General features: G+C 57.2%; 44 protein-coding genes and 2 tRNA genes. 32 read left to right on the top strand and 14 right to left on the bottom strand.

Translation table 11 applies throughout. The annotated features are described in order from the left end of the window. Positions 1–490 precede the first annotated feature (490 nt). The 4 genes from aroC to HMPREF1153_RS11850 all read left to right on the top strand — a co-directional run bounded on the left by aroC (position 491) and on the right by HMPREF1153_RS11850 (position 3,878). The gene (gene aroC / locus HMPREF1153_RS11865) at positions 491–1,645 is read left to right on the top strand and encodes a chorismate synthase (protein ID WP_009647203.1); all 1,155 of its coding nucleotides are present in this window, start codon (positions 491–493) and stop codon (positions 1,643–1,645) included. Position 1,646: 1 nt separating this feature from the next. Further along, positions 1,647–2,177 carry a shikimate kinase gene (locus tag HMPREF1153_RS11860; protein WP_009647182.1) on the top strand — a complete coding sequence of 177 codons (531 nt, stop codon included), beginning with the start codon at positions 1,647–1,649 and terminating at the stop codon, positions 2,175–2,177. 1 nt (position 2,178) lies between these two features. After that, a complete protein-coding gene (aroB, locus tag HMPREF1153_RS11855; RefSeq protein WP_037370727.1) occupies positions 2,179–3,267 on the top strand; it encodes a 3-dehydroquinate synthase in 1,089 nt (362 codons plus the stop codon). A gap of 410 nt (positions 3,268–3,677) precedes the next feature. Then, positions 3,678–3,878 (top strand): cold shock domain-containing protein, encoded by a 201-nt coding sequence (locus tag HMPREF1153_RS11850; RefSeq protein WP_006190995.1) that lies wholly within the window; start codon positions 3,678–3,680, stop codon positions 3,876–3,878. A gap of 209 nt (positions 3,879–4,087) precedes the next feature. On the opposite strand, the gene HMPREF1153_RS11845 is transcribed toward HMPREF1153_RS11850, so the two are convergent. Continuing rightward, on the bottom strand, positions 4,088–5,131 hold the full coding sequence (locus HMPREF1153_RS11845) for a nuclease (RefSeq protein ID WP_009647161.1): 1,044 nt from the start codon (positions 5,129–5,131) through the stop codon (positions 4,088–4,090). A gap of 129 nt (positions 5,132–5,260) precedes the next feature. Here HMPREF1153_RS11845 and hpf point away from each other — a divergent pair, with 129 nt between their 5' ends. The 13 genes from hpf (at position 5,261) to HMPREF1153_RS11780 (ending at position 16,225) form a co-directional block, all read left to right on the top strand. Next, positions 5,261–5,806 (top strand): ribosome hibernation-promoting factor, HPF/YfiA family, encoded by a 546-nt coding sequence (hpf, locus tag HMPREF1153_RS11840; RefSeq protein WP_006190997.1) that lies wholly within the window; start codon positions 5,261–5,263, stop codon positions 5,804–5,806. A 367-nt stretch (positions 5,807–6,173) separates the two neighbouring features. Further along, entirely contained in the window at positions 6,174–7,223 is a 1,050-nt protein-coding gene (locus tag HMPREF1153_RS11835; protein WP_009647185.1) for an MraY family glycosyltransferase, read from the top strand. Positions 7,224–7,290: 67 nt separating this feature from the next. Further along, entirely contained in the window at positions 7,291–8,448 is a 1,158-nt protein-coding gene (wecB, locus tag HMPREF1153_RS11830) for a non-hydrolyzing UDP-N-acetylglucosamine 2-epimerase (RefSeq protein WP_009647199.1), read from the top strand. After that, complete coding sequence (locus HMPREF1153_RS11825) at positions 8,448–8,684, top strand: AtpZ/AtpI family protein (protein ID WP_009647188.1); 237 nt, start codon at positions 8,448–8,450, stop codon at positions 8,682–8,684. The genes wecB and HMPREF1153_RS11825 overlap by 1 nt, the downstream gene beginning before the upstream one ends. A gap of 656 nt (positions 8,685–9,340) precedes the next feature. After that, on the top strand, positions 9,341–9,718 hold the full coding sequence (locus HMPREF1153_RS11820) for an ATP synthase subunit I (protein WP_037370725.1): 378 nt from the start codon (positions 9,341–9,343) through the stop codon (positions 9,716–9,718). 84 nt (positions 9,719–9,802) lie between these two features. Next, positions 9,803–10,561: a F0F1 ATP synthase subunit A gene (gene atpB, locus HMPREF1153_RS11815; protein WP_009647180.1), complete on the top strand. Its 759-nt coding sequence runs from the start codon at positions 9,803–9,805 to the stop codon at positions 10,559–10,561. 58 nt (positions 10,562–10,619) lie between these two features. Further along, entirely contained in the window at positions 10,620–10,874 is a 255-nt protein-coding gene (gene atpE, locus HMPREF1153_RS11810) for a F0F1 ATP synthase subunit C (RefSeq protein ID WP_009647169.1), read from the top strand. Between the two features lie 45 nt (positions 10,875–10,919). Further along, positions 10,920–11,423 carry a F0F1 ATP synthase subunit B gene (atpF, locus tag HMPREF1153_RS11805; RefSeq protein WP_006191016.1) on the top strand — a complete coding sequence of 168 codons (504 nt, stop codon included), beginning with the start codon at positions 10,920–10,922 and terminating at the stop codon, positions 11,421–11,423. Beyond that, a complete protein-coding gene (gene atpH, locus HMPREF1153_RS11800) occupies positions 11,417–11,959 on the top strand; it encodes an ATP synthase F1 subunit delta (RefSeq protein WP_009647192.1) in 543 nt (180 codons plus the stop codon). The genes atpF and atpH overlap by 7 nt, the downstream gene beginning before the upstream one ends. A 22-nt stretch (positions 11,960–11,981) precedes the next feature. Then, the gene (atpA, locus tag HMPREF1153_RS11795; RefSeq protein ID WP_009647174.1) at positions 11,982–13,502 is read left to right on the top strand and encodes a F0F1 ATP synthase subunit alpha; all 1,521 of its coding nucleotides are present in this window, start codon (positions 11,982–11,984) and stop codon (positions 13,500–13,502) included. Between the two features lie 17 nt (positions 13,503–13,519). Continuing rightward, positions 13,520–14,371 (top strand): ATP synthase F1 subunit gamma, encoded by an 852-nt coding sequence (atpG, locus tag HMPREF1153_RS11790; RefSeq protein WP_009647200.1) that lies wholly within the window; start codon positions 13,520–13,522, stop codon positions 14,369–14,371. Positions 14,372–14,383: 12 nt separating this feature from the next. Further along, positions 14,384–15,796 (top strand): F0F1 ATP synthase subunit beta, encoded by a 1,413-nt coding sequence (gene atpD, locus HMPREF1153_RS11785; RefSeq protein ID WP_009647171.1) that lies wholly within the window; start codon positions 14,384–14,386, stop codon positions 15,794–15,796. A 3-nt stretch (positions 15,797–15,799) separates the two neighbouring features. After that, positions 15,800–16,225, top strand: a complete 426-nt coding sequence (locus HMPREF1153_RS11780) for a F0F1 ATP synthase subunit epsilon (RefSeq protein WP_009647167.1) — start codon at positions 15,800–15,802, stop codon at positions 16,223–16,225. 77 nt (positions 16,226–16,302) lie between these two features. Here HMPREF1153_RS11780 and HMPREF1153_RS11775 read toward each other — a convergent pair. Continuing rightward, positions 16,303–16,391 (bottom strand) — tRNA-Ser (locus tag HMPREF1153_RS11775). A gap of 72 nt (positions 16,392–16,463) precedes the next feature. Further along, positions 16,464–17,024 carry a TetR/AcrR family transcriptional regulator gene (locus HMPREF1153_RS11770; protein ID WP_009647162.1) on the bottom strand — a complete coding sequence of 187 codons (561 nt, stop codon included), beginning with the start codon at positions 17,022–17,024 and terminating at the stop codon, positions 16,464–16,466. Positions 17,025–17,205: 181 nt separating this feature from the next. Between HMPREF1153_RS11770 and HMPREF1153_RS11765 the strand changes: the two genes are divergently transcribed. Further along, positions 17,206–19,185 carry a heavy metal translocating P-type ATPase gene (locus HMPREF1153_RS11765; protein ID WP_009647189.1) on the top strand — a complete coding sequence of 660 codons (1,980 nt, stop codon included), beginning with the start codon at positions 17,206–17,208 and terminating at the stop codon, positions 19,183–19,185. Between the two features lie 63 nt (positions 19,186–19,248). On the opposite strand, the gene HMPREF1153_RS11760 is transcribed toward HMPREF1153_RS11765, so the two are convergent. The 4 genes from HMPREF1153_RS11760 to HMPREF1153_RS11745 all read right to left on the bottom strand — a co-directional run bounded on the left by HMPREF1153_RS11760 (position 19,249) and on the right by HMPREF1153_RS11745 (position 23,313). Further along, positions 19,249–19,821 (bottom strand): chromate transporter, encoded by a 573-nt coding sequence (locus HMPREF1153_RS11760; RefSeq protein WP_009647176.1) that lies wholly within the window; start codon positions 19,819–19,821, stop codon positions 19,249–19,251. 12 nt (positions 19,822–19,833) lie between these two features. Beyond that, complete coding sequence (locus HMPREF1153_RS11755) at positions 19,834–20,418, bottom strand: chromate transporter (RefSeq protein ID WP_009647181.1); 585 nt, start codon at positions 20,416–20,418, stop codon at positions 19,834–19,836. Positions 20,419–20,548: 130 nt separating this feature from the next. Continuing rightward, positions 20,549–20,622, bottom strand: a tRNA-Gly gene (locus HMPREF1153_RS11750). Positions 20,623–20,712: 90 nt separating this feature from the next. Further along, on the bottom strand, positions 20,713–23,313 hold the full coding sequence (locus HMPREF1153_RS11745) for a cell division protein FtsA (RefSeq protein ID WP_037370717.1): 2,601 nt from the start codon (positions 23,311–23,313) through the stop codon (positions 20,713–20,715). A gap of 312 nt (positions 23,314–23,625) precedes the next feature. On the opposite strand from HMPREF1153_RS11745, the gene HMPREF1153_RS11740 reads away from it, so the two are divergent. Beyond that, entirely contained in the window at positions 23,626–24,891 is a 1,266-nt protein-coding gene (locus tag HMPREF1153_RS11740; protein ID WP_009647178.1) for a DAK2 domain-containing protein, read from the top strand. A 60-nt stretch (positions 24,892–24,951) separates the two neighbouring features. Here HMPREF1153_RS11740 and HMPREF1153_RS11735 read toward each other — a convergent pair whose 3' ends face one another. Continuing rightward, entirely contained in the window at positions 24,952–25,407 is a 456-nt protein-coding gene (locus HMPREF1153_RS11735; RefSeq protein ID WP_009647197.1) for a DUF441 domain-containing protein, read from the bottom strand. Between the two features lie 110 nt (positions 25,408–25,517). Between HMPREF1153_RS11735 and HMPREF1153_RS11730 the strand changes: the two genes are divergently transcribed. Both HMPREF1153_RS11730 and HMPREF1153_RS11725 read left to right on the top strand, forming a co-directional pair. After that, complete coding sequence (locus tag HMPREF1153_RS11730; RefSeq protein WP_009647164.1) at positions 25,518–25,832, top strand: hypothetical protein; 315 nt, start codon at positions 25,518–25,520, stop codon at positions 25,830–25,832. A gap of 195 nt (positions 25,833–26,027) precedes the next feature. Further along, positions 26,028–27,368: an anaerobic C4-dicarboxylate transporter gene (locus HMPREF1153_RS11725; RefSeq protein ID WP_037370715.1), complete on the top strand. Its 1,341-nt coding sequence runs from the start codon at positions 26,028–26,030 to the stop codon at positions 27,366–27,368. A 73-nt stretch (positions 27,369–27,441) separates the two neighbouring features. Here HMPREF1153_RS11725 and HMPREF1153_RS11720 read toward each other — a convergent pair whose 3' ends face one another. From HMPREF1153_RS11720 to HMPREF1153_RS11705, 4 genes are all read right to left on the bottom strand, one after another. Then, complete coding sequence (locus HMPREF1153_RS11720) at positions 27,442–28,806, bottom strand: alanine/glycine:cation symporter family protein (protein ID WP_009647190.1); 1,365 nt, start codon at positions 28,804–28,806, stop codon at positions 27,442–27,444. 172 nt (positions 28,807–28,978) lie between these two features. Next, a complete protein-coding gene (gene panD, locus HMPREF1153_RS11715; protein WP_009647165.1) occupies positions 28,979–29,362 on the bottom strand; it encodes an aspartate 1-decarboxylase in 384 nt (127 codons plus the stop codon). After that, positions 29,353–30,213 (bottom strand): pantoate--beta-alanine ligase, encoded by an 861-nt coding sequence (panC, locus tag HMPREF1153_RS11710; RefSeq protein WP_009647193.1) that lies wholly within the window; start codon positions 30,211–30,213, stop codon positions 29,353–29,355. Before panC ends, panD begins: the two co-directional genes overlap by 10 nt. Positions 30,214–30,234: 21 nt before the next feature. Beyond that, positions 30,235–31,200: a bile acid:sodium symporter family protein gene (locus HMPREF1153_RS11705; protein WP_009647170.1), complete on the bottom strand. Its 966-nt coding sequence runs from the start codon at positions 31,198–31,200 to the stop codon at positions 30,235–30,237. Positions 31,201–31,627: 427 nt separating this feature from the next. Between HMPREF1153_RS11705 and HMPREF1153_RS11700 the strand changes: the two genes are divergently transcribed. The 11 genes from HMPREF1153_RS11700 to HMPREF1153_RS11650 are packed head-to-tail and all read left to right on the top strand — an operon-like array spanning position 31,628 to position 41,994. Then, the gene (locus HMPREF1153_RS11700; RefSeq protein WP_009647186.1) at positions 31,628–32,548 is read left to right on the top strand and encodes a hypothetical protein; all 921 of its coding nucleotides are present in this window, start codon (positions 31,628–31,630) and stop codon (positions 32,546–32,548) included. A 56-nt stretch (positions 32,549–32,604) separates the two neighbouring features. Further along, positions 32,605–34,113 carry a Tat pathway protein gene (locus HMPREF1153_RS11695; RefSeq protein ID WP_232208301.1) on the top strand — a complete coding sequence of 503 codons (1,509 nt, stop codon included), beginning with the start codon at positions 32,605–32,607 and terminating at the stop codon, positions 34,111–34,113. A gap of 16 nt (positions 34,114–34,129) precedes the next feature. Then, positions 34,130–35,137 carry a bifunctional heptose 7-phosphate kinase/heptose 1-phosphate adenyltransferase gene (locus HMPREF1153_RS11690; protein WP_009647163.1) on the top strand — a complete coding sequence of 336 codons (1,008 nt, stop codon included), beginning with the start codon at positions 34,130–34,132 and terminating at the stop codon, positions 35,135–35,137. Positions 35,138–35,156: 19 nt separating this feature from the next. Further along, positions 35,157–35,621: a D-glycero-beta-D-manno-heptose 1-phosphate adenylyltransferase gene (gene rfaE2 / locus HMPREF1153_RS11685; protein ID WP_009647201.1), complete on the top strand. Its 465-nt coding sequence runs from the start codon at positions 35,157–35,159 to the stop codon at positions 35,619–35,621. A gap of 33 nt (positions 35,622–35,654) precedes the next feature. Further along, the gene (locus HMPREF1153_RS11680; RefSeq protein ID WP_009647179.1) at positions 35,655–36,677 is read left to right on the top strand and encodes a glycosyltransferase family 9 protein; all 1,023 of its coding nucleotides are present in this window, start codon (positions 35,655–35,657) and stop codon (positions 36,675–36,677) included. After that, positions 36,674–37,735 (top strand): glycosyltransferase family 9 protein, encoded by a 1,062-nt coding sequence (locus HMPREF1153_RS11675; protein WP_009647177.1) that lies wholly within the window; start codon positions 36,674–36,676, stop codon positions 37,733–37,735. The genes HMPREF1153_RS11680 and HMPREF1153_RS11675 overlap by 4 nt, the downstream gene beginning before the upstream one ends. Before the next feature lie 11 nt (positions 37,736–37,746). Continuing rightward, complete coding sequence (locus HMPREF1153_RS11670; protein ID WP_009647183.1) at positions 37,747–38,862, top strand: glycosyltransferase family 9 protein; 1,116 nt, start codon at positions 37,747–37,749, stop codon at positions 38,860–38,862. 31 nt (positions 38,863–38,893) lie between these two features. Next, positions 38,894–39,892, top strand: coding sequence for a D-glycero-beta-D-manno-heptose-7-phosphate kinase (gene rfaE1, locus HMPREF1153_RS11665; protein ID WP_009647184.1), 999 nt, complete (start codon positions 38,894–38,896; stop codon positions 39,890–39,892). Between the two features lie 54 nt (positions 39,893–39,946). Then, positions 39,947–40,918, top strand: coding sequence for an ADP-glyceromanno-heptose 6-epimerase (gene rfaD / locus HMPREF1153_RS11660; protein ID WP_009647168.1), 972 nt, complete (start codon positions 39,947–39,949; stop codon positions 40,916–40,918). Further along, the gene (locus tag HMPREF1153_RS11655; protein ID WP_009647195.1) at positions 40,908–41,426 is read left to right on the top strand and encodes a D-glycero-alpha-D-manno-heptose-1,7-bisphosphate 7-phosphatase; all 519 of its coding nucleotides are present in this window, start codon (positions 40,908–40,910) and stop codon (positions 41,424–41,426) included. Before rfaD ends, HMPREF1153_RS11655 begins: the two co-directional genes overlap by 11 nt. A 34-nt stretch (positions 41,427–41,460) precedes the next feature. Further along, positions 41,461–41,994, top strand: a complete 534-nt coding sequence (locus HMPREF1153_RS11650; protein ID WP_009647191.1) for a hypothetical protein — start codon at positions 41,461–41,463, stop codon at positions 41,992–41,994. Between the two features lie 80 nt (positions 41,995–42,074). On the opposite strand, the gene HMPREF1153_RS11645 is transcribed toward HMPREF1153_RS11650, so the two are convergent. After that, entirely contained in the window at positions 42,075–42,773 is a 699-nt protein-coding gene (locus tag HMPREF1153_RS11645) for an IS4 family transposase (protein ID WP_369791808.1), read from the bottom strand. Continuing rightward, on the bottom strand, positions 42,664–43,455 hold a 792-nt coding region (locus HMPREF1153_RS13255; protein ID WP_369791807.1), incomplete at its 5' end, for a transposase. The genes HMPREF1153_RS11645 and HMPREF1153_RS13255, both read right to left, overlap by 110 nt.

Here is a 43,455-nt window from a genome sequence, read left to right as displayed (position 1 = left end):
TCCGAGGGAAAGCCTTACTACGTCTATATGACGGCAGGAGCGAATAAGTTCCTGCGCATCTACTACGGGCGCGTAAATGAGTATTTGGCAAGCCTTTCCAAAGAACAAGAATAGCATTTCACTACCGTCCCTTTGGTCGGCGCTCCTGCGGCGACCTATTTGTGTTGCTCAAATTCCACTTGCCACAACTCCTCATCTTTTTTCATCTAAGGGCTTGACTTTTTATTTGCAGGCTTAGGGTTGCACAGAGGACGCTTCCTGTTGTGCGCCGCCCTTAACGAAAGTTATCCAATCAGTCTGCGCCCTTTGGACTTGACTTCTTGGACTTTCATAGTAAGCTACACGCACAAACGTCCACTTCGTGGACATTGTGCGCCGCCCTTAACGAAAGTTATCCAATCAGTCTACGCCCTTTGGGCTTGACTTCTTGGACTTTCATAGTAGACTAAATAAAGTTGGAAGGTTGTATTTTTGAAAGTGGGAAATCATATTGAGCACATTGCGTTTTTTGACGGCGGGCGAATCGCACGGCCCGTCTTTGACAGCCATCTTGGAGGGCATTCCGGCTGGGCTTTCGCTGAAATTGGAAAACATCAACCGTGATTTGGCGCGTCGCCAGAAGGGCTACGGGCGCGGCGGACGCATGAAGATCGAAACGGATACGGTGCGAATTCTCTCGGGCGTGCGCTTCGGCGAGACGATCGGCTCTCCTATTACGCTCTCGGTCGAAAACCTCGATTGGCAGAACTGGCAGGAGCGCATGACGGCATTTGGCGAGGCGCACGGCGAGAAGGTGACGGCGGCGCGCCCCGGACACGCAGACCTCACGGGCGTTCGGAAGTACGCGCGTGAGGACATCCGCGACATCTTGGAGCGGGCGAGCGCGAGAGAGACGGCGATGCGCGTCGCCGTCGGCGCCGTGGCGAAGGAGCTTCTCTTCGCACTCGGCGTCACGGTCGAATCCGCCGTGCTCGACATCGGCGGCGTCACCGCCGATGCAGCCAAGCGCGAGACGGGCGCGGCGCATAAGGCGGCATCGGAACTCAACTGCTTTGATGCTGAGGCTGAAGAGCGCATGAAAGAGAAGATTCGCGCGGCGAAAGAGGCGGGCGATACGCTCGGCGGCATCTTCGAGGTGCGCATCGCGGGTGCGCCGCTCGGACTCGGCAGCCACATCCAGTGGGACAGGCGTCTCGACGCGCGGTTTGCCGCCGCCATGATGTCGATCCAGGCCATCAAGGGCGTTGAGATCGGCGCAGGCTTTGGCTATGCGGCACTCCCTGGCAGCGAGGCGCACGACGAGATGTTCTTGGGTGAGAACGACTCCGTTGTGCGCAGGACGAACCGCGCGGGCGGCCTTGAGGGCGGCATGACGAACGGCGAGGATATCGTCATTCGCGCCGTCATGAAGCCGATTCCGACGCTGATGAAGCCGCTTCATTCCGTTGACATCGAAAAAAAAGCGCCCGTGCTCGCTTCGAAGGAGCGCAGCGACGTCTGCGCCGTGCCCGCCGCCTCTGTCGTCGGCGAGGCAATGGCGGCCTTCGTGCTCGCCGAAGCCTTCATCGAGAAGTTTGACAGCGACAATATGCGCGACATGAAAGCGGATGTCGCAGCGTACAAGAAGCGCACGGAGGAGGCGTGAGATGAAGAACGTCGTATTGATCGGCTTCATGGGCACGGGCAAGACGAGCACGGGACGTGCACTTGCACAGCGTCTCGGCCGCGCCTTCGTCGATCTCGACCGCATGATCGAGGAAGAGGCGGGGCGTTCGATTCCCGAGATCTTCGCCTCTGAGGGTGAGGCGGCTTTCCGCGCTTTGGAAAGGGAGGCGGTCAGGCGCACGGCCAAGCGCCGTGCTCTCGTGATTTCGACGGGCGGCGGCACGGTCAAGGACGCGGCGAATGTGGCGCTGCTCAAGGAGAACGGTGCGCTCATCTGTTTGACGGCCTCTGTCGACGTCGTGCTCGCGCGCACGGCTCATGTGGGCGACCGCCCCGTGCTCGACGCAAAGGATGCAGGAGATCGCCGGCAGGCGGTGGCAGACCTCATGGCGGAGCGCAGGGAGCTTTATGATGTTGCGGATTACAGCGTTGACACGAGCGATCTTTCGCCGCTGCAGGTCGTCGACGACATCGCCGGCTATTTGAAGAGGGAAGGTGTTTTTCGTGCGTGAGATGCACAAGGTGCGCGTGGAACTTGGCGCAGCGAGTTACGACATCTTTATCGGCGAGGATCTTCTGCCGGAAATCTCCGATTTCGTAAGGGCGCAGAATTTCTCGCACAAAGCGCTCGTCATCTCCGATGAGAATGTCGGGAAGATGTATGGCGAGAGGACATTGGCAGCCTTGCGCGAGGCGGGATTGGAACCTGCGCTCCATCTCGTGCCCGCAGGCGAAGCCTCGAAGTCGCTTGCCGTTGCCGACGACATCTTCACGCACGCCATCGAGCTGGGACTTGACCGCCGCTCGCCCGTATTCGCCTTGGGCGGCGGTGTCGTCGGCGACCTCGCGGGATTCATCGCTGCGGCGTACATGCGCGGCGTTCCCTTCGTCCAGCTGCCGACGAGCCTTCTCGCGCAGGTCGATTCAAGCGTCGGCGGCAAGGTCGCCGTCAACCATCGCCTCGGCAAGAATCTCATCGGCGCTTTCTACCAGCCCGCCGCCGTTTTCGCCGATCTCGCGACGTTCGCCACTCTGCCCGAGCGCGAGATCCGCACGGGACTCGGCGAGATCATTAAGTATGGCATCATCTTTGACGCAGATTTCTTTGCCGCTCTCGAAGATCATGCGGCAGACGCACTGCGCCTTTCGCATGATGCGGTGCTCTTCATGGTCGAGCGTTCGTGCGAAATCAAGGCGGAGGTTGTCGCCAAGGACGAGAAGGAAGGCGGCCTGCGCCGCATTTTGAACTATGGGCACACCATTGCCCACGCCATCGAGAAGGAAACGGGCTATGCGCGCTACAATCACGGCGAGGCCGTCGCCATCGGCTCCTTGGGCGCGGCATACATCAGTGAGGCGCTCGGCATGATCGATGATGCCGACGTCCTGCGCGTGCGCCGCCTGACAGAGCGTCTGGGACTGCCACTGTTCGCCGAAGGCTGCACGGTCGAAGGCCTCTATGCGGCGATCTTCCACGACAAGAAGACGGTCGACGGCAAAGTCAACTGGGTGCTCATGGAAGGCATCGGCAAGGTCTGCGTGCGAGACGACGTGCCAGAGAGCACCGTGCGCACGGCGATGGCGCGTTGCTTGAAATTTTAGGGAGCGTTGATAAATTCAGCCGCCCATCTTCACACATCTGCGCTGTCCTCTCGTCGTCGACAAATCCTCGACGTAGCACCGCTACGCCTGCGGTTTGTCTCCTTGCTGAGCCGTTCAAGAGCCAAGTCCGAAGGACGCAGGCGATTGGGCAACGGTTCGTATGCGAAAACGTCCCAAGAATGCAAGCGCGAAGCGCGTCGCATGATTGGCTGACGTTGACCGCTATAGATACAGCGCATCTGTGCAAATCTGGGCGACCTCATTTTATCAGCGCTCCCTTAGAAAAAATATGGCGGTCTCGTAATCATTTCCTCCTATTTGATTGACAGATTAGATGGTAGGGTCTATAATGAAATTGCGTGAGTATCAGGCGCGGTTCTGCAACACACCAAGAAACAGGAGGAATTACTATGGTTGGTAAGGTCAAATGGTTCAGCGCAGAAAAGGGCTATGGTTTCATCGAGAGGGAAGACGGCGATGATGTTTTTGTCCATTTCTCTGCAATCCAGGGCGATGGATTCAAGACGTTGGCTGAGGGTCAGGGCGTAGAATTCGAGATCGTCGAAGGCGCACGCGGCCCGCAGGCTTCCAATGTCGTGAAGACGGCGTAAGCTGCGCGAAAGCATGTCGTGTTCCCTCAGAGAACGTTGATTGAACCACGCGTTTTCTGAAGTTTGGCAAAGACCGGCTCCGTTTGGAGTCGGTTCTTTTGTTTTCAAACGAGGGGAACGAGTCGCTGAAAGAGAAATCGAAGGCCGGCACATGGAGCGGAGCGGTTCGCTTCATGTGCCGGCCTTCGGTTTCAGATAATTTATATTCGTCAAGATGGTTGGTTCTCCATTTTTAAGGCACGTATCTTGTCTGCCGATAAATTTGTGATGCGTGCGATCATTTCAATGGGTAAATTTTCTTTGAGCATCGAAAGGACAGTCGCCGTGCGATTGGTTTCGATTCCCTGCTCAATTCCTTGCGCGATTCCCTGTTCATAAATCCCCGTACTCAAATTGCACATTGTACTCAACTCCTCCTCTATATCGGTAGTCGTATCCAGATCAAATTCATCTTTCAGAAGTTTCTTTTTCTCTGCCATCGTCATTCTTGTATTCTTGAACAAGAGGCGCAGGAAGCGGATGAGCCAATCCTCGTGTGATTTTCGTTCTTCGCCAAGATAAATCGTTACAATGCTCATCAGGTCGTAATCGGTATGCTTTTCCTTGTGACTGTTTAGAACGTGATGCTCGTTGATATCGTAGCGATTGATGGCGCTATTGCCATCGGGAGCATCCATGCAGAGCCAGATGGAGTAGACTTTCTTGATTTCGTCATAAGAAGATCCTGTGAACTCCGTTTCCTTTTGAGAAGAAAGCAAACGGCTTGCATAGTAGATGGCACGGCGCAAAAGTGCGTAACCAAGTTTTGATCGACGCTGCGTTCTCTGTGCCTCGACGTTGATGATCAAGGTGATGAGTTCACCTGATTTTGGAGCACGCGCGTGGAAGAGGATGTCGAAGCGAATCCAGCCTTCTGTGATGCCGACACTTTCCGTGGCATCGCCAATAAATTCTTTTGGCGTATGCAGCGCGTTTCTTGCGGCATTCGTCTTGTCCCGCGCAACGGGAATCTCGCTGATTTGCGGCGAACCTTCGATGTACTTTTCGGCTATGTCAGCGATGGTGACATCTTTGAATTCCGGCACGGTTCGCTTGAGCAGCCGAGCCATGATGGTTCTCTGTGAAAGTAGGCGTTTGGCATGTTGGTCATAGGTTGGATTTTGATAAAGCGGCACATGACTCGCCGTCACGGCACGGTCTTCTTGCTGCACGAAATCACCTTTTTTGTTCTTATTATAGCATTGAATATTCATTCCAGCCAGTGAAAACGCATTGGATGACCCTCGTGAAAATTTTCAGAAACATTCTTTTCCAAAAGAAGGGTTTTGCGAGCGGAGGGAGAATATATACAGCAGAAGATACAGGAAAGGGGACATGTCACTATGGCCACATTCACGGTACGAGGGAAAAACATTGAGATCACCCCGTCGCTCAAGGACTATGTCGAGAAGCGTGTCGGCAAAATCACGAAGTATTTCGACGAGGTGGGCGAAATCTCGGTGCTCCTCACGGTTTCCAAAGGACGCCATATTGTCGAAGTCACTGTGCCCATCCCGGGTGGTGTTCTGCTCCGGGGCGAGGAGGCCACGATGGATATGTACACCTCCATCGATCTCGTCGTCGAGAAGCTTGAGCGTCAGATCCGCAAGCAGAAGACGCGCCTTGCCAAGCGTTTCCGCGGCGGCGGTTTCAAAGAAGAGGCCGTCCAGCAGATGGGTGCGATTCCCGTACAGGAGGAGGAAGGCGAGTTCCCGCTCGTGAAGACGAAGCGCTTCGTCGTGAAGCCTATGGATGTACAGGAGGCAATCATGCAGATGAACCTCTTGAACCACAACTTCTTCGTGTTCCGTAACGCTGAGTCGGAGGAAATCAACGTCGTTTATCGCCGCACGGACGGCAAGTACGCCTTGATCGAGCCGGGAAATTAAGTTTTGTATTTTGTGTTTGACTGCCCGCCGGTGCTTCGCGCCGGCGGGCTTTTCAATCAGTCTGCGCCCTACGGGCTTGACTTCTTGGGCTTTCATGATAAACTTGATGGACATATGTTCAGCCGTCGCGCAAAGAGGCGCGGTTTGTTTTTGTACCTGTTTCCAGCGATGGCGGCATCAAAGCATCTCGCTGTACATATGTCCACCCGCCCTTATATGAAAGCAGCCAATCAGTCTGCGCCCTGCGGGCTTGACTTCTTGGGCTTTCATGATACAATGGTTCATGAAAAAGTGGAGTGGCTGTTGAAAAGAAACGGTGACGCTTTTGGATGCGTCCTACGGGTATATAAAAGGGGTGCTGTTTTCCATGCCGAATCACGTTTTGGCGTTCCTCGTCGCCATGGTTGTCGCGGTTGCCGTGACACCGGCGGTCATTTTTTTTGCGAAAAAAACGGGGGCGCTCGATGCGCCGGACGCGCGCAAGGTTCATAAGAAGCCGGTACCGCGCATTGGCGGAGTCGGCATCTACATCGCCTTTATGGCCGCGATGCTCAGCTTTATGGTCTACGGGGAGCTTTCGGATGAGGTTTTGACTGAACTGGCAGGACTCATGACGGGCGGCTCTCTCATCGTGCTTCTGGGACTCATAGATGACTACAAGAATCTGCCCGCGAAGGTCAAGCTCCTTGGGCAGATCGTCTGTGCCTGCGTGCTCGTCGCTTTCGATGTGCGCATTGACTTCATCACCGATCCGTTCGGCGATTATCTTTACCTCGAGTATCTTGCCATACCCGCGACGATCTTTTGGATCGTCGGTCTGACGAATACCGTGAATCTCATCGACGGCCTCGATGGCTTGGCGGCGGGCGTCGCCACCATCGCGTCTGTGACCATCTGTCTCGTTGCCCTGCAGCAGGGCTATGCGCTCGTTGCCGTGCTGACGGCGGCGCTTGCGGGAGCTGCCATTGGCTTCCTTTTCTACAACTTCAATCCGGCGAAGATCTTTATGGGTGACACGGGCAGCATGTTCCTCGGTTTCATGCTCGCGGGCATCTCCGTCATCGGCGCTGTCAAGAGCGCGGCGACGATCGCTCTCATCGTGCCGATTCTCGCGCTCGGGCTCCCCATCATGGACACGACATTTGCCATCGTGCGCCGCTATCGCGGCGGTGTGCCGATCTTCAAGCCGGACAAGGGACATCTGCATCATCGCCTGCTCGACCTCGGCTTTACGCAGCGTCAGGCGGTGCTCTTAATGTACATTATCAGCGCCCTCTTGGGTCTCAGCGCCGTCGCTTTGACGGAGGTTTCGGGCGGCATCGCGCTCCTCATCTTCGCCGGCGTCGTCGTCTCCGTGCTCTTCGGCGCGAAGAAGCTCGGCATCTTCCGCATGAACGATTCCGCCCAGACACATTGATGCGGGGCGGAGTTTTTGCCATACGTTCCACGCGTTCGTTCCAGTGAGGGAAAAGGAGAACAAACCTATGAAGAAGATCAAGGTCATGACGGTTTTCGGCACGCGCCCCGAGGCGATCAAGATGGCGCCGATCGTGCTCGAACTCAAGAAACATGAGGCAGAGATAACGCCGCTCGTCGCCGTGACGGCGCAGCATCGCGAGATGCTCGACCAGGTGCTTTCGCTCTTTTCCATCACACCCGACTACGATCTCGACATCATGGCGCAGGGACAGACGCTCTTCGACATCACGTCGAAGGCGCTCCTAGGGCTCGATGGCGTTCTTACGAAGGAGAAGCCCGATATCGTGCTCGTGCATGGCGACACGACGACGACGTTTGCAGGTGCTTTGGCTTCCTACTATCATCAGACGGCAGTCGGCCATGTGGAGGCGGGGCTTCGCACGCAGGACAAGTATTCACCGTTTCCCGAGGAGATGAACCGCAAGCTCACGGGAGCGATCGCCGACCTCCATTTTGCGCCGACGATGACGGCAAAGGCGAATCTTCTGCGCGAGGGCGTGAATGAAAACCGCATCTTCGTCACGGGCAATACGGTCATCGACGCCCTGCAGCAGACGGTGCGTGAGGATTTTTCCTTCGACGATGCGCTGCTCGACGGCCTCGGCGGCGGAGGGCGGCGCGTCGTGCTCGTGACGACGCATCGGCGTGAGAATCTCGGCGAGCCGATGCGCCACGTCTATAAGGCGCTCAAGGAGCTTGTCGAGGAATTTTCCGACATTGAAGCGGTATTCCCTATGCACAAGAATCCTAAGGTGCGCGAAGTCGCACGGGAAGAGCTCGGCGGCCTTGATCGCGTCCACCTCATCGATCCATTGGACTACGAGCCGTTCGCAAACCTTATGGCGCGGTCTCACCTCATTCTTACGGATTCAGGGGGGGTGCAGGAGGAGGCGCCGGCGCTCGGCAAGCCAGTGCTCGTGCTGCGCAATACGACGGAGCGGCCCGAAGCCGTGGAAGCGGGGACGGTGCGTCTCGTCGGTACGGATAAGGAGCACGTCTATCGAGAAGCGAAAGAACTTCTGACCGACGACGCTGCTTACCAGCGCATGAGCGGCGCCTGCAATCCTTACGGAGACGGTGAGGCCGCGCGCCGTATCATTCAGGCGATTCTCTACCATGCGGGTCTTTCCCATGAAAAGCCCGACATCTTCTCTGCTTGCTGATGGAACGGCAAACATCGCCGAAGGAAAAGGGGGCGCTCCGTCAAGCGCTCGATGCCTACCTCTTTTTGAGTGGCATCGGGATCTTCTTCTGCGCCGTTCTCGGCGTTTGCATGTACGCGGGGAGCCTGGTGGATGAGGCCTTCTCTTTGGGACACAAGGGAATCTTTGCGGGAATCCTTGTGGGGTTTCCGCTCGCCATCTTTTCCGTCTATCGGCGCGTGCGCCGTATGCGCTGACAATGTCGCGGGCAGTTTTCGCGCGGTGCATGAAGAAATACAGAAATAAGAAAAATTTTCAAGAAAACTTAAAAGATGCTTAAGTGCATCTCTCTTTTCTGCGATACATAGGTATAACGTCGTGTTCTCGTATAGCAGAAAATGCTTGCCATTTCGTCGCTGCAAAGAGAGAAGCCAAGGCGAGTCTCTGCCGCGAATATTGACAAGATGAATTTATGAACTTTGCTATAATTTATATTGATTATTTATTTATACAAAGATAGGTGCTGTTTATATAATTGTTGTCTATTTTTAGTTATCTTATCATTCTTTAATTTTATGGCGATTTCCGCTTGTTTTCGGCAGGGGAATGGCTTCTTTTGTCGAAACAGTAAAATAGCTGCAAAGGTTTCTTCAGGAATCACTGATAAATTCAGCCGCCCATCTTAATACATCTGTGCTGTCCTCTCATCGTCGACAAATCCTCGACGTAGCACCGCTACGCCTGCGGTTTGTCTCCTCGATAGATACAGCACATCTGTGCAAATCTGGGCGACCTCATTTTATCCGCGCTTCCTTAAAGAAAGTGATGCGGCGGTTTGGGAATGCTGAGATGTTCAGCGATTTCTTACAATGATATTCGCACCACGGCGCTTTTTCCGCCGAAGGAGGAATATGTGAGGGAAGTCTTATCGGTATATGCGAAGCGGCTCGCTGCATGGCTTCTTGGCGTTGCGCTCATGGCGCTCGTTTCGTTCGCCGCCGGCGGACGCGCGGGTCTCATTGGCGCATGGCTCATCGGCTATCTGGCGGCGGCAGTCTGTCTGTGGAATCTCGTATGGCGCACGTGGCGGAGCACGACGCTGACCACCGAACGCGCCAAGCGCGAGATGCGGCAGGGATTCGTTCTGCGGCTCGTCACGATTTTTATCGTGTTCTGGGCTGCCGTGCAGATCTCGACCGAGGTGTTCTTCACGGTGGTTTCGGGCTTTGCCCTATGCTACGTCGTGACGATGCTCCACATCATGCTGCTCGCGCTCGAAAAAGACCGATAAGGGAAAGGCGGACTGAATCCGCACTTTCCGGGGAGATGCTTTTCGGCCCTCTCCGAGATTTATCCGAAAGGGAGGTAGTTAAACATGCATGAAATCGGTGTTCGCGAAGTTATTCAGTTCGCCGGCATGACCTTCAATGAGGAAACCTTGATCATGACATGGATCACCATGGCGGTCGTCCTTCTCATCGCGATTCTCGCGACGCGCAATTTGCAGCTCATTCCCTCGGGCTGGCAGAATGTGCTGGAGATGGTCGTCGTGTGGCTGCATGAGCAGATGGATGCGACGCTCGGACCGAAAGGTCGCTGGCTCGCGCCAATGATCATCACATTGTTCATGTTTCTCTTGGTTTCCAACTGGATCGGCCTCGTGCCGAAGATGGCGTCGCCGACGAATGACTTGAACACCACGTTGGGGCTAGCGCTCTTTGTCGTCGCCTTGGTGCATGGCCTGGGCCTCTATATGGGAGGCATGAAGTACATCAAGCACTTCTTCCAGCCAACGCCCGTCTTCGTCATCCTTAATATCATTGAGGAATTAGCGAAGCCCATTACTCTGGCCTTTCGTCTATTCGGCAACATCCTTGCAGGCGAGATACTCATCATCATCCTGCTGAAGCTCTTGCCGATTTGGATGCCTGTGCCGTCCGTCCTCTGGCTTGCTTTCAGTATCTTCATCGGTATGGTGCAGGCCGTCATTTTTACAATGCTTTCGATAGCGTACCTGTCAAATTCTTTCCATGCAAGTGAGGGAGAAGATCATGGACACGGCGTCAACGCCATGAGCGAGGGCGGTGCTCTGCTTGATGCGGCGGAAGCCATCCGCGCAGGCGGGGAGCATTGAAAGTGACGGGGATGGTTCCTTTCTGTTTTTGTATTGTACTTTAAGGAGGAAATTTTTCATGGAAAACGCGATTATGGTAGCAGCCGCTTTGATTGGCGCAGGTATTACGATGGGTCTTGCCGCGATCGGCGCCGGCATCGGCGACGGTCTTGTCACGGCTCGTTTCATCGAAGGCATCACGCGTCAGCCAGAGGCGAAGAATACCCTCTTCACGAACACGCTGATTTCCGTCGGTCTGATCGAGGCTATGGCGATCATCGCGACGGTTGTTGCCCTGATCATGCTCTATGCGAACCCGCTTCTGACGAAATAAGGAGAAATTCAAGTCTCTTTATGAAAGAAAAGGGGGTACAGCAAATTGATCGATATAAATTGGACCCTTGCGGCTCAGATCCTGAACTTCCTGATTCTTGTCGTGCTGCTTCGCGCCTTTGCCTATAAGCCGATCGTCAACATGCTCCAGGAGCGTCAGAAGAAGATCGAAATGAGCCTCGCCAAAGCGGACGAGGACGTGGAAAAGGCCGAAGCCCTCAAGAAGGAATACGAGGATCAGCTCGCGAGCGCCCGCGTCAAGGCGCAAAGCATCATCGACTCCGCTTCACGTCAGGCGGCGGAGGAGCGCGATGAGAGCGTCGTGAAGACGAAGCGCGATATTGAGCAGATGAAGAAGTCTGCGGCGGAGGAGATCGAGCGCGAGCGCCGCGCGGCAGCGGAGACGCTTCGCGCCGAGGTCGTTGCCCTTTCGATGGCGGCGGCGAGCAAGGTCATCGCGAAGAACCTCGACGAGAAGGCGAACGAGAGCCTCATCGCCGAGTTCGCCGATCGACTCGGCAACGAAAAGCTTGGTGATCTCTCATGCTGAATCTGCAACTGGCGAAAAAGTATTCGCGCGCCATTTTCGAGATTGCCGCGGATGAGAAGAAACTCAAGGAGTACGGCGAAGAACTCACGGGCGTGACGCGTACCGTATTCGATGAGCCGATGCTCCGAGGCTTCGCAACGAATCCACAGGTGCCGCCTGAAGCGAAGAAATCGCTGTTCAAGAAGATTTTCTCGGGCGAACTCTCCTCGGATATTGAGAACTTCATCATGCTCTTGATCGACAAGCATCGCATGGACCTTCTGGAGGTCATAGATGCCCAGTATCAAGATTTTTCCAACGAGGCGCAGGGCATCGTTGTCGCGGACATCACGACGGCGCATCCGCTGACGGGAGAACTGGAAAAGCTTCTTGCCGACAAGCTCGAAAAGGCGACGGGGCGCAGCGTGAAGCTCAGGAAGCACATCGACGCCGCCATCATCGGCGGTGCGATCGCCCAGATCGGCGACAAGCGCATCGACGGCAGCGTACAGGGCAGACTTGCAGCACTGCGCGCCGAGATACTGGCGAACAAGTGAGAAATTGGGGTGACAGCATAAGATGAAAATGAATCCGGAAGAAATAACGGCCATCATCAAAGACCAGATCAAGAACTACAACGTCGATCTGAACGTCGATGATGTCGGCACTGTTATCGAGATCGGTGACGGCATCGCCCATATCCACGGCCTCACGAAAGCCATGGCAGGCGAGCTGCTCGATTTCGGCAATGATGTATACGGTCTTGCCCTGAACCTCGATCAGGACGACGTTGGCGCCGTTATCTTGGGCGGCGACACGGAAATCAAAGAAGGTGCGACGGTCAAGCGCACGAAGAAGATCATGCAGGTGCCGGTTGGCGAGAACATGGTCGGCCGCGTCGTCGACGCTCTTGGGCGTCCGATCGACGGCAAGGGCCCCATTCAGGCGGCAGAGCATCGCGCCGTCGAGTTCCCCGCGCCGGGCATCGCGGACAGAAAGTCTGTCCATGAGCCGCTGCAGACAGGCCTCAAGGCGATCGACGGCCTCGTGCCAATCGGCCGTGGCCAGCGCGAGCTCATCATCGGCGACCGCGGCACGGGCAAGACGGCGATCGCTGTCGATACGATCCTCAACCAGAAGGGGCAGAACTGCATCTGCGTCTATGTTGCCATCGGCCAGAAAGCGTCGACGGTCGCACGCGTCGTCAAGACGCTCGAAGACGCCGGCGCGATGGAATATTCCATCGTCGTCGCTGCGACGGCGGCGGACAGCGCTCCCTTGCAGTACCTTGCGCCGTATGCGGGCGTCGCCATGGCGGAGTACTTCATGTACAAGGGCGGTCATGCCCTCTGCGTTTACGACGATCTGACGAAGCACGCCGCCGCTTACCGCGCGATGTCGCTTCTCCTGCGCCGTCCGCCGGGGCGTGAAGCCTATCCGGGCGACGTCTTCTACCTGCACTCGCGCCTCCTAGAGCGCGCGGCGAAGCTCTCCGATGAGCTTGGCGCAGGCTCCATCACGGCTCTGCCGGTCATTGAGACCTTGGCAGGCGACCTCTCGGCATACATTCCGACGAACGTCATCTCGATCACAGACGGTCAGATCATGCTCGAAACCGACGCGTTCTACTCGGGCATCCGCCCGGCGATCAACGTCGGCCTCTCCGTCTCGCGCGTCGGCGGCTCGGCGCAGATCAAGGCGATGAAGCAAGTCGCGGGCACCTTGCGCCTCGACCTTGCACAGTACCGTGAGCTCGCTGCTTTCGCGCAGTTCGGCTCCGACCTCGACAAGGCGACGAAGGAGCAGCTCGATCGCGGCGCACGCATGGTCGAGACCTTGAAGCAGCCGCAGTACACGCCGCTCGCCGTCGAGGATCAGGTGCTCGTGCTCTTCACGGCCGTGCGCGGCTTCCTCGCGGACATCCCCGTCGAGAAAGTCGTCAAGTTCCAGGAGGACTTCATCAAGTTCATGCACGCAAGCCATGCCGATGTCGGCAAGAAAGTCGCTGAGCAGAAGAAGCTCGACGATGCTTTGGAAGCCGAGATCAAGAAGTGCATCGAGGAGTTCAAGGAGACGATTTCTTACAGGGTCAAAGAATAATAGCGAGGTGATTCATTTTGGCTAGCTTGCAGGATATACGCCGAAGGATCAAGAGCGTAAAAAGCATCCAGCAGATCACGAACGCTATGAATATGATCGCGACCTCAAGGCTGCGCCGTGCCAAGGATGCGGCGACGAACAACCGCCCCTACGCGGAAAAGATGGCTGAGGTGGTCAAGGACATCGCGGCGAATGCCGGCGATTTCAGCCATCCGCTGTTGGAGACGCATCCGGACGGCAAGACGCTCTATCTCGTCTGCGCCGCTGACAAAGGACTTGCGGGTGCTTATTCGAGCAACGTATTCAAGCTCGTCGCGAGTCTCGTTGAAGACAAGTCGAAGACGACGCTTGTGACCGTGGGCCGCAAGGCGCGCGATCATTTCAAGCACAGAGGCTTCGATGTCGCGGAATCCTACATCGGCATCAGCGAGCGTCCGACTTACGAAGAAGCGCGCACGATCGCCCAAGATCTTACGAATCGCTTCACCGAAGGCGGCATCAAGGAGATCCACATGGTCTACACGCGCTTCATCTCGTCGATCAGCTGCGTGCCGGAAACGATGCAGCTCCTGCCCTTTAGAGGGCTCGGCGAGGCGAAGGAAGGCCCTCATGCGGAGTACATCTACGAGCCGTCGGCGGAGGAAGTCCTGGGCTTCCTGCTGCCGCAGTACCTCGTGACGACGGTGTACGCGGCGCTCTTGCAGTCCGCCGCGAGCGAACTCAGCTCCCGCATGAACGCGATGAGCAACGCGACGGACAACGCCGAGGAACTCATCCGTAAGCTCGACCTGCACTACAACAAAGTGCGTCAGGCTGGCATAACCCGCGAGATCACCGAGATCGTGGGCGGTGCGGAAGCCTTGAAGTAAGGAGGTTTAGCATTGGCTAAAGGTAAAGTGGTACAGGTCATCGGACCTGTCGTAGATATCGAATTTCCAGCGGGAGAGCTGCCGGCCATCCTCAATGCCATTACGATCCAGGGTAAGGTGGAAGACCTCGACATCGACCTCGTCGTCGAAGTCATGCAGCATCTCGGCGACAGTGTCACGCGCTGCATCGCCATGAGCTCGACGGACGGTCTCATGCGCGGCATGGAAGCCGAAGACACGGGCGCGCCGATCAAGGTGCCCGTCGGCGATGCGTGCCTCGGGCGTGTCTTCAACGTGCTCGGCCGCACGGTCGACCACAATCCCGCTCCCGTCGGCAACAAGGAGTCGTGGCCGATCCATCGTCCGGCGCCGAAATTCGATGAGCAGGAGACGTCGACGCAGATCCTTGAGACGGGTATCAAAGTCGTCGACCTCATCGCCCCGTACTCGCGCGGCGGGAAGATCGGTCTCTTCGGCGGCGCGGGCGTCGGCAAGACGGTTCTCATCATGGAGCTTATCCATAACATCGCGACCGAGCACGGCGGCTACTCCGTATTCGCCGGCGTCGGCGAGCGTACGCGTGAAGGCAACGACCTCTGGTCAGAAATGACGGAGTCGGGCGTCATCGACAAGACGGCACTCGTCTACGGTCAGATGAACGAGCCGCCGGGAGCGCGTATGCGCGTCGCCCTGACGGGGCTTACCATGGCGGAATACTTCCGCGATGTGCAGGGGCAGGACGTGCTGCTCTTCATCGACAACATCTTCCGTTTCATTCAGGCGGGTTCCGAGGTTTCGGCTCTTCTCGGCCGCATGCCTTCCGCCGTCGGCTATCAGCCAACATTGACGACGGACGTCGGCGCTCTGCAGGAGCGCATCACCTCGACGAAGAAAGGCTCGATCACGTCCGTGCAGGCGGTCTATGTGCCTGCCGACGACTTGACGGACCCAGCGCCTGCAGCGACGTTCACGCATCTCGATGCGACGACCGTTCTTTCGCGCCAGATCGCCGAGCTCGGCATCTATCCCGCCGTCGATCCTTTGGATTCCACATCGCGCATCCTCGACCCGAATGTCATCGGTGAGGATCACTACGAAGTCGCGCGCGGCGTACAGGCGGTGCTTCAGAAGTACAAGGAACTGCAGGACATTATCGCGATCCTCGGCATGGAAGAGCTTTCCGACGAGGACAAGCTCACCGTTGCGCGTGCGCGCAAGATCCAGCGCTTCCTGTCGCAGCCCTTTGCCGTCGCCGAAGTCTTTACGGGCTCGCCCGGCAAGTATGTGCCGCTGAAGGAAACGATCCGCGGCTTCAAGGAAATTCTCGAAGGCAAGTACGACGATCTGCCCGAGAACGCGTTCTACATGGTCGGCAACATCGACGAGGTCATCGAAAAAGCGGACAAGATCAAAAAGGAGGGATGATTCGTGGCTTCCATCAAGCTCGAAATTGTCTCCCCCGACCGGGTTGTCTACAGCGACGACATCGCCATGCTCATCGTGCGCTCGACGGGCGGCGAACTCGGCATCCTGCCGCATCACGCGCCGCTTGTCACAGGGCTGCTGCCCCATGCCATGCATGTGAAGTTCCCCGACCGCGAAGAACTCATCGCTGTCTCTGGCGGCTTCATGGAAGTGCAGCCCGAAAAGATCACGGTGCTCGCCTCGGCTGCCGAAGAGCCGATCGACATCGACATCAACCGCGCCCAGCGCGCTTACCGGCGCGCCAAGGAACGCATCGACGCGTTCCGCAGCGCCTCGGCGTCGAAGGAGATCGACCTCCAGCGTGCCGAAGCAGCTCTGCGCCGCGCCATTGCGCGTCTCGATGCGACGAAGACATCCTACGACAAGTAAGCAACCTCAAAAAAGACGGGGCATGAATCCGAAGATTCATGCCCCGTCTTTTTATCTATGCGTCGTTTATTTCATCATGGCGGAGAGGGTGGGATTCGAACCCACGGTGCATCGCTGCATCACCGGTTTTCAAGACCGGCTCCATAAACCGCTCGGACACCTCTCCGTGACTTGCTGTACCATTTTAGCAAAAGGGGCGCAGGCTGTCAATGCCTTTGTAGAAGTCGTTATAGCTATGCTAGAGAATCGGCTCAATCACGGCGCGAAAGCAGCGGTCGAGATCTTCGGGCATCATCTTCCGGCCGCCCTTGATCCACCACAGTACCATTTCGACGAAGCTGCCCGTGATGTGGTTGACGAGGAAATCCTGCGGCACGGCAGGATTTCCTCGTCCATGCGCGACGATGTGCAGGCGCACGAGCTGCTTCAAGCTGTCCTTGAAATAGCGCAGGAAGATGTCGCTGCTCGCGGATGACAGCAGTCCGAGGATATTGCTGTCGTTTTCTTCAAGATGCTGCAGGAGGTGCAGGAAGACGGAGTGCGGTGCATCGCCGTCCGAGTACAGGCCGTGCGTGTGCGTGCGGTCCATAGCACTGCCGACGATGTGGCCGAAAAGCTCCTCGCAAAGAGCCTTGAGGAGATCGTCCTTCGTCTCGAAGTGCGCGTAGAAAGTCGTGCGTCCGATGTCGGCACCGTCGATGATCTCTTGCACCGTGATCTTGTTGTAGCACTTTTTTGCCGCAAGCTCGCTGAACGCGGCAAAGATCGCCGCCCTCGTCTTTTTCTGCCGTCTGTCCATGGAATTCCCCTTCGCCGTACAAATTTATTGAGATGTTCCGTAAGAAACGCAGTGCTTCAATCATCCGTTGTTTTCTTGCGGACGTTTGCTTAGAATAATAAAGAACATTATGTTCTCTATTGCATTTATTGTACGAAAGAGGATGTCACCTTGTCAAGGAATAAGGAAATGGGGAATCTTTATGACAGAGGCGAATGCAGTGCAGGGAAAGAAACCTTTGCAGCCAAGCGGCTATGGCTGTGACAGACTGCAAAGTGCGGCGGCGCTACTCAAGAGGCTCAATGATTTTCTCGCGAGCCTTTCCATGACGCTCGTGGCGGCAGCGTTCCTGCTGCTCGATCTCGTGCCGCATGTGATGGAAGAGTTCGGCGCGGAAGCGGTGCCCATGCAGATTTTGCCGTTCGACCCCGCATGGGTTACGGTCGTCATCTGCGGCATTCCGCTGCTCTACCTGTCCGTTTGGCGCATCATTTACAATCGCGGCATCAGCAAGATCTCATCGGCGCTCCTGATTTCGATGGCGATGCTTGCGGCGATCACCATCGGCGATCTCTTCGCGGCAGGCGAGGTCGCCTTCATCATGGCGCTCGGCGCACTTCTCGAAGAGGCGATTACGGAGCGTGCGAAGAAAGGTCTGAAGAATCTCCTCGCGCTTTCGCCGACGCAGGGACGGAGAATCCGAAACGGCAGGGAGGAAATGATCGCGCTCGAAGAGATCGTGCGCGGCGATGTGCTGCGCATCCTGCCCGGCGAACGGATTCCCGTGGACGGCACGATTCTTGCAGGCGAGACTTCCATCGATCAGTCCGTCATGACGGGCGAATCCCTGCCCGTCGACAAGGGCGCAGGTGAAGAGGTCTTCTGCGGTACGCTCAACTGCTTTGGCTCGGTCGATGTCGAAGTGAAGGAGGTAGGCGAGTCAAGCTCTCTGCAAAGGCTCATCCGCATGGTGCAGGAAGCCGAGGAGAAGCAGGCGCCGATGCAGCGCATCGCCGACCGCTGGGCGAGCTGGCTCGTTCCTATCGTGCTCGTGCTCGCCGTCGGCGCCTATGCTGCGACGGCGAACATCATCATCGCCGTCACGCTGCTGGTCGTCTTCTGCCCGTGCGCTCTCGTCTTAGCGACGCCCACGGCGATCATGGCGGCGATCGGACAGGCGACGAAGCGCGGTGTCATCATCAAATCGGGCGAGACCTTGGAAAAGATGGGCAAGGTCGATACGATCGCCTTCGACAAGACGGGCACATTGACCTGCGGCAAACTCTCTGTCAGCGACGTCCTGCCTTTTGCAGAAACTGTCAAAGAAGAGGAATTGCTCCAAATCGTTGCCTCCGCCGAGGCGAGGAGCGAGCATCCGCTGGGCAAGGCGATCGTCGCCCATGCGAAGGCGCAGGACGTCGCGCTTGCGCCGTCGGAGGATTTTTGCATGACGGCGGGCAGGGGCGTCTCGGCAAAGGTCGCAGGACGAAAACTCTTATGCGGCAGCGAAAGCTACCTCGCGGAAAACGGCGTCATGTTGGAAGCGCCGATGCGTGAAGCTTTGGAGGGGCTGCGCGCCGAAGGCAAGGCGCTCGTACTCGCGGCGGAAGGGGAGAGGTGCATCGGTGCGCTCGCCCTCTCCGATACGCTGCGCTCCGAGGCGAAGGCGATGGTCGAGCGTCTGCACGCTATGGATGTGCGCACCGTGCTCCTGACGGGCGACAACAAGGAAGCTGCAGCCTACTTTGCGAGCCAAGTCGGAATCGACGAGGTTCATGCGGGGCTTCTGCCCGAAGATAAGGTCGCATACGTCAGGAACCTGCAGGAAAAGGGGCGCAAGGTTCTGATGATTGGCGACGGCGTGAACGACGCACCCGCCTTGAAGACCGCCGACGTCAGCGCGGCGATGGGCGCGATGGGGAGCGACATCGCCGTCGAAGCCGCTGACATAGCGCTGATGCGTGATGATGTCGCGCAGGTGCCCTACCTCAAGCGCCTCGCTAATGCCACGGCGACGACGATCAAGCTCAGCATCACGCTATCGATGTGCATCAATTTCGCCGCCATCGTCCTGTCGCTTATGCAGAAGCTCAATCCTACGACGGGCGCGCTCGTACACAATGCCGGCTCGTGCTTCGTCGTCCTGATCGCGGCGCTGCTCTACGATAGGAAATTTGACTAGACTGGAAGAGTCCATAAGAAAAAGCACTCGCTCGGTACGGCGAGTGCCTTTTCTTATGGTTGACTACATGCTGCCGTTCTTCAATATGCCGAAGAGTACGCCGAGCACACCGGAGGCGGCGAGGATCGTGATGACGCCATATTTGTAGTGCATGGCGATCAGAGCGAAAGCGATGATGACGATGCTGCTCCATTCGGTTGCATCAAAGCTTGTGGGAAGGCTCTCCGTGTTCCAGACGGCGAGCAGGATGAAGTCGATCGCCGCGCCGCAAATGAGAGCGATGACGGCGGGGCGCAGACCGTTCAAGATGCCGCGGATTGAGCCGATGTCGCCATACTTGAAGAAGAGCTTGGCGAGTGCAATGCCGAGGATCAGCGACGGGAAGGCGAAGCCTGCCGTCGCTGCCACGGCGCCCCCAGTGCCCGCGACCGTCATGCCTGCGAAGGTTGCAGCGTTGATGCCGATAGGGCCGGGCGTCATCTGTGAGATCGTGAAGATGTCGATGAACTGTGCGAGTGTCAGCCAGCCGCGTTCATCGACGACGGCGGCTTGAATGAGCGGCATGGAAGCGTAGCCGCCGCCGACGCAGAAGATGCTGACCTTGGCAAATTCGAAGAAGAGCTGAAGATAGATCATGATTGCGCCCCCTCAGCCGAATTTCCTGTCCTGCATGAGGACGAGGCCGATGATGCCGTCGATGATGACGAGCAGCATGATGTTGACATCGAAGAACACATTGGCGATGAAAGTCGCGAAGACGATTGCCATGGGCAGCAGGAGGCGCGTCTTCGCCTGCTTGATGAAGAGGTCGATGGCGACCTTTAGGATGAGAGCTGTCGCGCCGCACTGCATACCTTTCAATGCGAGCTGCACTGTCGGATTGCTGGCAAAAGCGTCGTAGCAGCGAGCGATGACAGAAAGCGTGATGAGGGGCGGCAGCACCGTCGCGAGGAGCGCCGTCAAGGAGCCTGCGAGTCCCGCCATGCGGTAGCCGAGGATGATGCAGGCATTGACGGCGACGATGCCCGGCATGGACTGCGCGATGGCGACCATGTCGAGAGCCTCTTTGTCGTCAATCCAACCGTATTCGTCGACGTACTTTGCCTTCAACAGCGGGATGATGACGAAGCCGCCGCCGATGGTGACGGCGCTGATGACGAAGGTGGAAGAAAAGAGCTTCCAGTAAAAATGCTTGGCATCACGAGACGATGCCGGAACTTCTGTCTGCTTCATTGGGTTGCTCCTTTTTGAGGCTTGGTTGGGTTCTGGCAAATGCGGTGCGAAATGATCACAAAGCCTGCATTTTAGTGTGCGAGTTCTATACAAAAAGAGCTGCCGTTTCCGACAGCTCTAGGTACTCGCATGGAGCGGGCAATGGGAATCGAACCCACCTCCCGAGCTTGGGAAGCTCGTATTCTACCGATGAACTATGCCCGCGAACACTACGCAAAGTATTGTATCACAGATTGATAGGCGTGGCAAGGGGGAGTTTCAGAGGGTTTCGCCGCGTGCGGACTGCGCGCCGCTTTACGACTGCGCGGCTGTGCCTGGGATGTTGCTGAAGCTCGCGGGAGTTGTAGGTGCAGGCAGGGGCTTGATAACGATGTCGAGGCGGTCGCCGTTCTTGATGGGGTCGGTGAAGACGACGGGACGGCGGTTGACGAAGATGGAGACGCTGACGCGGCTCGTGGCTGGCGGCGGCTCAAAGCCGACAGCGAGCAGAGCTTCGTTGACGGTCGTCGCCTTTTTTTCGGAAATTCTGTAGTAGACGACGCTGCCGTCTTCGAGGTAGGTGCCGGGCGACGCCTTGTGACCGTTGACCTCAAGTTCCAGGGAGGCGGAAGGAATTTCGTATTCCTGATCGTTGTAGGTAATGGTGACGGCAGCCTGCAGGCGCGAGATGTCGAGCACGTCGCTGAGCTTTGGTTCTGCCGTCATCTGATATTCGATGCGATCGCCTTCGTGAATCGGCTCGGAGATCGTCGCGGGTGCGTCATTCAGCAGGATTTCGGGCGATACGACGTACTGTGCGTTGTTGTCGTTGAGCGTGTAGCGGATCTTGCGGCCCGTCGGCGGGTAGCCGGCGGCTTTCAGAGCCTCGCCCAAGGTGCGCGGTTCCTTGCTCTCGACGATGTCGTTGTCGGCGAGCAGGCGATCGGGAGCGGCGGCTTCGCCGTTGACGTAGGCGGCCTGGTGGATGTGCGTCTCCTTGCCGTTGATTTCGAGCGGAAAGTCCGGCTCGATCTGCAGGACGTCGGCGAGGCGCACTTCGGGCGTCTCGCCGTCCTTGCCGTGGGCGACGGTGATGCGGCAGCCCGCCTTGACGAGGGCGTCGAGCGTCGTGTCCTCGCCGTCGAGCTTCAGGATTGCCATGGAGGGAAGCGAGCCGGGGAAGAATTTCTTCTCGCCGTTGACCGTGACCATGAGTCCGAGGCCGGGACGGCCGTTGTATTTCTTGAGTTGGATGCCGGCATTCAAAAGTGCGTCGGATACGGTGAGGTCGCGGAAGTTGAAGAGGTTGATCTCCTGCTCATTGACGTAGACGGAGAGGAAGTGCAGCAGGTTGATCGAGGCAATCTTCAAGATGCCTAAGGGCGTGACGGCATCGGGCGTCTGCAGCTCTTCGGGGATGGCCTCGACGCCGATGACGCTCTCAGGATGGCGCACGGCGACGCGGTTTTCGGGCACGGAGAGAGCTTTTGATACGAGCGCGGCGAGTCCCGGAGTCTGTGAGCCGCCGCCGACAAGCATGACGGCCTGCGGCGAGTCGCCGTTGAGTTCGAGCACTTGACGTGCGATGGAGTCGGCGAGGTTCTGGATGTTCGGCATGATCGGTCCGATGACGTCGGAGGGACCGAGGTCGTATTCCGTGCCGAGGATATCGGTGAATTTTGATTCTCGTCCGGCGGAGGCGTTGCGCTTGACTTCTTCCGCCACGTTGAAGTCGAGGAGGTAGCGCTGGCTGATGGCCTCGGTGATCTCGTCGCCCGCCAGGGGCACCATGCCGTAGGCGATGATGGAGCCGTTCTTCGTGATGGCGACGTCGGACGTGCCTGCGCCGATGTCGACGAGCACGAGGTTTAGGTGGCGCATCGTCGGCGGAATGAGGACATTGATGGCGGCGATCGGCTCCAAGGTAAGCGCGTGCATCTCAAGGCCGACGTCCCTGAGGGCCGACTGCATGGAGTCGATGACCTGGCGCGGCAGGAAGGTGGCGATGACGGTCGCTCTGGCGATCTTGCCGCGCTGACCGACGAGGCTCTTCAAGGGGATGTCGTCGAGCGTGTACTGGATCGTGCTGTAGCCGACACAGTAGTAGCGACCAGGGTCTTCGATGTCCTTGGAACTGGCGAGTTTCGCCTGCGCTGCCTGCACGCCCGAGAAGTCGAGGGCGCGCTGCTGCTCGTCGGTGATGACGCCGTTGATCTCGACGGAGGCTTCGGCGGTCATGGTGTAGAGGGCGCGGCCGGCAGCTGCGACGGAGGCGGACTTCAAAGGGCCTGTCGTCTTTTCCAGCTCGCGCTTGACCTCGCGGATGAGGTCGGCGACTTGCGGCACGTCGTGAATCTGGCCGTCGAGCATGGCGCGCGTCTTGTGCTCGCGGCGCACGGTCGCGAGGATGCGCATCTGCTCGTTGTCGAGTTTTTCAGCGACGATGCCGATGATGCTGCGCGTGCCGATGTCGAGCGCGAAGATCGGCTCGCCGTGCGGCTTCTTCTTCGTTCCTGCAGTCGTGGTTTCGGCAGTATTCTTTTTGGCGGTGCGCTTCGTCGTCTTCTTGGCAGCGGCTTGCGTGCTCTTGGCGCGCGTGCTCCTCGTTGCCGTCTTGGCGGCGGGCTTCCTGCCGCGCTTCTTGGCGGCGGGTTTTACCGTATCGATAGGCGCTTCATTTGCAGCGTTGTTCGCTTCGTCCTTTGCGACGATCGCTGCCGTATCGTTTGCATTGGCAGCGGTTTCTTCTCGTGTCTTTGCCGCATCCGGTGCGGAGAGTGCAGAGGTCTGCGTCCCCGCAGTTTCCGTTTCGCTTGGAGGGATGCTCTCGCCTGAGGCGGCTTCGGAAACAATGGCTTCCGTGGCGAGGCCTTTCAGTTCTTTTGTTTTCGCCGAGGTCTTTCTTGTTCTAGGCATCGAATGACTCCTTTGCTCTTCTCGCTTCCGCACGGCGCAGGCATTTGCCAGTGCTTCTCCTGCGCCTTTCGCGCTAAACTGCACGCACAACGTCCGCTTCGTGGACGTTGTGCGCCGCCCTTACATGAAAGAGCCGATCCGTCTGCGCCCTCTGGGCTTGACTTCTTGGACTTTCATGGTAAATTAATTGCGGAAATGGATTTATTGAGGTTTTATAGAAGGTTAATTCTCTTATTTCGCGAATACTATAAAAGAATCCTGTTTCTTGCAGGAAATTTTCTACAAATTATTTGAATGGAGAGAAGGGATCCTATGACGGGCAATCGAGAAGTCATTACGGGAAGCGATTTCAAACGCATGTTGAGCGGCGCTTACGGGGAGTTTCTTCTGGAATATGAGGGCATTGACGCGCTTTCAAGAAAGAGGCAGGGGGAGCGCTCAGCACTTCCGGGTACGCATGTGCTGCGCACGATGGGCGCGGCGGTCATGCCGCTCGTCGACGTGAAAGATGAGAGCATCGGTGGCCTTGCGAGGCGTGTAGCGAGTGCGGCGGTGCTCGGCGCACGAGGTACGTCGGGCGTCGTGCTCGCACAGCTCCTGCGCGGCATCGCGAAGGGGCTGTCGGGAAAGAATGACGCGACTTCGTCAGAATTCGGCAAGGCGTTCCAGTACGGCATTCTCTACGCGCAGCGCGTACTGCCTCCGACAGTGGAAACGGTGCTTGTCGCCGCCGCCAAGGCAGTGGCGAAGGGCGCGTACCATGCGGTGCGCGCAAATCTTCCGATCGCAGAGATCCTGCAGACGGCGATTGACGAGGGACGGAAGGCTCTGGCGGAGGAAAAGCGCGAAGAGCCGGGTGCGCTCGTCATGCAGACGTTTTTGCAGGGTTGTATGAAGGGACTCGATGGGCACTTCGTCTCGCCGGCTGTGAGCCTGTCGCTCGGTATGGGAGAAGATCGGCTTTCGATTCCTGACCCGCGCCGCGACCTCGTGCGCCCGTACTGCGTGACGTTTCGTATCGTCGGAAGCAAGGCGCGTGCGCGTGACGTCGAGCATCGCCTGCAGGAGGATTGCCGCTTCGTCGCCGTCGTGCACGATGAGCGCTCCCTGCTCGTCCATGTGCACACCGATCATCCGGGCGCCGTCGTCGAGCAGGCGATCGGCTGGGGCAAGCTGCAGTCGTTCCGTGTGACAGACATGGCGGAGGCGCATGCCTTGACGGCGGACTATGAGTCGCTGCTGCCCGTCGCGCTCCTCGCCGTCGCGTCGGATGCAGCGCGCGGCCTGCGCTTGACGGAACTCGGCGCGAACGTCATCGTGCCGGGCAGGCGCGAGGAATGCCCGTCGGTAGCGGAACTCCTGCACGCGGCGCACAGCGACCTCGCGCGAACGTATGTGATCGTTGCGAGTGATTCCTCAATGGAGCTTGTGCTACGCCAGGCGAAACGCATCCTCGGCGAGCGCGTCGAGCTTGTGCTCGCAAAGGATGAGGCAGAACAGGACAAGGCGGTCGCCCTCTACGACAAGAAGCGCACCGCCAAGGAGAATGCCAAGGCGATGCGCAAATTGCTGGAATGAAGGCCGTATGATTTAGGTAGTGAGAATGTGCCGGGATGCAGCTTGGCTGAGGTGAGCGAGCTATTTGATAGAGGCGAAAAGCTTCATTAGTGCGTAGGTCATGCCGCCCGCGATCAGAGGCCCGACGGCGACACCCTTGAAGAAGCACACGCCGATGATCGTGCCGATGATGAGTGCGGCGACGATGTGCGGATCATTTTTCAGCAGCTCGACGCCGCCGCCGCCCGCCATGGCAGCGAGAACACCACAGACGATGGCGGCTATGCCCAGGGGACTCTTGAAGGCATCGATCATGTTGGCGATGGTCACGTCGCCTGTCGCAATCGGCACGAGGATGGCAGCCAAAAGGAGTACGATGCCCCAGTTCAGCCCATTTACGGAAAGGATGTCGAGCATTGCCGTCAGCCCGAGAAGCTTCAGAACGAGCACGATGATGACGGCATAGGCGACCGTCGTATTGTGACCGATGATGCCGAGGGCGAGGATCAGGAGCAGCATGAGGTATTCAGAATACATGAAGAGCACCTTCTTTGTGGTAATGGAGAGAACGTTGCCGCTGAGCCGGCGGATTTTCTATCGTATATATAGTATAGCGGAAAAACGAAGATAAGGAAAGGTGATAAAGCGTGTCAACGACTTACAGCGTAGCGATTCAGTACAAGAAGGAGCTCGGTTACATCGAATACGATGCGGAAAAGAAGGCGGCGACCGTCGTCTTGGATGATGAGGATGGCCGTTGCGCCGTGGAAGAATATCTGGCCGAGAAGCATGAGATCGGCGTGCCGCACGAGAATCTGCGCGACTTCAGCAAGGAAATGATCGACCCGACAGCCGATGTCGAGAGCTTCAAGATAGCTCTGACGCGTCTTTGGGAAGCGACGGACGTCCACGTCGATTGGAGCCGTCCCGTCGACTATGTGAAGGAACATCGCAAGTATTGAGGAAAAATCTTCCTCTTCAGGGCGCTTTCGCGCCCTTTTTGTTGCCTGTATACGATTATTGTATTATAATCGTGTTATATGATCGGCAAGGTTTCTGAAATTCCATACGGAGGGAAGGAGTTTGGTTTCCCCGATCAAGGCTGTTTGGGAAGGCCTCTTTTTGCGCCGCCCTGTGGGATTTTAGGAGGAATCTTTATGGAAATGGTTCTCGGCTTTCTTGTGATGCTCGGCTGTCTGCTCTTCGGCGTGCACCACGGCGGCATCGGGCTTGCCGTCATCAGCGGCATCGGACTTGCCGTCTACACCTTCGTCTTCGGCTACCAGCCGGGCGTGCCGCCGATCTCCGTCATGCTGACGATTCTCGCAGTTGTCACATGCGCGGGCTTTTTGCAGACGTCGGGCGGCCTCACGGTCATGCTCAAGTACGCGGAGAGGCTTCTGCGCAACAACCCGAAGCAGGTCACGATCTTCGCGCCTGTCACGACGTGGCTCCTGACGGTGCTCTGCGGCACGGGGCATGTCGTCTACACGATGTTCCCCATCATCTACGACGTGGCGATCAAACAGGGCATCCGCCCCGAGCGCCCCATGGCGGTTTCTTCCGTCGCGGCGCAGATGGGAATATGCGGCTCGCCCGTATCCGTTGCGGTTGTTTCCATCATCGCCTTTATGGCACAGGCGGGACATCACGTCTCCGTGCTGCAGGTGCTCGGCGTGACGATTCCAGCGACTTTGACGGGCGTCGTCTGCGCGGCGCTCTGGAGCTACCGCCGCGGCAAGGATTTGGAAAAGGATGAGGCGTTCCAAGAGTTCATCAAGGATCCGAAGAACAAGGAGTATGTCTACGGCGATTCGGAGAGTCTGCAGGGGCAGGAATTGCCGCGATCGTATTACCATGCGATGTTCATCTTCTTCTTTGGCATCTTCGTCATCGCGATCCTTGGTAACGATCCCAATCTTCTGCCGCACTTTCCTGATAAGCTTGGACAGATGAAGGCGATCGACATGACCGAGGTCATCCAGATGATCATGCTCCTGATCGCTGCCGCCATCCTCCTTTTCTGCAAGGTGAAGGCGAAGGAGGTTGGCAACAGTCAGGTCTTCCGCTCAGGTATGGTTGCTTTGCTCTCCGTCTACGGCGTCGCATGGATGGCAAACACGTATTTCAGCGCACACATGGCGATTCTCAAGGACTTCCTCGGCACGACCGTGCAGGCTTACCCGTGGGCCTATGCCATCATAGCCTTCTTTACGTCGAAGCTTGTCAACTCGCAGGCGGCGGCCATCGCCATCGTCGTGCCGATGGCGCTCAACGTCGGCGTCGACCCCGTGCTCATCATGTCGTTCATCTCTGCATGCTATGGTTACTTCTTTCTGCCCACGTATCCTTCTGACCTCGCGTGCATCGGCTTTGATCGTTCGGGCACGACGCGCATCGGCAAGTATCTGCTGAACCACAGCTTCATGATCCCCGGCCTCATCGGGGTCATCTCCGGCTGCTGCGTAGGCTACGTGGTCGCGCATCTGATCTTCTGAGTTAAAAACAAACGCCCTCGCGATACCATCCGTTTCTGGTATCACGAGGGCGCTTCTTGCTTCGGTTCGAATTTTACGAGTGCTTGATTCTCGAATGGCGTTTGACGTATTCCATGTAGAGCTTCGTTTCGCGCACGATGACGCCTGAGAGCAGGAGGAGCGCGATGAGGTTCGGAATCGCCATGAGGCCGTTCACGATGTCGGCGAGGATCCAGATCGCTTCGAGCTTCAAGAATGCGCCCGAGGCGACGAGTGCGATGAAAATCAGGCGATACGGCAGCACGCCCTTGCGCTCGAAGAGGTAGATAATTGCGCGTTCGCCGTAGTAGTTCCAGCCGAGGATCGTCGTGAATGCGAAGAGCACGAGGGCGATCGTCAGAAGGTGGCTGCCGATTGCGCCGTAGTTTACCGAGAAGGCGGCGCTCGTCATGGCGGCGCCCGCCGTATCCCCCGACCAGACGCCCGTCAGGACGAGAGCTAGCCCTGTCATCGTGCAGATGATGATCGTGTCGATGAAGGTGCCCGTCATGGAGATCAGGCCCTGCTCAGCTGGACGCTTCGTCTTCGAGGCGGCCGACGCAATGGGCGCGGAGCCGAGTCCCGATTCGTTCGAGAAGACGCCGCGCGCGATGCCGTTCTGCATTGCCATCATGATGGTCGAGCCGGCGAAGCCGCCGACGGCCGCCTCGCCCGTGAAAGCGCTCTGCAGGATGAGGGCGATGGCGTGCGGCAAGGCGTCGATGTTCATGACGATGAGGACGAGAGAAAGCGCGATGTAGGAAAGCGCCATGAAGGGAACGATGGCGGCGGCGACGCGCGCGATGCTCTTGAGTCCGCCGAGCGTGATGGCGGCGATGAGCGCCGTGATGGCGAAGTCCGTCGCCCAGCGCGGCACACCGAACGAGATCTCGACGCTGTCGACGATGGCGTTGACCTGCGGGAAGGTGCCGATGCCGAAGAAGGCGACGAGCACGCAGGCACACGCGAAAAAGATTGCCATGGGACGCCACGAGCGCCCGAGACCTTTTTCGATGTAGAACATCGGGCCGCCCGCGATGTCGCCGTGGCTGTCCGTCGTGCGGTATTTGATGGCGAGCAGTCCTTCGGCGTACTTCGTCGCCATGCCGAAGAAGGCCGCCATCCACATCCAGAAAATCGCGCCCGGGCCGCCCGCCTTGACCGCCGTCGCGACACCGACGATGTTGCCCGTGCCGACGGTCGCGGCGAGCGCGACGCACAGAGCCTTGAAGCTCGACACGTCGCCTTCGCCGCGATTCCTTGCGCGGAAGATTAAGGAGAGCGCGAGCGGCAGGTGCACGACCTGCAGGAGACGCAGGCGTACGGTCAGGAAGATGCCCGTCCCCACGAGCAGGGTGATGAGCGGCGGTCCCCAAAGCACCGAATCGATGGAATTGAGAAGAGGGATAAGATTTTCCATAAGATGACCTCCATTGTCAAAGGACAATAGTATATAAAATAACGAACTTTATGGTATCATAACTTACCTTGATTTGTAAAGGCTTTGGAAGAGAAAAAACTCCCTGCGATGGAAAACTTTGTCCTCGCAGGGAGTTTTCTGCTCAGAAGGTGCGGCATGCAGCTGTCATTCGCTATGCGATCGTGCCGTGCTCTTCTGCGCCGCGCACTTCTCTTGGCTGATTCCTTTCGTCGAGCATGACGACGATGGGAGTGTGGGCGCGCGCTTCTTCTTCGATCATCATGGCGTATGACATGATGATGACGATATCGCCGGGCTGCACGCAGCGTGCGGCAGCTCCGTTCAGGCATACGACGCCGGAGCCGCGTGCGCCCTTGATCACATACGTTTCGAGGCGTGCGCCGTTGTTGTTGTTGACGACTTGCACGCGTTCGTGCGGCAGGATGTGCGCTGCCTCCATGAGCGCTTCATCGATAGTGATGCTGCCCATGTAGGCGAGATTCGCTTCCGTGACGGTTGCACAATGGATTTTGGATTTCATCAAGTTCAGCAGCATGTTTCTTCCCCCAAGATGATATTGTCGATGAGGCGCGTCTTGCCGATGTATACGGCGACGGCGAGGAGCGCGCGCGCCTCGATTGTCTCGATTTCTTCAAGCTCCGGAAAGGAGTAAAGCTCTACATAGTCGATCTTTGCCAAGGGTTCTTTTGCAAGCTCAACGGCGGTGATCTCCTTGAGCACTTTCGTACGCTTTTCGCCTGTTTCGTAGACATCGCGTGCTTCTCGCAGACTGCGCGATAGGACGAGGGCGGCGGTGCGTTCATCGGGCGATAGGTAGGTGTTGCGCGAGCTGAGCGCAAGGCCCGATGCTTCGCGCACGATGGGCGCCATGACGATCTCGGCCGCGACGCCGAGATCCAGAGCCATGCGGCGCAGGACGGCGACTTGCTGCGCGTCCTTTTGTCCGAAGAAAGCCCAGTCTGCGTGCGAGAGCAAGAGGAGCCTCAAGACGACGGTCGCCACGCCGCGAAAGTGCCCGGGACGCTTCGCACCGCAGAGTTTTTCTGTGAGCGTGCCCGTGACCTCGACATAGGTCGCATAGCCTGCGGGGTACATTGTCTCGGGGGCGGGGTGAAAGACGGCGTCGACGCCCGCAGCTTCGAGCTTTTCCGCATCGGCTTCAAAGGTGCGCGGGTAGGCGGCGAAGTCCTCGTTCGGGCCGAACTGCACGGGGTTGACAAAGATGGAAACGATGACGCGGTCGGCACTCTTTCGCGCCGCTTCGACGAGTGAGAGGTGCCCTGCGTGGAGTGCTCCCATCGTTGGTACGAGGGCGATCGTTTCCTTTGCGTTCTTGACGCTTTGCGCATAGGCTTGGAGTTCTTTCGGTGTGGTCAGGATTTTCATCGGATTGCCTCCTGTGGCTTGTCAGAGGGAAACATCGGCGGAAATCTCGCTTTCGTCGGCATCATGGCGCGTGAACCAGTTCGCTGCAAGCGAGCCGGAAATGTTGTGCCAGACGCTGAAGAGCGCCGCAGGAATCGCGGCGGCGGGATTGAAGTAGAGGAGCGCGAGCGATGCCGCCATGCCGGAGTTCTGCATGCCGACTTCGATGCCGATGGCGCGTCGTTTCGCTGCAGAAAGTCCAAGCAGTCCGGCAAGTGCGTAGCCGAGTGCGAGACCGAAGCCATTGTGCAGGACGACGGCGAGGGCGACGAGTGCCCCGACCTCAGTGAGGCGCGGTGCGCTCATGGAGACGACGACACCGACCAAGAGGGCGACGAGCAGGGCGGAGATGAGCGGCAGAACCGTCAGCGCGTACGCGACACGACGGCGGAAGAAATGGTTGAGTGCCGCGCCGAGGAGGACGGGAAGGAGCACCATTTCGGCGATGGAGAGCATCATCGCGGGAGCATTGACGGCAATCTCTTCACCCGCTAAGAGGAGCGTCAGAAACGGTGTGACGAAGGGGGCGAGAAGCGTAGTCGCCATAGTCATGGTGACCGACAGGGCCACGTCGCCTTTGGCAAGGTAGGTGATGACGTTTGATGCCGTGCCTCCCGGGCAGGTGCCGACGAGAATCACGCCGACGGCAAGATCGGGCGGCAGGGAAAACGCTTGGGTAAGGAGATAGGCGACGAGCGGCATGATGGTAAACTGCGCGAGCACGCCGATGCCCACATCCCACGGGTGGCGCACCAGATGGCGAAAGTCTTTGAGCTCGATCGTCATGCCCATGCCGAACATGACGATCCCCAGGAGAAGCGGCACCTGCGGCGCAATCCAAGAGAGCGACGCAGGAAAGACCGCGCCCGCCGCGCCGACGAGGACGACGAGCCAGACCATGTTCTTGACGATGAAGCGGCCGATGTTTTGCAAATGGATTCCTCCCATCAAAAAGGCCTTCCTGCCAAAAGACAGAAAGGCCGAAGTGCATGCAGAACCGTCACGGCTATGTACCGTGTGCGCTGTAATCTTGTGCGAAACCTTGCTGTCTCAGTCCCGAGGGATCTAAGCAGATGTTTACCGCTGCGGTATTCATTTGTGGCAGGGTGTGAAGCAGGGCGGGCGTCGCTCGCGCCTGCACGGTAAATACAGCGAAGTACGATTCCCTGAGGATATCATCTTCGCGACTCTTAAGATAGCATAGCGGGTGGGAAAATGCAAGGGGATGTGTCGATCGTCTTTCGACAGAGGAATACGCGCTTATGCGAGTTTAGTGGACTTTTAAGGGAGGATTTCCCCGCTGTTTGCAGAATAAGGCATAAGAGAAATTCTATTTCGTATGGAAATTCATGGCTGTCATAAAGGAGGAACTTCCATGTTCTTGAAAAAAATCATGAGCACGGCTCTTTGCGCCGCGCTTTTTGTGACACAGGTTGGCATGGCGAGTGCCGCAGAGGAGACGGTGCAGGGAAAGCTCGCCGCCGTTGAGACGGAGACGTGGGGCGCAGAGCAGACGGGCGCGTTCCTCGATCGCATCAATCATTTGGAGAAGGACTATCTCGGCAAACACAACAAAGGATCCATGCTCGATCGCGTCAATATCGTCTACGACGACATCTACGACAACACGACAGGGCCCGGCCTCTTGACGCAGCTCAATGCCGTCGAATGGGGACTCATGCACGAGGTCAGCCCCAAGGCGGTGGATAAGCGCGTGACGGAGATGGAGATGGCGGTCGCAGGAAAGACGAGCGCAGGCACTTACAAGAAGCGCATCCAAGATCTCGGAACAGCGGCTTTCGGCGGCTACAGCGTGCCGCTTGAGCAGGTGACCGTGCCGAAGAACACGGTGCTCAAGATCGCCTTGACGCAGGAGGTCAACGCGAAGAACCTCAAAGCGGGAGATACCATCCGCTACAAGGTCGCGGAGGATGTCGTGCAGGGTGGCATGCTCGTATTCGCCAAAGGGCAGCCGGGCGTGGGCACAGTGAAAAAGGTCACGCAGGCGCGCAACTTCGGCCGCGATGCGGAAATCGACGTAGACTTCCATACGACGAAGGCGATGGACGGCACAGAGGTAAAGACGTTCGTCGGCGAGGAATCGAAGCAGGAGATGAAGAGCTACGCCATGGCTGCCGGCGCGAGTGTTGCGGGTATGCTGATCTTAGGGCCGATCGGCATCATTGGCGGCGCGTTCGTCAAGGGGAAGAACATTGAATTGCCGGAAGGGACGGAACTCTTCATCCAGACGCAGGATGAGTCCATCCTCTATGCGATACCGACGACGGAAAAGTGAGAGGAAATTTCATGAAGATGATGGTTCGGTGCGTTTTCCCTCGAAGAATTGTCCTTTTGACCGTAGCCTTTGCGGCATCCTGTCTGCCTTCGGCGGCGTTTGCGGAGTACCATTCGTCGACAGATACGGCGGCGGATGTCCTCGACTACATCGAAAACGAGCGGCGTGCGGCAAGGGAGAATCGCCTGTCGGAAGCGCAGGAACAGCTCGTCCGAGATACGGCAGCGATGCAGGCGCATCTGCGCCAGCCCATGGAAGACCACCTGAAGCCTCTGCCCACGGCTTTCGAGGGCGACGAACTGTTTTATGACCAGGTGACGGGCGAGTTCTTCGCGCGAGGCAGTGTGAAGGTTACGGAGATCGACAATCGCCGCGTGCTTTCCGACGAGATCAAGGGAAACGCTCTTACGCAGGACGTTGTTGTTGAGAACGAGGCGCATATCCTGCAGGTGACGCCGGGCATGGCGCGCGTGGACGTCCATGGCTGGAAGCTCTCTTACAATTATGGCACGGGCATCGGCAAGGTGGAAGACGCTTCGGGCAAGGTCAATCGCCAGTACATCTCGGGCAAGCGCATCGAGGTCTATCCCGACAGGGTCATCATTCACGAGGGACGCGCGACGAAATGTCATGCGAAGACGCCCGACTACAGCGTGAGCGCTGAGCGCATTGAGATTTATCCGAACGACAAGATCGTCTTCTATAACAGCGACTTCTGGCTCAAGAAGACGCGCGTCGGTCATCGCGACAAGTATACGGCGGACATCCGACCAGATCATAAGGATATGCCGCCCTTCCCTTCGGTGAAGTACACGAAGTCGGATGGGCTTATCATCGAGCAGGATTTCACGCTTCCTGTGGCGGAGCGTCTGGACTTTATCCCGACACTCTTGGTATCGACGAAGAAAGGCGTGCATGGCAAGGCGGAACTTCGCTATGGTGGACACTATGGAACGCTGAGCCTGCAGTATGGCTATTGGCAGGACAACGATGACAGGTGGATTCGCCGTGAGCCAAGCCTGCATTACGAGTTCGGTTACCATTTCAAGGATGTGCCGATCGGCTGGGGAATCAAGGCAGACCACGGACGCTGGTACAACGACGGGATCAAGAGTACGCACACCTATGGAAAGATCGGTGTCTACCACGATCCGATTCCCTTGGGGAACGGGGCGGCGCTTTCGTTTGCGGCGGATTATTCCGTGACGAAGGAATCGTACGATCGGTCGAGGATTTCGGGGTTCAGTTGGTCGGCTACGCTCGTGAAGAAGTTCAACGACCGGTTGGCGGCCTATGGAAAGTACAGCTACGCACAGGTCTATGCGGGAAATTCGCTCTTCTACTACGATGTGGCGGATTACCATCGTGCGCTCTATACAGGATTCAGCTATCAGCTGACGGAGCGCGACCGTTTCGTCTGCGGTACGGCGTATGACATTGATCGCCGCACTTTGGGTGATGTCGATTACTATTGGTATCATGATATGCATTGTGTGCAGCTCGTCACGCGCTACCGTGCGAAGCGCGACAGTTGGAGCGTCCGTTTGAACTTCACGCCGTGGTGAGCGGAGGAGTGTGGAAATGGCAGCATCGATAAATGATCCAGCATCGGCGGTGGGCTGCTTGAAGGGCACGCGCGTGCTCGTCCTCGGGGATATGGTCGCCGACATCTACCTCGACGGGCGCATCTCGCGCATTTCGAGGGAGGCGCCTGTACTCGTACTTGAGGAGATGGGCGAGCGCGTTGTCGCGGGCGGCGCGGCGAACGTCGCGCACAACGCCGCGACCTTGGGCGGCGCGGTATGCGCCTTCGGCATCTTGGGCAAAGACGCGGGCGGTGCGGGCATTGCCGCGGTGCTCTCTCGCGCGGGCGTCGATACGGCGGGACTTCTGGCGACTTCTGAACGACCGACGATTTCCAAGACGCGCGTCATCGCGGGCGGCAGGGCGACGGTCAGCCAGCAGATCGTGCGCATCGACAAGGAGAGCCGTGAGCCGCTTTCCTCTGTGCTCGCGGAGGAGTTGGAAGAGCGCCTCTTGACGGCATTGGCGCATGTCGACACCGTCGTTCTGAGCGACTACGGCTCGGGTACGATCACGCAGGGGATTCGCGAGCGGCTTCTTGCCGCCTGCCGCGAGCGCGGCGTTCCGACGATTGTCGATTCACGCTACGGCGTGCGCTCCTTCTCGGGCGTCGACTATGTGAAGCAGAACGACGCGGAGCTTGCCACCGCCTTCGAGCGTCACCTTGATACGGAAGAGGCGCTCGAAGAGGCGGCGCGCGAGCTTGTTGCTGAACTCGGTGCGAAGGGGGCGCTCATCACGCGCGGCGAAAAGGGCATGATGCTCTTTCTTGCGGACGGCGCAAGGCATGAGATTCCCGTGTCGGACAAGAGCGAAGTTTACGATGTCTCAGGCGCGGGCGATACGTGCGTCGCGGCGTTTATCCTCGCGCTCGCGGGCGGCGCCTTGCCGCTCACGGCGGCACAGCTGTCGAATATCGCCTCAGGTATCGCTGTGCGAAAGTTCGGTACGGCGACGGTCAGTGCAGCGGAACTTACGAGGAAGGTACGGGAGCTTTCTGCCTAAAATCTTGGGGAGGATTCACATGCTGATACCGAAGGAAAGGATCGAGGACTTCTGCGCAACGCTGCGCGAAGCGGGGCAGCGCGTCGTCTTCACGAACGGTTGCTTCGACATCCTGCACGCAGGTCATGTGCGTTATTTGGAAGCGGCGCGTGCCTTGGGAGACTGCCTCGTGCTCGGACTCAATACCGACGCTTCCGTGCGCCGCTTGAAGGGCGAGACGCGTCCTGTCAACACGGAGCTTGACCGTGCAGTGGTCGTGGGTGCGCTCGCCGCCGTCGACTACGTCGTGCTCTTCGATGAGCCGACGGCGGAAACGCTCATAGAGAAGGTGCGCCCTGCCGTTTACGCCAAGGGCGGCGACTACACGCGCGAGACTTTGCCTGAGGCGAAGATTGTCGAAAAATACGGCGGTGAGGTGCATTTCATCGACCTCGTGCCCGGGCGTTCGACGACAAAGATCATCGAGAAGATTCATCAGAGATAGAAACAGGCTTGCAGGAGAAAGGCGGGAAGCTGCATGAAAAACATCCTCGTCGTCAAGCTCAGCGCCATCGGCGACGTCATCCATGCGCTTCCCGTCTCCTATGCCATCAAGGAGACGTTTCCCGATGCGCATTTGACGTGGGTCGTCGAGCCGACGGCTTATGACATCTTGGCGGGCAATCCCTTCATTGACAACATCATCCTCTTTGAAAAGAAGCGTTTTCGCACCGTGCGCGGCTTCCTCGAAGAATTCCGCCCCTTCCGCCATGAGCTTCGTGCGAGAAAGTACGATGCGGCGCTCGACCTGCAGGGACTCTTCAAGTCGGCGGCGATTGTCGCGCAATCGGGTGCGAAACTGCGTCTTGGCGCGGCGAACATGCGCGAAGGCTCTGCCTATGTGAGCCACCCTATCAAGGGGACACACGCCTCGGGGCACATCGTCGAGCGCTACCTCGACGTCGCGCGCGCCCTTGGCTGCCGCGTTGATGAGGTGCGTTTTCCCGTTGCCGTCTCCCCTGCGGAAGCCGCTTCGGCGGACGCTCTGCTTGCCGCCGAGGGCGTGCATGAAGACAACCGCTTCGCCGTTCTCGCCATCGGCGCGAACTGGCCGAATAAACGCTGGCCCGTCAAGTACTTCGCCGTTCTCGCCGATTGGCTCTACAGCGAGAAACTCATCCCCGTACTCGTCGGCGGCGGTCGCCTCGACGAAAGCCTCGTGCGTGACATCGAGGCGCTCACCGAAGTGCCGCCCGTCAACCTCGTCGGGCACACGAGCCTCAAGGAACTCGCGCACATCTTCAAGCGCGCCGACCTCGTCCTCGGCGGCGACACTGGCCCCGTCCACCTCGCAGCAGGACTCGGCACGAAGACGGTCATGCTCATGGGCCCGACCGACGCCAACCGCAACGGCCCTTACGGACAGCAGAAAAACGCCATGGAGATTCCGCGCTCCTGCAAAGCGTGCTGGAAGAGGAGATGCCCCAAGGGACTCGACTGCCTCGCGATTCTTTCTGTCGAGGAAGTCAAGGAGAAGATTCGGGAGGTCTTGGCACGGTGAAAGCAGCGAAACCGATCCGCTTTGCAGAATTAAAGCGAATACTTGTCATCAATCTTGCATTTATCGGCGATGTGATCCTCACGACTCCAGCAATCCGTGCAGTCAAGGAAGCGTGCCCTGGTGCTGCCATCACGATGCTCACTGTACCATTGACTGCGGAAGTCGCGGAGATGAATCCCTTTGTCGATGACGTCATGATGTATGATAAAAAGGGGAAGGACAAGGGGCTGCTCGGTATGTTTTCTGTAGGCAGAAGACTTCGCCGCAGGAATTTCGACATGGCGATCTGCATGAATTTCGCGACGCGGGGCGCGATCGTCGCCTTTTTGGCGGGCATAAAGATTCGCTTGGGTTATGATGCGCAGCACGCAGGCTTTTTCCTTACACATAAGGCTTCGGCGATACGGACGACGGTGCAGCACGAAACGATCAATCATTTCGGTGTGCTTGTACCGCTGGGCTTTGCAACCCGCAATTTGAGCCTTGTATGTGAACCGCCTGAAAGGGCGAAGCGCTCCTTTGCACAGAAAGCGGAAAAACTTGCATTGCTTGCGTGTGAGTATATTGCGATTTGCCCGTTCGGCAGACACGAGCGCCGAAATCTCAGTGAAGAGACAGTAAGCGGCTTCCTTCGGGAATTTTTTGCCGATGCGGATGCTGCGAAGAACCGCAAGGTGTATCTGATTGGTGGAAAGAACGACGCACAAGGTCTGGAGGTCATCGCTCGTTCGACTGGGAGCAATCGAGTGCAGGTAATTGCCGGGACACTTACTTTGCAGGAACTTGCCCTTTTTTTGGAGAAAGCGGATTTGCTCGTCACTGTTGATACGGGACCTGCGCATATCGCTCAAGCCGTGCATTGCCCCACGTTGGATATTTTCAGTACGGGTGACCCGAGAGTCTGGGGACCGCGCGGCGAATACGACATCGTGATTGCTGAAGAGAGGGATGCCGAAACGGGGCTGCTTCCCGAAACGGATTGCATTCGCAGTATCCCGCCAGAGCGCATATTGCAGTCCGTCAAATGGATATTGCAGCAGTCGATGCAAAAGCGATAAAGGAATCATTTATGCAGCAGAAAAACTACAACAACATCCTCGTCATCAACCTCATGCACATCGGCGATCTCATGCTTGTGACGCCCGTCCTCCGGACGCTTCGCACGAACTTCCCGAAGGCGCGCATCACGCTTCTCGCAGACAAGAAGCTCGCCGATCTCGTCGTCTGCAACAAGCATATCGACAGCTGTCTTTTGCTCGACAAGAAGGGAGCGGATAATCATCCGCTCGCTTTTTTGCACTTTATCCGCCGCGTTCGCCGCGAGCATTTCGACCTCGTCATCAACCTGCACCGCAACGAGCGCGCTTCGGCGCTCGCCGCCTTCTCGGGTGCAGGGCGCATCGTCGGCTATGCAAAGCCCTTCTTTTCCGCCTTCTTCGACAAGGTTATGGAAAACAAGAAGGCGGTCAAGCATCAGATCCATTCCCACTTCGACGTGCTACAAGAAGCCGTCGGCATCGAGCGCATCGACGATGCCGGCTTGGAGATGTGGCTGCCTGAAGGCGCGGAAGAAAGCGCGGCAAAGCTCTGGCAGGACGCCTTTCCTGCGGGAGCGAAGGTCATTGCCTTGAACATCGGCGCGAGTTGGAAGACGAAGCGCTGGATTGACGACTATTTTGCACAAACCGCCGATTATTTTCTGGAAAGGGGTTATGGAGTCGCCTTCTTCGGCGGCCCGATGGACGAAGAACTCGTCCGTGCCTGCCGTGCCAAGATGCGCCACGGCGATCATGCGATGCTGCAGACCTTCACGGGACGCGTCACGCTCGCCGAGCTTGCGGCGCTCCTCAAGAAATGTGCGCTCTTCATCACGACGGATTCCGGCCCTATGCATGTCGGCGTCGCGATGAACGTGCCCATCGTCACGATGTTCGGCGCAAGCCCCGTGCCGGGGTTTTACCCCTACGATGCCAAGGACATCCTCTTGAAGACGCCCGAAGCCTGCCATCCGTGTGGCAAGCATGAATGTCCGAGAGCGGGGAAAGAAAATATGGCGTGCATGAAGAACATCCCCGTCAAGGAGGTGCTGCGCTATGCGGAGGAACTCCTGCATGAGTATGAAAATAAAGTCGGCAGCATCCCCGCGCACGATGGACAATATCGCTGCAAGGTTGTAGAATTATAAGAGAAATCATCTCGTTGGAAGGGAGCTTTCTATGGACATCGAAAAAATGCTCGCCCTCGTCGAGGAACGTCTTTCTCGCTGCAGGATTCTCGTCACAGGCGACGTCATGCTCGACAAATATTACTACGGCGAAGTCACGCGCATCTCGCCCGAAGCGCCCGTGCCGATCAACCACATCACGCGCCAGAAGGAGACGCTCGGCGGTGCGGCGAACGTTGCGCACAACCTCGCGCTTCTCGGCTGCGACACGCTTCTCGCGGGCTTTGTCGGTGAGGACTACCATTGCCGCTCCTTGAAGGAAAAGCTCGTGGAAAACGGCATCGACCATGCGGGACTCGTGCCGACGAACCGCCCGACGACGACAAAGATGCGCATCATCGGCGGCCATCAACAGATGATGCGGCTCGACTTCGAGAGCACGGAGCCGCTTGAGAAGATCTACATCGACAAATTTCTCGCCTTCGTGCGCTGCAAGCTCGCCGAGAGCATCGACGCTATCGTCGTTTCCGACTATGCGAAGGGAACGTGCAGCGAAGTTACGACGACGGCGATCATCGAAGCAGCGCATGCGCATGGCGTCCCCGTCATCATCGATCCCAAGGGCGCGAACTGGACGAAGTATCGCAGCGCTGACTACATCACGCCGAATGTCAAGGAAATCAACGAGATTCTCATCGACCCCATCAAGAATACGGATGCTGAGGTGCTCAAGGCCGCCCACTACATCATGCGCAAGTATCGCATCAAGAATGTGCTCGCGACGCGCTCGGAAAGCGGCGTGACGCTCGTGCGCGAGGGTGAAGAGGTGCATATTCCGACGCGGGCGCAGGAGGTCTTCGATGTATCGGGCGCGGGCGATACGGTCATCGCCGTCCTCGCCGCAGGCCTTGCGGGCGGACTCAAGGGCAGGGACGCTGCCTTCCTTGCAAACCTCGCCGCAAGTGTTGTCGTAAGAAAGCTCGGCACCTACGCCGTGAGCCGCGAGGAGTTGAAGGAAGAATTGCGGAAACTGCCGCGCGAAGAAGCATGAGTTTGAAGGGCGCATTTCGCACGCGCCTTGCATGAAAAGAGAGAGGGGATCTTCATGATCATCGTCACAGGCGGCGCCGGATTCATCGGCAGCAATATCGTCAAGGAACTCAATCGCAAGGGCAGGAACGACATCCTCATCGTCGATGACCTCAAGGATGGGGAGAACTACAAGAACCTGCGCGGACTTCACTTCATCGACTACCGTCACAAGGATGACTTTTTAGAGAGCATCGAAGATGACGAATTCGGCGGCAGTGACATCGACGCTGTATTTCACGAAGGCGCCTGCTCCGATACGATGGAGTACGACGTCAACTACATGATGAAGGTCAACTACGAATATTCGAAGACGCTGCTGCACTTTTGCCTGCTGCACCGCGTGCCGTTCCTCTACGCCTCGTCCGCCTCGACGTACGGTGCAGGCCGCCACGGCTTCACCGAGAATGACGCGGCGGAGGACGCTCTGAATCCTTATGCCTACAGCAAGCTCGCCTTCGACCGTTATGTGCGACAGGTCATGCGCGAGAGCCGCAGCCCGATCGTCGGTCTGCGCTACTTCAACGTCTTTGGCCCGCAGGAGCAGCACAAGGGTAAGATGGCGTCGATCTTCTACCAACTCTACCGTCAGCTCAAGGAAACGGGCGAGGCGCGACTGTTTCGCGGCACGGACGGCTTCGACGACGGCGAGCAGCGTCGCGACTTCATTTACGTCAAGGATGTCGTCAAGATCAACTTCTGGTTCTGGGAAAACAAGGGGCCGTCCGGCATCTACAACTGCGGCACGGGCAAGGCACATACCTACAACGAAGCCGCTGATGCTGTCATTGCTGCCTTGGGCAAGGGCTATATCGGCTACCGCGATTTTCCCGAAGTGCTCAAAGGCAAGTATCAGAGCTTCACTGAAGCCGACCCGAAGCAGCTCCTGAAGGCTGGCTACGACGGAGGCTTCCACGACTTCCGCGCCGCTGTCAAGGAATACGTCGACTTCCTTGAGGACGGAGGCTACTTCCGCTATGAAGAATAAGGGCGTCTCCGCTGTATTCTTTGACCGTGACGGCACGCTGAACGTCGATATTCATTACCTGCATCGACCCGAGGATTTCATCTGGACGCCCGATGCTCCCGCCGCCATTCGCCGTCTCAACGAGTGCGGCATCCTCACTGTCGTCGTCACGAATCAATCGGGCGTGGCACGCGGTTACTACCCAGAAGAAGACGTCCGCCGCCTGCACGACTGGATGAACGAGGAACTGAAAAAAGAGGGCGCTCACCTGGACGCCCTCTTTTACTGCCCCCATCATACGGAAGGAAAGATTCCAGAGTACACGAAGGCTTGCAACTGCCGTAAACCCGCTACGGGCATGATCGACGCCGCCTGTGCGAAGTACCATATTGATCGAATGCGAGCCGTCCTCATCGGCGATAGCGAAAGCGATATGGAATGTGCGAAAAGGGCAAGGCTTAGAGGCGTGCGGTATGAAGGCGGGAGTTTGCTGGGAGTGGTGGAGCGAGTGCTGAGGTGGCTGGAGTAGGGAATGATGGGATAGAAAAGGAAGGATGAGCATAATGCTAGATATTAATGGGATAGTTTCTCTTGAGATGAGAAAAAGTAAATATGATTCAATCGATATTCTGCTGGATATTGTAAAAAAAGAATATGATGTAGAGAATGATGAGAAAAAAAGTATTGATAGTCGGACAGGGATATTTATTACTTTAACTATGGCAACTATTGTATTTATTTTTAATAATGCAAATAATATAATTCATATTGTAACTGATAAAGGGGAGGTTTATTTCTATGCTTTATATGTCATCTTGGTTCTGGCAGTCTCGGGAATTTTTATTGGGCTGCTTAAGTTTGTGACAGTGGCATCTATTAATGGTTATGCCAAAATTAATATGCGTGATATTTTTTATCAAATCACTTTAGGCAAGGACAATGCTTCGATGCTAGCGTATATCCAGTATGAGAAAATTGTTGATACGAATAGAGATATAAATAGGAATAGATATAAAATTCTTGAAGATGGAATAACCGTTTTGAAATGGGCAGTTTTGCTTTTTGGCGTAGTTTATATATTGCAGCTTTTTTTCTAAGAATGCTCAAACTTCGCACATCAAAAATACTCGTCAAGGCTTGGAAAATACGGCATTGTAGCTAAAAAAAAACAGATTCATTATGCACATTTTTGCAGTTTTTTTGACACCAGCGACGGCAACTCGGATAAGAAACCTTCCAACTGTGCCTGTACCTTCTGTTCATCAAGCATCGTCCGCTCTTGCAATCGTTCGGCAAAGAGCGACACAAGAAGCCGTACTGCTTCTGCCAAGCATATATCTGGAAGTTCATCCATCAGCAGGTAGAACAGCTCTCCCAATCTTCGTTCATCTTTGGATTCACGTTGCTCCACTGTCAGAAACCTGTACCGTGTGAACACAATGGATACATGCGCTGTCATGGCATCGTACGAGACTGCGCGGCAGTCCTTCTCCAAGCGCAGATAGCTCTTGCACACCTTGAAGAACACCTCGATCCCCCAACGCGTCCCGTAGATACGAATCACTTCTTCCTCCGTAAGGTGCATATCCGTTGTCACCAGCACAAGCCAGTCCTTTCGATTGTTACGGTTGCGGACGAAAACGAGACGTACGGGGAGCGATTCGTTCCCCTTGCGTACAGCAGCTTCTACCGACAACAGATACTTCGAGCGTCCGCGCCGTTTCTTGTGCTTCCGGTAGATTGCTTTCACATCCTGCATCACGCCTTCATGGAGGTAATGGATCTTTTCCGTTTTCTTTGCCATCGCAACGACCTCGTAGCCAAGTGCATGGATGGACAAAAGAGAGGCTGGAGAGCAGAACCACGTATCGAACAAGACGTGACGCGCAGGAATCGCCGCCTCCTTTGCTTCCTGCAAGAGCCGCAGCCATGACCTTGGTTGCTTTCCTTTGTGCCAGTTTCCGTTGTTTTGCGCCATTGGTGCGGGCATCTACGTTCCTGGAGGATGCCCTAAGACGGTTCTTTGGATTCTCGGTGGAAAGAAGTGTATGGTTGACTGGCAGGAGTGTGTTTCCATCCGACCAGCAGAGTGTGAGCATACGAAAACCGTAGGAGAATTCCTTTTTGGCATGGTCGTAAAGACGAGCAAGAAGCTCGACCTTCTTGGAGCGGGCGCGATGATAGACGGAATCATCGAGGATGAGGACGTTGACTCGATCCGCACTTGTCAAGGGAGCGATGGTCGATTGGATGATGGTGGCAGCGAGGGTTGTTGTGAATCTGCGCCAGTGGATATGGCAGGAATTCATGAAGCGGTAGAACATGTCCTTGGCAAAGGGGATAATGCCGGGTTGCAGGTGGATCTGCATGAAGAAGGACCGCTGTGCGAAGATGGTGGAAAAGGCGACGATAAAGATGCTTAGAACAGGGAGGCCGCGGAGTTTGTAGGCGTTTGCAGAACGAAGAATGCGACTGACGTGGTAACGTCGGAGAAAATATTGCATTTTCTCGGAAAGTTGTTTCTCCGATTGGTTGGTTTGTGCTATACTATTCATGGC

Source organism: Selenomonas sp. CM52 (assembly GCF_000292955.1).
GTDB lineage: Bacteria > Bacillota > Negativicutes > Selenomonadales > Selenomonadaceae > Selenomonas.
Note: the sequence above shows the minus strand (reverse complement) of the source record. Positions and strands in the feature narration are given on the sequence as shown.

Coding starts and splice junctions, on each gene's coding strand:
- HMPREF1153_RS11860 (WP_009647182.1), top strand. CDS start 1,647: ATGAAGAACGTCGTATTGATCGGCTTCATGGGCACGGGCAAGACGAGC.
- aroB (WP_037370727.1), top strand. CDS start 2,179: ATGCACAAGGTGCGCGTGGAACTTGGCGCAGCGAGTTACGACATCTTT.
- HMPREF1153_RS11850 (WP_006190995.1), top strand. CDS start 3,678: ATGGTTGGTAAGGTCAAATGGTTCAGCGCAGAAAAGGGCTATGGTTTC.
- HMPREF1153_RS11845 (WP_009647161.1), bottom strand. CDS start 5,131: ATGAATATTCAATGCTATAATAAGAACAAAAAAGGTGATTTCGTGCAG.
- hpf (WP_006190997.1), top strand. CDS start 5,261: ATGGCCACATTCACGGTACGAGGGAAAAACATTGAGATCACCCCGTCG.
- HMPREF1153_RS11835 (WP_009647185.1), top strand. CDS start 6,174: ATGCCGAATCACGTTTTGGCGTTCCTCGTCGCCATGGTTGTCGCGGTT.
- wecB (WP_009647199.1), top strand. CDS start 7,291: ATGAAGAAGATCAAGGTCATGACGGTTTTCGGCACGCGCCCCGAGGCG.
- HMPREF1153_RS11825 (WP_009647188.1), top strand. CDS start 8,448: ATGGAACGGCAAACATCGCCGAAGGAAAAGGGGGCGCTCCGTCAAGCG.
- atpB (WP_009647180.1), top strand. CDS start 9,803: ATGCATGAAATCGGTGTTCGCGAAGTTATTCAGTTCGCCGGCATGACC.
- atpE (WP_009647169.1), top strand. CDS start 10,620: ATGGAAAACGCGATTATGGTAGCAGCCGCTTTGATTGGCGCAGGTATT.
- atpH (WP_009647192.1), top strand. CDS start 11,417: ATGCTGAATCTGCAACTGGCGAAAAAGTATTCGCGCGCCATTTTCGAG.
- atpA (WP_009647174.1), top strand. CDS start 11,982: ATGAAAATGAATCCGGAAGAAATAACGGCCATCATCAAAGACCAGATC.
- HMPREF1153_RS11770 (WP_009647162.1), bottom strand. CDS start 17,024: ATGGACAGACGGCAGAAAAAGACGAGGGCGGCGATCTTTGCCGCGTTC.
- HMPREF1153_RS11765 (WP_009647189.1), top strand. CDS start 17,206: ATGACAGAGGCGAATGCAGTGCAGGGAAAGAAACCTTTGCAGCCAAGC.
- HMPREF1153_RS11760 (WP_009647176.1), bottom strand. CDS start 19,821: ATGATCTATCTTCAGCTCTTCTTCGAATTTGCCAAGGTCAGCATCTTC.
- HMPREF1153_RS11755 (WP_009647181.1), bottom strand. CDS start 20,418: ATGAAGCAGACAGAAGTTCCGGCATCGTCTCGTGATGCCAAGCATTTT.
- HMPREF1153_RS11745 (WP_037370717.1), bottom strand. CDS start 23,313: ATGCCTAGAACAAGAAAGACCTCGGCGAAAACAAAAGAACTGAAAGGC.
- HMPREF1153_RS11740 (WP_009647178.1), top strand. CDS start 23,626: ATGACGGGCAATCGAGAAGTCATTACGGGAAGCGATTTCAAACGCATG.
- HMPREF1153_RS11735 (WP_009647197.1), bottom strand. CDS start 25,407: ATGTATTCTGAATACCTCATGCTGCTCCTGATCCTCGCCCTCGGCATC.
- HMPREF1153_RS11725 (WP_037370715.1), top strand. CDS start 26,028: ATGGAAATGGTTCTCGGCTTTCTTGTGATGCTCGGCTGTCTGCTCTTC.
- HMPREF1153_RS11720 (WP_009647190.1), bottom strand. CDS start 28,806: ATGGAAAATCTTATCCCTCTTCTCAATTCCATCGATTCGGTGCTTTGG.
- panD (WP_009647165.1), bottom strand. CDS start 29,362: ATGCTGCTGAACTTGATGAAATCCAAAATCCATTGTGCAACCGTCACG.
- panC (WP_009647193.1), bottom strand. CDS start 30,213: ATGAAAATCCTGACCACACCGAAAGAACTCCAAGCCTATGCGCAAAGC.
- HMPREF1153_RS11705 (WP_009647170.1), bottom strand. CDS start 31,200: ATGGGAGGAATCCATTTGCAAAACATCGGCCGCTTCATCGTCAAGAAC.
- HMPREF1153_RS11700 (WP_009647186.1), top strand. CDS start 31,628: ATGTTCTTGAAAAAAATCATGAGCACGGCTCTTTGCGCCGCGCTTTTT.
- HMPREF1153_RS11690 (WP_009647163.1), top strand. CDS start 34,130: ATGGCAGCATCGATAAATGATCCAGCATCGGCGGTGGGCTGCTTGAAG.
- rfaE2 (WP_009647201.1), top strand. CDS start 35,157: ATGCTGATACCGAAGGAAAGGATCGAGGACTTCTGCGCAACGCTGCGC.
- HMPREF1153_RS11680 (WP_009647179.1), top strand. CDS start 35,655: ATGAAAAACATCCTCGTCGTCAAGCTCAGCGCCATCGGCGACGTCATC.
- HMPREF1153_RS11670 (WP_009647183.1), top strand. CDS start 37,747: ATGCAGCAGAAAAACTACAACAACATCCTCGTCATCAACCTCATGCAC.
- rfaE1 (WP_009647184.1), top strand. CDS start 38,894: ATGGACATCGAAAAAATGCTCGCCCTCGTCGAGGAACGTCTTTCTCGC.
- rfaD (WP_009647168.1), top strand. CDS start 39,947: ATGATCATCGTCACAGGCGGCGCCGGATTCATCGGCAGCAATATCGTC.
- HMPREF1153_RS11655 (WP_009647195.1), top strand. CDS start 40,908: ATGAAGAATAAGGGCGTCTCCGCTGTATTCTTTGACCGTGACGGCACG.
- HMPREF1153_RS11650 (WP_009647191.1), top strand. CDS start 41,461: ATGCTAGATATTAATGGGATAGTTTCTCTTGAGATGAGAAAAAGTAAA.